Consider the following 56,694-nt stretch of genomic DNA (forward strand, 5'->3'; position numbering starts at 1 on the left):
ATCGGCATCTACCCGGCGGGCCGCAAGCCCGGCGACGGGGCCTCGCTCACCTGGGTCTACGTCCCGAACGCCAGCGGCACCGCGACCCTGGACACGACGACCCCAGCGTGCCGCCCGGCACCGAGGCGTCATCGGTGCCACCCGTCAAGGTGGACGGCAACGACCCCGACCTCAAGATGGCCGAGGGCGCCACGCTCGCCCCCGCCAAAGTCCTCGACATCATCCAGGTCGTCGAGGACGAGGGCGGCGAGGAGCGCCGCGAGGACAGCAACGCCAGCATCAAGTTCGCGCTCCAGGCGGAGGTCCTCTTCGGCAAGGACAGCGCGAAGCTGAGCGCCGCAGCCAAGTCCCGTATCGCAGCCGTCGCAGCCGAGATCAAGAAGCAGAACGCCACGAAGGTGCGCGTCTTCGGCTTCACCGACAATCTCGGGTCGTCCGCGCATGGCGACGTGCTGTCCAAGCAGCGTGCCGGTGCGGTGCACGGCGAGCTGGTCAAGTCGCTCGGATCGACGATCACCTTTGAGATCCGTGGTTACGGCGAGCAGTACCCGATCGCCGACAACAGCACGGAAGAGGGCCGGAAGAAGAACCGGCGCGTGGAGGTCTCCTTCCCGCGCGGCAGCGCTTCCTGACTCAGGGCGTATCGGCAGGGCTGTAGGGTCTCAGATTTCGCTGCACAGTCTCACGGCTGACTGCATATCGCCTGCACTTATGAAGCAGTCGTGAGACGGGCAGGTCGGTGCGTTCATCCTTTCGGGCTACTTGGTGCCGGGCTCAGGCTTCCGTTCGGGAGGGTGGGCAGCCTGGTCGTACAGGCCATCGTCTGGGTGGGGGTACGGCATGGACACTGCTACGGAAGTCGTGGTCATGGTGCGTCGCCGTGGCGTCGGCGAGGTCGTGGAATGTGCCTGGCCCGCGGCGTCCACGGACTTACTGTCCGCCGCGGCGCCATGGCGAACGTTCCGCTGGTTCAAGGGGCAGAAGCACTACTTGGGCATCTACCGGTCGGCGACGACGAATGACCAGGCCCTGGTCCACCGGCGCGGCCGCTACGCCACGGTCTGAATCATCCACTCGCCGGCTCCGGTGCCGATTGACGCCCTTGGCTAATGACGTTAGCCTCTGGGCTATGGTTGTTAAGAGGTCGCTGACGCCGGCCGCCGTGGTCGACGTGGCGCTCGGCATCGTGGACGAGCACGGGCCGGACGGCCTCACGCTCGCCGCCGTGGCGCACGGCTGCGGGGTCGCCACGCCGTCGCTCTACAAGCACGTGGCGAGCCTCGGCGAACTGAAGACGCTTGTCGGAGCGCGGGTGCTGGAGGACATGACCGACCGGATCGCGACGACCGTCCTGGGCACCGGCGGCGACGAGGCGGTCACTGGGTTGATGCGCGCCTACCGTGCGTACGGCGCCGCGCACCCGAAGCGGTACGCCGCGCTGCCGATGGACCCGCTGCACGACCCGATCCAGGAGGCGGCCGCCGCGAAGCTCGTCGGCGTCATGTATGCCACGCTGCGCGGCTACGGGCTCGAGGGCTCGGCGGCCGTGCACGCGACCCGGCGCCTGCGGGTGCTCGTGCACGGCTTCGTGTCCATCGAATCCGAGGGCGGCTTCGGCCTGCCGGAAGACCTCGACGACACCTACGACCAGCTCATCCAGATGTATCTCGCCAGCCTGAGGAGCGAATCATGAGGATCCCGCTGTCCGTCGCAGGCGTACTGTTCCTGCTCTACCCCGCCCTCCGCCCGTGGGAGGACGAGTCCACCACCTCGGGTGCCGCCGCCGCGATGGGCTCCACCGCGTGGATCGTCGCGCACCTGTGCGCGATGATCGGGTTCATCCTGGTTGCGATTGCACTGCTGTCAATCAACCGCGTGGCGGCGATCGTGTTCTGGATCGGCGCCGGCCTGACGCTGCCGTACTACGGCGCCGAGGACTTCGGCCTGCATGCGATGGCCAACCAGTCGAACGTCCTCGACCTGGCCGAGGAGGTGCGCTACAACCCGTTCGCGATGACGATGTTCGGGCTCGGGTTGCTGACCATGGCGGCGAGCGCGATCCTCGTCGCGGCCCGGATGCGCACGGTGCCGGCGATCCTGTTCGCGGTCGGGTTCGGGCTGTTCCTGCCGCAGTTCTTCGGTCCGCCCGCGCTGCGGATCGCGCACGGCGTACTGCTCGCGGCCGCCTGCGTGTGGCTGGCCTGGGACGCGAAGCGGGTCCAGCCCGCGCCGGTGCCGGCCTGACTTGAGGTCGTTGCCTCGTGCGTCTGTGGCTCCGACCTGTGGCGCGCGGTACCGGACAGTCGATGATCACCGCGATCAAGGTGTTGCTCAACCCCTGATTCTGCGCACGGCGAGTGCGCGCGGAGGCCATTCGGGCGTCCGCTCCCGCAGCCCAAGTCGCGCTGAAGAGGGGGGTGTCATCTCAGCTACCCGAGATCTGCCGACGGCGATGAGATCGGCCAATTGACGCACGACCTGGCTGCGAGGATCTGCCAGCACAGTGAGACTGATCTTGCACACACAGCCCTGAGACAGAAGGCATGTCCCCAGGTCAGCACCTCACGCATATGCAACAGAACGCGAGATCCTACAAGGGCTGTAGGGTCTCAAAACTCGCTGCACAATCTCAGCGAGAACTGCACGGCGGCGGCACTTATGCCGCCGCCGTGAGACTCGCAGGACATCCTCCGCTACGAGGAACGCTTCGACGAGGTGCATGGAGCCGTGTACCGATGGGACGTTTGGGCAGCCGCCTACCTCATCGGCGGCGGCTGCTCGGACGACAGCTTCATGGACTTCCGCGCCGGCCTGATCGCGCTGGGCCGCGACTGGTATGAGAGGGCAGCGGCTTGCCCGGACAGTCTTGCTGAGCACCCGGCAGTGATCGCAGCCGCGGAGGCACAGGAGGACGAGGCTGTGTTCTACGAGGACGTCAACTACGCGGCCAGCGGCGCGTTCAAGCGCATCGCCGGCGACGAAGAGGACCTATGAGGCCTGGGACAAGTACAGAGCCTCACGTGACAGTTCCGAACAAGACACTGAAGGTAGGGCAGCACCCCCTATCTTCCAGTACGGGTCGGAGGCGGCCCAACCAGGCAGAACGCCCTTCTGCTCGACGTCCTTCCCGACACCTTCGACAAGATCCCGGAGACCTCGGATGCGGTGTCCAAGAAGGACATCGTCAGCCGCATAGAGCATGCCGTGACCGTGCGCGAGTGGGCGGAGCGGACGGCTCCTGCGTGATGACGCTCTTTGAAAATGGCTCTGGCCGCAGTTCCGTGAAGCCGTGAACTGCGCCGCGGGGCCCGGGAATTCGATCGACATTGCCCGTCGGCCGACCTACGGTCTGGGCGTGACAGTCACGTTGAACGATGCCGTGCGCAAGCTCCTGGATGATGCGATACCCGCCGTCTTGGGGACCGTGAACCCTGATGGAAGTCCGCAGACCTCGGTGGTCTGGGTGGGTAGGGATGGAGACGACCTGCTCGTCTCGACGGCCGCTGGGCGGCGGAAGGAAGGGAACATCCTGCGGGATTCGCGGGTGAGCCTGACCGTGTACGACATCGCCGATCCACTCCGTTACGTCGAGGTGCGTGGCGTAGCCGCGGTGACAGAGGACGTGGGCCGTGAGGTGGCGGTCAGGCTGGCGGAGCAGTACGAGGGTCCTGGTGCAGGCCGGGCCTATCTGGAACTGCCTCCGGAGGTGATACGGGTAGTGATAAGGATTAGCCCTCTGCGGGTCATCGGCACGCTCTCCGGGTGACGCAGGCCGGGACGATCCATCGCCTCCGCTCATGACCTGGGGATTCACGGAACTGCGGGCAGGGCCAATTTCAGGAAATGACCGGCGAGTCCCGCCGCAACACGTCCCACCATGTCTGGGGCTACGCCTCCCCGCCCGTCTCGCTCTCCGCGCGCGGATCATCGGGTGAGCTATCCTCGGCGCATGCGCGGACAGTTCACCGGTTGGCCGGAGCATGCTATGGACGTTTTGTGGCAGCTCCAGGGTGAACCGACTCAAGCGGTCCGCGAGCGCTACCGCGCGGACCGCGAACGGCTGGTCCGGCAGCCGATGATCGCCCTGCTCAACGATGTCGCGGACACAGACCCCCGGTACGAGGACTTCGCCGTCTGGCACTACCGCACAGACTCCTGGTGGTGGCAGCACCAGGGCGCGGTGATCCGGCTCGGCCGCAAGATCGAGATCGGTCTCAGGTTCTCCCTGGCCGGCCTGCGGATCCAGGGCGCCTGGTGGTACCCCGATCCCGGCCAGGTGGACATGTTCCGCAAAGCCGTGGCTTCCGAGGGGAGCGGCCGCGAACTATCCGCCATCGTCGAGGACGTGCGGAAGAAGGGCTACGACATCTCCGGGGACGTGATGAAACGCCCTCCGCGCGGCTATCCGACTGACCACTCCCGTACGAACCTGCTGCGCCACCGTTCACTGGTTGCCGCCCGCCCCCTCGGCTGCGAGGAATGGCTGCACACCCCAGAGGCGGTCGACCGGGTCCTCTCGGCTGCCGCCGACCTGGACACCCTGCTGATGTGGCTGGTCCGCCATGTGAAGAGCGCCGCCTGACATCACGGGGGCGCCGCGCGGCACGGGAGTAACCACACCCGTGCCGTCGGCCCCCGCGCCAGAAGGTGATGCGCAACTTCAACGCCGACCGGTCGCCTATCACCAGATAGCCGTCCGGCACCTCGGCCAGGGGGGCGGCACGGTCGAAGACGGCCCAGGATCGAGGACCCCTCACGAGCGATGGCCAAGCAATGGCATATCTGACACGAATCTGAGACTGGCAGGTCAAGCCGCCCACTCGTATGGGTGATTGGGCTCTGATGCTGGTGCCCTGGTAGAAGCCCGCTGACACCGCGGGCTCACGGGGCATCGCTCGTGGGCTTGGGGGTGTGCGGTGGGGGAGATCGCCGCGACGGTGAGAGGAAACACCCATCCAAGCCGTGAGACAGCGGGAAGCTGCTCAGCGCCTCGTCTCGTACCTGGTCAGGACCACGCCGCCGGGCAACGTCCGCGTCTCCACCAGGTTCAGGTTCACCCAGCTGTCCAGCGCGGTGAAGAACGGCGTGCCGCCGCCCACCAGGACCGGATGGGTGGCGATCACGTACTCGTCGATCAGCCCGGCGCGCATGGCTGCCCCGGCAAGCGTTGCGCCGCCGATGTTCATTGGGCCGCCGTCCTCGGCCTTGAGCCGGGTGATCTCGGCGATCGCGTCGCCGGTGACCAGGCGGGTGTTCCAGTCGACCTTGTCGATCCTCGAGGAGAACACCACCTTCGGCGTGTCCCGCCAGTTCCGCGCGAACTCGATCTCCGCCGGGGTGGCGTTGGGCTGCTGGTCGCCGGTCGGCCAGTAGGAGCTCATCGCCTCCCATAGCTTGCGCCCGTACAGCGACAGGCCACTCGCCTGCTCGTGGTCGAGCCACCACTGGAACAGCTCGTGGCTCGGCGGTCCGCTCCAGCCGATGTCGTCGCCGGCCGCGGCGATGTAGCCGTCCAGAGTCAGGTTCATGCCGTAGATCAGTTTCCGCATGGCCAGCCTTCCGTCCGTGGGTGTCCGGCGTATAGACCAGCGCGGCTCGTGAAACTCATCGGTGCGCGATCTGGGCTCGCCGGTAGACCTCGCGCTCGAGGCTCAGCGTGGTGTACTCGGCCGACACGGGCAAGCCGCCTGATCTCGACCTCGCCCTCGCGAGGAAATGCCACGGATTTGAGACTGATCATGGGTGACAAGGCCGTGAGACAGCCAAGAACGCCCAGGTCACGCAAGATCGACATGTCACGAGCGGCGAGACCCTACCGCTGTAGGGTCTCAGATTTCGTGTCCTCATCTCAGCTCGGATGTCCGAGCGAGGTCCTGTAGGACGCGAAATCTGAGACCCGCAGTTGTCCTGCCGCATTGAAGCTGTCGGATTCTCACTCATTCTCGTTCGTTCTGGCGGATTCTCGTCGGGGTGTGCTCTGAGCGGCGGCTTTTGCTTCGTTCGTGGGGTTTGACCTGCCTCGGGAGGTCAAGGTAGATCGGCGATGCGGTGCGCCAACCAGGCAAGGGCGGGCGGCGTCCGGTACTCGATGGCGTGGTGGCCGCCCTCGAACAGCTCGAAATGCACGATGTCGTCGGCCACTCCGACTTCGGTGAGCGCATCGCGGAAGGCCAGTGCGCCCAGGTCGAGGAACCACTCGTCGCGGGTGCCGGCGTCGATCCAGATGCCGCGCTTGGAGCGGAGGGCGTCGGCGTGTGTAGTGGCCATCCGTACCGGATCCCAGGCCAGCCAGCGCTGCCACTCGTCCTCGCGCAGGGCCCCGGTGCGGGGGTCGAAGGGAAGGGTGGGAGAGCCGTCGGGGCCTGGGGAAAAACAGGCGGACACGCCGAGGATCTCCAGGAGGTTCAGGTCCTCCTCCTTGGTGAAGGCGACCCGCGAGCGGAAATCATCCCACCAGCGGAAGATGTCGCCGCCGTAGGGCCGCAGTTGGCGGGCCGCGGTGAGGAAGTGCGGGGGGCACTGGGCCTCGAACAGCGAGTCGCCGGAGTGGGTGGCGAAGGCGCCGAACAGATCCGGGCGGAGCATCGAGGTGACCGCGGCGCCGAGTCCGCCGCTGGACTTGCCCGCGATGGCTCGGTGGTCGCGTGCGGGGAGCGTGCGGTAGCGGGCGTCGACGTACGGCACGACCTCCTCACATAAGTAGGAGTGGTAGCGGCCGGTGCCGGGTGAGTCGATGAACTGGCTGCCGCCGTAGGAGGTCCAGGCGTCCACGAATACCAGCAGCATCCCGGGCGCCTCCCCGCGGGCGAAGATCTCGTCGGCGAGCTCGGGGACTGGCTTCCGAAAGGCCGTGCGGTTGCGCCAGACCGGGAGCGTTCCCGTGTAGCCGAGCAGCAGATACGTGACGGGGTAGCGGCGTTCGGGCGCATCGTCGTAGCCGGGCGGGGTGTAGACCCACATCGGTCGTTGCGCCGGGTCGTTGAGGGGGTTGCCGCGGAGCAGCGCGCTGTCGATGACGTGTTCGTCGATGCGGCCGGCGAGCGTGAAGGACGACATACCTCGGGACGGTACTACGATTTCAAAATATCTCAATACATAATTTCTGGAAGGTAGGGTGGCGCCGTGACATCACGGCAATTGGCGGCGGAATCAGCGCAGCAACGGGACTCCATCGACCGGCACATCGCCCGCTGGTGGCGTGAAGTGCCCGGCTTGGTACCGGAGTTGGAGGGCACGGTCACCCGCATGCAGATGCTCGTGCGGCACCTGCAGCAAAAGAAGGAGGCCGCCCTGGCGCGGCACGGCCTGAAGCTGTGGGAGTACGAGATCCTGTGGCGCCTGCGCTCGGCGGGAGAGCCCTACTGCATGGCACCTACACGTCTCGCTCAGGGGCTCGGCGTCCATCCCGCGACCCTCACCAACCGCCTCGATCGCCTGCAGTTGGCGGGCCTGATCGCTCGCGAGCACGCACCTGAGGATCGCCGCAGCCTTCTCGTCGGCCTGACTCCACGGGGGGTCGCAACGTGGGCGGCGGTGATCGACGACCAGCGGGAGGCCGAGGCCACACTGCTCGCGCCCCTGGACAAGAAGGAGTTGGGGCAGCTGGCCGCCCTCCTGCGGGTCGTGGCCCTTGCTGCAGAGGAGGACGGCCCGCCCCTCATGCCGCACGTCGACTGAAACCAGGAAAACGTGCGGGATCAGGAGCGCGGCCAACCCATGAAGCCGACCCCTGAGTGCTCGGCAGGCCATCATCCGGAAACCCGATTGACGACAGTCGCAGAATCTATGTCAGGAACTGATATCAGCGGCTATGTCGAACGCCGAGCAGGGCGTCGCAGCGAGTCGGGCGACAGCTCGGCTTGGCATGCCGCCTTCGACCTTTACTCCCTTGGCTTCGACAGGCAATATGACGCGTTCGGCTGTCTCTTCGGAGTCCGCAACTACGCCAACTTCCGACCGCTGGCTCCGAACCGCGGCGTCCCGATCGATGCGTCCGAGACCGTTCGTGCCGAGCTCGACCGGCTTCCGTTGCCGGACCAGGCACACAGCTGCACCTGGATCACCTGGGCCGAACTGAAGGCTGTCGACTGGGACGAGATGGCAGAGAGGCCCGATAGCCGAATCCACGAATACCGCCATACACCGCACGGGCCGAGGCGGGTGGGGAAGGCATCCTGGAGCCCTCGGTTCGCCCGCGCGGTTGGCATCCCTGAGCCAGTAGCGGGCGGCTACGGTCAGGAATGGCCGGAGGGGAGCGAATGGCTCATCGATGACGTGCTTTTCAGATCCGTGAAGCTCTGCCGTCGAGACGCCGTCACGGATACCGGCGAGTGGCAGCCGGTCTGGAGCGCCATGAGGGCGCTCGCAGAGCAGCACGGTGATGAGAACGTCCGACTTGTCGTCTGGTTCGATGACTGATCCTCCGTAGACGTTGAACTTACGGGCTGACCCGCGATTGATCTTGGGGCGTGTTGGCCTGCGGGTTCGGCTGGCTGGTGGTTCGGCAGACCGTGGTGCGGACGTGCACCAGCTCGGTGCTGGGTTTGTGCCGGGTGGGCCGCTTGGCGGCGCGGTCGGAGACCAGGACGGCGACGGCGAGGTGGGTCTCGCCGTAGGTATCGCGGCGGCCGGTGTACCGCTGGAGCGGGCGCCACTGCCGGACTTCGGCGTTGGCGTGCTCGACGCAGATCCGGCACGGTCCGCCAGCTGCGGGCGGACCTTCCTGATCGCCCGGCCGATCGTGGAAGACCCCACCTTGTAGAGCACGCCCAACGCCTCATGGGTGAGCCCAATCCGCAGATGGACCAGTGTCACCAGGAGCCGGTCGGTGAAGACCAGTTCGTACTTCGGCCCGGCCCCTGCCTCCGGCCGACGGTCGCCCTCACGTCGCTCATGGCGCCCGGACTCACAGCGCGCCACCCAGCGCGGGGCGAATTCTGCGACCAACTCGCCCAGATGTTGGCGCGACAGCCCGCAGAACGGAGGATGGGACATGGCCGCGCGGGCCTGTTTGATCTTCACACATCAGACAACTCGCGCGGGTGTCTCCATGCCCCCGCACTCACCGGCCAGGATCAATCGCAGGTAGGCCCATTAGGGTCAGGGGCATGACAGCATCCCTTGCCGGCAGTGCCTTCGACTCGCTCCGCCTCGACGCCGTGCCCGACCAGGAGGCGCTGCGCCGGGTCTACGAACTCCCCAGCGACGCGGCCGTGCGCAAGCAGATGACCGAACTCACCGAGCAGACGCGACGGTTGATCGAATGCTCATCGCTGGTCCTGGTCGCCAGCGCGGACGCCGAGGGCAACTGTGATGTTTCCCCGCGCGGCGGCCCGGCCGGGTTCGTTGCCGTCCTGGACGCACGCACGGTGGCGATACCGGACGCGACCGGCAACAAGCGTCTGGACACCCTGCAGAACGTCGTCGCTACCGGACGGGCCGGGTTGCTGTTCGTCATCCCGGGGCGTACCACGACGCTCAGGGTGAACGGCCGGGCCTGCGTCTCCACGCGACCAGAGCTGCTGTCCCAGCTGACCGCCGTGGGCAAGCCGCCGGCCAGTGCGCTGGTGCTGGGGATCGAGGAGGTCTACCCGCACTGCCCCAAGTCGCTCCTGCGCAGCGCGGCCTGGAAGCCGGAGCAGTGGCTGCCGGCGGACGCCCAGCCGGCCTCGGCCGAGGTGACGCTGGCCCAGCTGCGGATGCCGGAGCTGACGATCGCTGACGTCGAGCAGGCGGAGGCGGATTCGCTGAAGTACCGGTACGAGTAACGGGCGGACCTGCGATTGCTGATCCACCAGCCAGCCGAACCTCCGGGTCGGGACGTCCCAAGATCAATCGTGGGGCAGCCCGTGAGCTTCTGGGAAAACCTCAGTGACACCCACGCTGTACAAGGTGATGCTGGCCGCTGTCCGCGCCTTGAGTTCCGGGCGGGACTCGACTACCAGCGTCGGCGAGATCCGAAAGATACGGTCTAGTCGCGACGTTGCAGGATGTAGAGGTCCCAGCTGTCGGGGTCGCCGATGCAGACGAAGTGCGCGCTCACTGGAAGCGAGAACCTACAGCCCGGCACCGCGACCACCTCGCGGTGCCGGGCCCTGACGCGTTACAGCAGGTGGTCCGCCTTGCCGGCCTTGATGTCGCGGATCATCTGCTGAAGCGCCTCGCGGCTGTCGGTGAGGAAGTGCTCCTCCGCGCCCGCGATGGTGATGTAGCTGTTGCCCTGCTCATCGGTTCCGATCCGGTAGCAGGAGTTTCCCTCGCCGCAGAACGCGTCTTCCCAGCTGACGTCCGGCATCCGTGATCCCTTCAGAGTTGGCGTGCGATGTTGTGGATGAAGTCCCGCGACTCGCTCGGCGGCAGCGCGATTCCCTCCATCCAGTCCAGGTGGGCCCGGTACTTCGCCAACTGCGCTTCCGAGTAGACGAAGACGGGCCCGTGCGAGTTGTCGATCTGTACGGTGTCGAGCTGAGATACCGGTCCCTCCGCGTACAGGACCGTCTGACCCGCTCCGGGGAATGCGCCTGCCTCGAACGGGATGACCAGCAGTGTCACGTTCGGCTGTTCGGACTTCTTCAGCAGATGCTGAAGCTGGGCGCGGGCCACCCGTCGGCCGCCGAACTGCATGCGGAGCGCGGCCTCATGGACGATGCCGGTGTACGGCGGTGGCGGGTCCCCGTCCAGGACCTCCTGGCGCTCCACGCGATGGGCCAGACGCAGTGCGATCTCACGTTCCGGCAACTGGGGGATCACCACGCGGAACACGGCCAGGGCATGGTCCGAGGTCTGGAGCAGGCCCGGAATGTGCATGGAGTACGCAGCCCGCATGCGGAGAGCGTGTGCCTCCAATTCGGCGATATCAAGGAGCCCTTGAGGCAGCGACCCCCGGTATCTCTCCCACCATCCGCGGCTTCGCGGTTGAGCCATTTCGACGAGTGCGTCGACGTACTTGTCGTCCGTGCACTCGCAATTGCAGGCCAACGTGCGCAGGCGGTCCGGGCTGATGGGGCGCGCTCCGGACTCGATGTTCGAGATCTTTCCGCGGTCCACACCGAGCAGACCGGCCGCGAATTCGGCCGACACATCCGCCGACGTGCGCATTCTCCGCACTTCGGCTCCAAGCCGCTTCTGGCGTTCGGTAGGCGACGTCCTTGCTGCCATTCCGTTCCTTTCCGCGTGCGGTCACCGGCAGTCTGCCGCCTGTGCGTGCGACCCGGCCACGAAAGGGTCCAGTTTCCATGTGGGCAGGGTTATTTTGCCCTCCGAGGGCTACATTGGGTTACGCACTGCTCACGCTGCGATGAGTCGGAAGTGCATCGCGCGGCCCTGCCCGCAACCTCCTGCCCTGGGAGGGGCGGCCCGCGCCAGGGAGACAAGCCACTGCTCATTCAGCAGCGCGCGAGCCACCTGTGCGCATCGACGCGATAGAGAGACCGCCAACTCGCCACCCGTACAAGGGGAGTCAGTCATGCCGCAATCTCCGCGCGCCGCGCTCTGCCCGGTAGCGATCGAGGAACCTTCGCCCGCCCCGTACCCGCACTCGCCCCCGTATCCGAAGCGCCGCTCCGAGCGTGGGCTCGCGCTCAGCCTCACTCTTCCCGGTGATCCGCGGAGCGCGGCGATCGGACGCAACGCGGTCACCGCCTCGCTGCGGGCCTACGGGCTCACTGCCTACATCTGGCCGGCCGCGCTCGTGCTGGGCGAGCTGGTCGGTGTCACCTCGGCCATGACCCCGGGCCGGGAGCTCTACGTCTCCGTACGGCACCGGGACAACGCGCTCCGGGTCGTCGTCTGGGACCAGCACCCGCACCACTCCGACCCTGGCGCCTTCATGCTCTGCGAGGCGCAGCGCAGACGGGCGCTGTGGCTGCTGGCGGCGGCCGTGGACGACTGGGGCGGGGAGTGGGACGTCAGCGACGCGCTGTCACCGCACGCAGGCATCAAGTCCTGGGTGGTACTGCCGCGCTGACAGGCCCGTTCTGACAGGCCCGTTCTGACAAGGCCAGTGCCGCCAGGGCCTCCGGGGCGCCGGACTGACCCCGGACTCCGGGGAAGGCGTTGATGTCCACGATCAGCGGGGCGCCGCCGCCCGTGTCGATGATGTCCACGCCGTAGACGTCCAGTGCGAAGACCTCGCCGACCCGGCTCACCAGGGCGGGCCAGCCGGGCGGCAGGTCACCGGGGGCGAGCGGCAGTGTGGGACCCCGCCCCTCGGGCGAGAGTTCGGAACGGCGCAGGGCGGAGAAGAGCTGGTCTCCGATCGCCCACAGTTTGTGGTCCCAGCCGCTGTTCGGTGCGAACTCCTGGACCACGACCGGCTCCTGTGGGCATGTGGCGGTGAGCTCCCGCAGCTGTGTGTCGCTGTCGAGACGGGCCACCAGGTCGTGCCTTCGGCTGTGGCGGCTCTTGACCACCACGGGGCCGGGGAGCGGTGGGCCGGACGCCAGGTGAGCGAGTGTGGTGAAGGTAAGGGTTTCGGCGAACGGGAGGCCGGCCCGCCGGGCATGTTCCGCCATCGCTGTGCGGTCCTGGCACAGCGCGGTCGCCGCGGCCGAGTTCACCACGCGGGCGCCGCGTTGCTCCAGGGCGCGGGCGAGAGCCAGGGCGCGTGGCGTACGCGACTTCAGCAGGTAGACGCCGGCGAGCGGCTCGGGGACTTCTGCCACCGTCCTCGGGTCCAGCGTTTCCACCTGATGCTCGGGGGTGAGCAGGGCGGCGGTGTCGACCAGCAGCGGATGACCGGGATCGGGCGTGATCAGGACGATTCTCATACGGTCTTGCCTGCCGCCACGGGAACCTGCACCGGGTGGGGGCGGAGTGTCAACGGCGTCGCGCCGGCCGCGTCGCGCTGCTCCGTCAGACGGGCGGGGACCGTCTCGGCCGCGCCCGCCGCCGGGCCCGTGCGGGCCAGCTCGAGCACGGCTCGTGCCACCCGCGCCGCCGCGTCAGGGACCTGACGGAAGCTGGGGAAGTCGTTCACATCGACGACCACAGGGCCATCCGGCCCCAGTACGACGTCCACACCATACAGATCGAGGCCGTAGACCACCCCGACCTGGGCGGCTATCGCGGCCACCTCGGCCGACAGCGGCACGCGGCGTTCCCGCACCGAGTGGTCCGGGTTGAGCGGGGAGCGGCGTTCGGTCGCGTACAGTTCGCCGCCGACGCTGTACACCTTGACGTCGATGCCCGAGTTGGTCACATACGGCTGGGCGATGAGCATTCCCTCTCCCGCCAGTTCGGGGATCAACGCGGCGAGCCGGTCCGGCGACGACACCAGGTGCACGGCCCGTCCCGAGCTGCCGTCGGCGGGCTTGACCACCAGTGGGTACTCCGACGCCGGAATCTCGGCCAGCAGCTCAGGCCTCGCCGCCGCGTAGGTCGGCGGCAGAGGAAGCCCACGGCTGCGACCAATGGCTGCTGCCAGCGCCTTGTCCCGTACACCGCGTATCGACCGGGCGTCGTTGACCGTCGTCATCCCGGTCGAGGCCGCGGCTTCGAGCAAGGTGAGCCCCGGGCCGCCGGAGACCGTCTTGAGAACCCACGCGTCATGGGTGCTCGCCCGCACCGCCTCCGTCATGCGCAGCAGGGAACCGCCCGGCCGCAGCACGTCCACCTGGTGCCCCCAGGAGGTCAGCTGACGGATCACCTCAACCGGCATGCCGTCGTGGCGGTATTGCTCCTCCACCAGAAAGCAGAGCTTCATCGATCTTCCCCGCAACGCCCGGACGCCCGTCCTTACCGTTCGGCGTCCTGTGACGTCACAGGATGTCATGAACCGTTCTGCGGCCAGGGGGGCCGGGCCGGGTGGGGCCGGCACCCGTCCGGCCGTACAGGCGGTGCCTGTACGGCCGGATGCGTCTATCGTGACGAGGACTGCACAAGGTTGCCGAAGGTGTCCGGCGTGGAGGAGTGGACGTGAAGCTCGGTCTGCACTACTGGAACTACTCGCAGCCGGCCGACCCCGCGCTCATCGCGCCCACGCTCGCCGAGTCGGCGCGGATCGCCGACCAGGGCGGGGTCGCGTCGTTCACGGTGATGGACCACTACTTCCAGATGGAGACCCCGCAGAGCGCGGCCGACGAGCCGATGCTGGAGGGGTACACGGCCCTCGGGTACGTGGCCGCGCTGACCCAACGGATGACGCTCGGGCTGATGGTCACGGGCGTGATGTACCGCCACCCCGGCCTGCTCGCGAAGATCGTCACCAGTCTCGACGTGCTCTCCGGCGGCCGGGCGGTGCTCGGGCTCGGCGCCTCCTGGTACGAGCGGGAGCAGCGCGGGCTCGGGGTGCCGGTCGTCCCGGTGGCGGAGCGGTTCGAGCGGCTCGAGGAGACACTCCAGATCTGTCTGCAGATGTGGAGCGAGGACGACGGCCCCTACGAGGGGCGGCACTACAAGCTGGCCGAGACGCTCTGCGTGCCGGAGCCGATCGGGGAGCGGCCGCCGATCATGATCGGCGGCGGGGGCGAGAAGAAGACGCTGCGGCTGGTCGCCCGATACGCGGACGCGTGCAACCTGTTCGCCACCGACGTCGACGAGGTGGCCCACAAGCTCGATGTGCTGCGGGAGCACTGCGAGGCGGCGGGACGCGACTACGACGCCATCGAGAAGACCCTGATGTTCAGCAGGCCGGTCCTGGACGAGACCGATGCGTTTCTCGCCGACGTCGAGGCGTACGCGGAGCTCGGCATCAGCGCGGTCCAGGTGCTGCCGGACCGGCATCCGGTCAGCTTCGCCGAGCAGGTGGCCGCGCGCATCGTGCCCAGGCTCGCCACGATCGGCTGACGGCCTCCGGATCCTCGTACCTTCTTTGGGGCCGGTGGTGGGCCCGTGGGCCCAAGCCCCCTTCCGGCGCGCTCATTACGCTCGTGCACGACCAACCGTGAGGCATGTGACGACGCCGCCCTGAAGCGGCAATCCGGCATGCCCGCGCGCACGGAGAACTTCACGCCCCATTCGTACTGGCGAGGTGCCCCCACACCGATGAGGTGAAGCGTCGATGAGTGACGGATTCTTCTACTCGTACCACCTTGGCTGGAGCCGCCCCGATGCCGAGTCGCTGCTCGGTGATCTCGATGCGGCCGGACTGCGGCTCACCCACCCCGCCACCCGACGCATCACCCTCGTCACTCCGGGATCCGAGCCGGTGATGACCCAGTCGTGGGTGACCAGGGAGCAGCTCGCGCTCCTGGCGGGCCTGCAGCGGCTCGACGAGATCGGATTCCTGCTCTGGGTGAAGCGCGGCGCGGAGATCCGTGTGCGCCTTCGCCGCACACGGGACGGCATCGTCTCCCTCGAATTCGGGCTGTACTGGCTGTCCCGGGACGAGCAGGAACTGGCCGTGCGCGCGATCAGGGAGGCGATCGGCAGGGCGTCCCTGCTCTGCCTCGGTTTCGTGGTCGACCGGGAGGGCGCGTCGGCGGCGACCGACTGGCGGGCGGTCATCGTCAACGGCACGACCTTCTTCGACAGTTGGCCCGACACGCTTGCCGTGCGGCATGAGATCGCCGACATGCAGCCGCAGTTGTCACGTGTGACGTCCTTCGAGCAGTCGCCGTGGATGCTGTTCGGGAGCGAGGTCCCCAGCAGGTAGGGCGCGCAGGTCGGGAGCTCGGGTCCGGGTTTGGGCCCTGGGGCCCATGCCCTGGACCAGGCGATGTGGTCGGATAAGTGAAGTGGCCCAAGTCTGGTCACGCGCCGACCAGTTGGGGGACTCGTCGTGTCTGGCACAGGCGGAGTAGCAGTTCCGGGCGGCGCCGGCGGCGGCGTTTTTCCGACCCGTTCCGGCAGGCAGTCGCTGCCGCGCCCGCTGCAGGCGGTACTGATTCTCGTCCGGACGCTGTTCGTCTTCGCGGTCCTGGGCGGCATCGGTGTGCTCACCGTGGCGTCGTCGATCAACGAGGTCGACGGAAAGCTGATCGGACTGCTGCTGTACGCGGCACTGCCGAGCGTCTGCGCCTTCGTCCTCTCGCTGTACCTGCGTACCGGCGGCATCTGGATCTGGCGCGGGCTCCTCGCCGTCCACGTCTGGCTCACCCTCGGCGCGCTGGCGACGCTGGGCGCGGGCGGCGGGCGCGGGGCGACACAGCTGGTGATGCCGCTCGTGATCGTCGTCCTGCTGTTCCGTCCGTCCTCCCGCGACTGGTTCGAACTCTCCCTGGAGCAGCGGCAGCCGCACCGGCCGTTCAGCATCGCCCGGATGATCAAGTGGCGCCGGGACGGCGGCCAGACCGCCATGGAGTACCTGGGGTTGGTCCTGGTGGTCGTGGCCCTCATCGGCGGCCTCGTGGCGACAGGGATCGGCGCCCAGCTGACGGGGGAGATCCGGAGCGCGATCTGCCAGCTGACCGGCAGCGCGTGCCCGGCACCGGGCGGCGGCGACGTGGAGGCCGGGGGCGGTACGACCGGTGGGGGCACGGACTCGGGTGGCGCGGTCGCGGGCGGGGGCACCGGCTCGGGCGGGTCGGCCGCGTCCGGGGGTTCGGACTCCGGCGGGTCGGACTCGGGAGGCTCGGACGCGTCGGGCGGAACCGACGGCTCGGGCGGCTCCACCGAGGGCTCCGGCGCCTCGGGCGGATCCGACAGCACCGGCGGGAACGGCGGGACCACCGGCTCGGGCGGCACCGACACCACCACCCAGGACGGCGACGTCGACCAGGGCGGCGACGACATGGACCCCACCGAGGGCCCGGACGCCGACTACGGCGACTACGACGGCAGCCAGGACAAGAAGGACGACGAAGGCTGCACCTCCGGCGTCGGAGCGTTCTTCTCATGCGCCGCCCACCAGACCGGCGGCTTCTTCAAGGGCCTGGTCGGCGACGGCCTGTGGGGCGATGTCACCGGCACCTTCGACACGATCATTCACCCCATCAAGGCGTGGAACGGCCTGAAGGACTACGGCAAGAGCCTCGGCGACAAGTGGGTCGAGGACTCCAAGGGCGCGGGCGACAAGTGGTCCAAGGGTGACTACCTCGGCGCCGTCTGGGACTGGACCAAGGCGTCCGGCGGCACAGGCGTGAAGGTCCTCGACGACATGTTCATCGGCGACGAAGTCCGTGACATGTGGAAGAACGGCAACGAGGGCCAGGCGATCGGCACCGGTCTCTGGAACATCGGCTCGCTCTTCATCCCCGGCTACGGCGAAGCCAAGCTGATCGGCAAGGCCGGAAAGCTGGGCAAGCTCGGGAAGCTCGGCAAGATCGGTGAGCTGGCCCAGAAGGCGTCGGACGCCGCCTCCAAGGCCAGGAAGCTCGCCAAGGCCGGCGATGTGGGCGGCGCGGAGAAGGCGGCGAAGGAGGCGCGTCAGCACGCCGACGACCTGGAGAAGAAGGTCGAGAGCAAGGGCTGCCCGATCGGCGCGGGCCCCCTCGGCCGTACGGGGATCCGGCCGGGCGCCACCACGGTCACCACGGCCTCCGTACGCACCACGGCAGGCACGACAGCAGCCACGACGACACGGACGACGGCATCCGGCGCCACACGGGCCGCGTACGCCGGATACGTCACGCTCCCCACCGGCTTCCGTGCCGAGGGCTGCGAGGCCTCACCGGAAGAGGTCGAGGCGGCCAAGCAGGCGAAGAAGGACGCGGACGAGGCCGACAAGGCGGCCAAGGCCGCCAAGCGCGAGGCCGAGCGGAAGCGGCTCGCGAAGATGGAGAAGCCGTCCTGGTACGACCAGCTCAAGAACCCTCGGGCGGGCACCAAGGACCTCGGTGACGGCAAGTGGAAGTCGAAGAGCGCCGACACGTACGCCTACCCGCAGGAGATGGGCGCCCGCTACCAGGAGCAGGTCTCCGGCGTGAAACGCGGCAAGGAGTACGAGGTTCCGCTCGACAAGATGGACGGCAAGCCCGTCGAGTTCGACGGCTGGGACTCTGCGAACCAGACGTACATCGAGACGAAGTGGGGCTACCGCGGAACCCGGTTCTACAACGAGGAGTCGGGCCAGCTCACCAGCCTGGCGACCAACCGCTGGGTGCAGCAGGCGACACGGCAGCTCGACGCCGCGCGCGGAAAGCCCGTGGTCTGGCACATGTCGGACCCCGACGTGGCCAGGGCCACGCAGGAGATGTTCGACGACAGGGGCCTCGACATTACTGTGGTGCACACCCCGGTGAAGCCCTGACCGGGCAGCGTGAGAGGAGACCCCGTTGCTGAATGTCACGGTCCACGGGCTGTGGGGCGTCCGGAAGGAGGACCCGCAGGAAGTCGCCGAGCGCTGGGGGCACCTGCTCCGTACCCTCGGCGGCATCGACGCCGATGCCTGCGGGACCTGGCGGGCGGCGGAGGCGGAGGACGATCCGACGGCACCGCCGGTCGAGCCCGGTGTGCCCGCCCTGACGGAGTACCTGCTGCTCACCAACCCGGACCCGGACGCGCCGTACATCGGCTACACCGCGTCCCTGTGGTCGGGACGGCTGGAGACGGTGAAGGTGACCGTCTCCATCACCGCGGGAGGATCGGCGAACCGCGCGCCCGACTCGTGCGTGGTGGGGCTCCTCTCGGCCGCGGACGATGCGCCGGAACTGGTGCGGCGGTCCACGGACGTTCTGGAGGCGCTCGTCTCCTGCTGGGGCCCGGACTGGGGCGAGGCGTACAGCAGGGAGGAGTTCCGCGCGGTGAAGACGGAGTTCGGGCTCCGGGCCGGCGCCCCGCGCGCAGGCCGGTCGGTGTATCTGTCGCCGGGCCGGGCGGACCGCGTACCGGAGGGGCTGCCGGGGACGTACACCCGTACGACAGATGGCGGCCTGGTCGTCGATCTCACGCGCGGTGGCACGGAGCTGCCCGGCATCGAGACGATCACCGAGGTGAACAGGCAGCTGCTGGCGGCCGGGGCACTGGAGCCGCTGACGGTGCCGTTCGACCGGGCCACGCTCCCGTAGTACTTCGGCAGGTGGTGCCGCAGGACTGCCGACCACCACCCCTGAACAGACAGCCGTCACAGCACTAACGGGCCGGTCAGGAGGAAGGCCCCGCCCCCCTGGAACTGCCGTGCCGTGGGGGCGGGGCCTTCGCTGTGAGCGCCCTGGCGTGCGGGTGTGGCTGCCAGGGCCTCTCGTTTACTCCGTCTTACGACGGCGCATCCACCAGGTCAGGCCCGCTCCGCCGACGGCGAGTGCCCCGGCGATGGAGGCGATCAGGCCGACGGGGGTGTCGGAGCCGGTGTGGGCGAGGTTGCCGTCCGGGTCCTCGGGGGTGCCGGTGGGGGCGGGAGTGTGGCTGCCGGACGGGTCCGGTGCCGGGGTGGTGGGCTGGTGGGTCGGATTGCTGGTGGGCTTGCCCGTGCTGGTCGGCTTCGGGGCCGGGGTTTCGGTCCCGCCGCCGTTGTAGACCTTGCCGGAGCTGGAGCCGCCGAACATGACGGTGTTGCTGTTGCGGTAGGTGACCGTGGTGGTCCTGGAGGTCTTGGTGGTGGTGTCCGTCTTGGGGTGCTGGACGTTGAACTCCGTCTTGGAGATGTTGCGCTTCGGGGCCTTGGAGAAGTCGACGCCGCCCATGATGCAGGTCTTGTTCTGGCCGTCGACCTGGCAGGGGTAGCTGTAGTCGCCCTGTGTGTAGGACTTCATGTACTCGTCCCACGTCTGCTTCGGGGTCCAGGTCCTGGCCTCGCCCCGCAGTGGCCACCGAGCCACGTTGTTGCTGTTGATGATGGGCCGGAAGTCGGTGACGTGGTCCTTGTCCTGGGTGCGGATGTACTCGGCCGCGACGCGGGCGTTGTAGACGCGGCGCAGGTCGGCGTACGCGCTCCCGCTGTTGACCTTCTCCTCGACGTCGGGGATGACGTACTGATCGACCAGACGCTGCGAGGTGTTGATCTGGGCCTCGGTCAGGTCGCACTTGCCGTTGGGGCTGGGGAAGTTGACCTTCTGCGGCTCGGCGTTGACCTTCAGCGGCGCATCCAGGATGTACAGGCCGTTGTTGTCGGCACGGACCTTGGCGGTCTTGGGGACGATCCACAGCCGGATCTGGTGCCCGCAGGGGATGTTCGCGGCCGCCATGGCATCCCAGTACTGCTTGCCGATGCCGCTGCGGGGGTCCATGTCGCGCGCGTAGTCGTGCTTCATCTCCAGGTCGGCCTGGAGCAGAACACGTCCGGCGTCGGTCTTCCCGAACGTCTTGTCCATGATCTTGTCGGGCTGGTCCGGGTTGAGGTTGACCCAGAACTTGTCCGGCGTCAGCGCGAGCCAGGCGAACATCGCATCGGAAGAGAGCTGAAGGCGCTGCTCACCGCCCCAGCCGGGGTTCTTGTCCTCGTCCTCGACCATGTCGGCCTTGAAGGAGTAGTCGAGACCCTTGCCCTTGGCCGGGTTGCCGACGTACTGAAGCTCCAGGGTGGAGAAGTCGATGCCTCCGGGCCGCCCGAAGCCGCCACGCGTGTTGACCTGGTTGTACTGGTGCTGGAGCTTGCGTGCCTGCTCAGGGCTCTTCGCCGAGCGCCACACGTCGTCGTGCAGCGGGCCGTAGGAGCCGACGCGGCGCGGATCGGGGTTGAAGACCTTGTCGTAGCGGGTGTACCTGTTCGGCGTCCAGCGGGCGTGGCCGTTGGCGCGCTGCTCGCGGATGGTGGCCTGGGGCAGGCTCGTGCCGCGTTCGCTCTGGAGTTGCCGGTTCAGGGTCGCGTACTGGCGCTTGGTGTTGCCCGTGGTCTCGTCGCCGGTGATCAGACGGAGTTTGTGGTCGGCGTACTCCTTGTTGCGCAGGATGTGCTTGTCCCAGCGGAGCTGTTCGGCGATGTGCTTGCCGTTGGACTTGAACTCGACGAACTCTTTGGTCTTGGCGTTGTAGGCGTCGTACTTGCGGACCGCCTGCTCGCCGGTCTTGGGGTTGATGTCCGCCTTGCCGTCCTTGTCGAAGACCGGCACTTCCTTCTGGCAGATCCAGTCCGGTCCGACGAGCTTGAACTGCTTGACGACACGGGATTCGAAGCCGTCGCCCTTGCGCTGGTTGGCCTCGTTGCCGATGACCCGCTGGTCGAGCCAGAGCGGGAAGTCCTTCATCTTCCGAGGGCCGCTGCCGACGAGCTGCTTGTTGAAGCGGGCGTAGATCTCCAGGGCCCGGTACTGCGGGTCACCGGTCTGGCCGTACTTCTTCTTCCACTTCTGGACGTCGTCTTCGGTCTTGCCGGCAGCGTCCAGCTTCGCCTGGTCCGGCGTGGGCATCCCGTCGAAGGCGTGGGAGGGGTTGTCGAAGAAGTAGTCGCCCCAGGTGTCTTCGGGGTTCTGGCTGTAGGGGGTGTTCTTGCCCTGGATGCCGCGGGCCTCGTCCATGTTGTACTTGCGGCCGAGGAACTTCTCATCGCAGCGGATCTTGCCCGGTGCGGCGTCGGCGGTGCTCTGGAAGGCGGGCAGGCCGGTGACGACGAGTCCGGCTGCGGCAGCGGTGGCGAAGCAGGCGGCCAGCCGGAATCGTATGCGTGATCGTATGGAGGTACTCAAGTGTCTGTCCCTGTGGGGGGGGCTCATGGGACACGGAGTTGGACGGTGCGGGCCCCCGTGCTTGCCACCGTCCAGCCCTACACCCTAGATCCTGATGCGTCGTCTGAGACAACGGTTTGTCGAGGTGTGGCGTGTCAACTGGTATGACACGGCGGACAGTTCGTCCCTGTGGTCCGGGAGTCTGTCTACAGTGGGCGGCATGGCTGATCGCACGGACCACGGCATCGACCCGCAGTCCCACCCCGACCTGTCGGCGTGGCTGGCCGAACGCGCCCGGAGCTTCGCGCACTGGGCCGAGGCCACCGGCACCTCCGGGACATGGGACTTCTCCCCCCGGTCCCTGGACGCGCTGGAGGCCCTCATCCGCAGCCGGTACGACAGCGACGCGGAGACTCGCACAGCGCGACGCGACGCATTCCTTCAAGGGGCGTGCTGGTACATCGGGGAAGTGGTGTGCCGCACCCGCGGGGCGGTGTGGAAGTTCGAGCCGTTCGCCGTGAAGGGCGCCGAACTGCCTTCCCTGTTCGGGGAGGCGGATCCGTCAGGGGTCATCGACGACCCCTGTGTGGGGATGCCGGGCGAGGACACGGAGGAGGCCATCTATCCGATGGGCGCCGTGCACGGACTGTTCTGCACCGAGGACGAGCTGGGCAGCCCCATCGCCCAGCACCTCTCCGACGTGATGGGCGACGTCGACGAGGACGACGACGTGGAGTAGCCGGGGCCGCCGCGATCGTCGCCGGCGGGTTGGATGCGCGCGCCCACATGAGGCCGGACGGCCGGTCCGGACGGCGGCTGTCAGATCCAGCCCCGCATCGCCGCGAACCCGAGCAGCAGCCCCACCGCGAACACCCCCAGCACCACCGCGAACACCGCGGGCATCAGCACCGGACCCCAGGCCCGCGGACCGGCGACCGTGGCGCGCCTGACCGGGTCCGCCGGATCGTACGAGACCCGGACCGGCGCCCCGACCTCGAAGCCGAAGGGGCCCGGCGCATGGTCGACGAACTCGACCTCGCGGCCGTCGAGCGTGCGGAACGCGAACACGTACTCCGTCGCATAGCTCCGCTCCCGGTCCGCCCCCCGGTCCACGACCCGGCGCTCCGCACACCGCCCCTCGGCCCGCTCCCCGTGCCGCACCAAGCTCAGCACGCGGCTCAGCCGCAGCGCCGACCGTACGGCGAACGCACCGAGGAACAGGCCGAAGAGCAGCAGGAACGTGGCGGTCCCGCCGGGCAGTACATCCATGAACGCCAGTCCTCCACCCGCTATTTCACGGTGATCGAGTCCACGAACGCGTCGAGGTCCTGAGCGCTCAGCGAGCCCTTCACCGCATTGATCCGGATGGCGAACGGTACGTGCTTCGAATCGACTCCCGCCACCACGACGCCCGTCATCCGGGTGCCGCTCGCCGGCGTCTGCTCCTTGCCGGACGAGGTGAACTCGTAGTCGATCCGACGCGCCTCGCGGGCGCTCTCCTCGCCCGCGAGCCGCACGTCGGTGGTGCCCTTGCGGGTGGCACCGAGGCCGATGCCCGCGCCCGCCGCGGAAGCGGCCTCGCCCGCGTCGTCGATGCCGGTCGCGAAGTCGAGCTGGACCGAGACCATGCCGGTGCGCAGCCCGCCCTCCTCCTTGAGCGCGACGGCCGCGTTGTTCTTGTTGCGGTCGGCGGCGGACTGCTCCTTGTATCCCTTGTTCTCGGGGTAGCCGACCGACACGCTCTTGGTGTCGAGCGTGCCCCAGCCGTCCGGGACGGCGGCGGCGTCCGAGGAGCCGCAGCCGGTGAGCAGGGTGAGACCGAGGGCGGCGGCAACAACCGCGCCGGACGTCCGGGACTTCCTCACTGCCGTCATCGCCTTTCGTTGTGCGGGGTACTGCGTACGGGGCTCACTTCGCGCAGTAGCTGTACGGGAGGAACGCGCGCTTGTCGCCCTGCGGAGCTCCGAGGAACTGCGCGTCCGTCAGTTTCTCCTTCTTGTGCTCGTCCGAGAGGGAGAATCCGAGGCTCATGCCGAGCGAGACCTCGAAGCCGAACTCCTGGGCGTCCGTCTTCCCGTGGTACTGCATCGTGCTCGACAGACCGTCCTGGAACATCATCTGGTCGAACGGGTCGGTTCCGTCGGGCTTCTGCTGAAGCGACTTGTCGCCGAACATGTACTCGAACGGAGCGGTGTTGTTGCCACTGCCGTCCAGCCACTGCTCGGCGATGGCCCGCTTGTCCTCGGTCGCCTTGTCGGTGTCCTTGCCGAAGACGATCGAGTTCGTCTGGACCTCGATGCCCGTGTCGCCGGACGAGTCGGTGGCGCCCGCCTTGCCGCCGCGCTTGTCGCCGTCCTTCTTGCCGTTGTCGCCCTTGGCCTCGCCCTTGTCGGACGTGGAGCCCGTCTCGACCGTCTTCGTCATGTCGATACGGACGATCTTGCCGGTCTTCTGGTCACGGGTGACGGTGATGGCCCCGGTACGGGTGTCCTTCGCCCCGGCCGTACCGGTGAGCGGGCCGGCCGAACCGCTGACCTTGCCCTCCAGTTCGAGCTTGGCGGTGTACGTGTACGACTCGTTGCCGTTGACGTCGTCCTTCGAGATGGTCACCTCCGGGGAGAACTTGACCTTGCCGCCGAGCTTCGCGCCGAGCTTGGACTCGTCGCCCGCGCTGATGTTGAGACCGCCGTCCGCGTACGCATTGAGGCCGATCGTCGAGTAGGAGATCTTCTTGTTGCCGATCTGCTTCTCGACGTCCTTCTTCTTGTCCGCCCACTTCATCCCCGAGTACCAGTTACCGCCGTAGGCGCCGCTGTACTTCGTGGAGGCCTCCCACATCTTCATTTCCTCGATGTCTTCCCGCATCTTCTTGGCGTCCTCCTCGCTCTTGAAGACCCAGGTGTCACCGTTGGTGATCTTGACGCCGCCGCCGACGTCGATGTCCGCCTTGCCCAGCTTGCCGAGCTTGAAGCCGGGAGTGCTGGCGTTGACGCCGACGGATGCGGCGTCCGTGAACGTCATGTAGACCAGCTTGTCGTTCTCGTCGACCTTGCCGTCCCCGTTCACATCCGTTTTGGCCTGGCTGACCTTCTGCTGGAAGCCGTACTCGTTGCCCCACTCGAACCAGCCGATCTTGACCTTGTCGCCGACCGTTTCGGAGACGCTGGAGATCTGGCAGAGCTTGGGCTCGTAGTCGGCATCCGTCTTCGGCTTCGCGACCGGGTTGTTGCCACCGGTGGTGCACCCCCCGCCGCCACCGAGCGAACTGATCGCACACCGGATCCGCTCGCCGATCTGACCGCCGACACCGGCCATCGCCATCGCGCCGATCATCGTGACGACGAGGATGATCACCCCGAGGTACTCCATGGCGGTGGCGCCGCTGTCCCGCCATGCGTACGAGTTCGGGGTGACGGACTCCGCGGTGTCGTCCTCCTCCAGCAGCCGGTCGACGGCCAGCCCGGCGGCCGAACCGGTGACCAGCACCACGAGCGGCATCAACACGCCCTCGACACCGACGAGATGCCACGAGACGACGAGGCCGTACGTGAGTCCGGCGACCGGCACACCCAGCGCGGCGGCCAGATACGCCGGGCGGGACTCCCGCTGCTCCTCGGGCAGGACGCGGGCGGCGGCCAGGACGGTGAGCAGAGTGGTGATGACGCTGGGCACATGCAGCAGGCCCAGCCGCCAGCTGAACTCCTCGAGCCGCGCACCCGTGGCGAGGGTTTCCACGAGCCCGCGGCTCACCAGGAAGCCGGTGACGATGTAGACGAGGGCGCCGACGGCCCAACTGCGCGTCAGCGGAAAGAACGCACCGCCGCCGTTCCGGGCTGCGCCGTTCCAGCCGGGGCCACCACCACCCGGCCGGCCGGGACCCTGCCCCGGCGGTATATGGCCCGTGCTTCCGTGTCCCCAGCCCCCACCACTGCTCACGGCTCTCCCTCTCCGACACTCACTCGCCCTACTCGTCCCCCGCTGACTGAACCTCGGGTGTGGCGTGAGCGTACGGGCGAACTGGCCGCGTGACCTGGGTCCTTGGCCCCAAAGCCGGACCCAAGTGCGCAGCGGTGGCGGCGAATTCGGCGATCGGGCGGCGCAGCAGATCTCCCACCTCCCATGTGCCGGCCGGTCTCAAGTCCCCGCGTCAGGAGGTCTGGACGACCCGCACCCGGGCTCCCGGCCGAAGCCCCCACTTCTCCATCGTCCCGGCCTCCGACTCGATCACGTGCCGCGACCGCAGCCGCACCATCCCGAGCCGCCCCGGCTTCATCGTGTGGACCGCCACCACGTTGAACTTTCGGTCCAGGTACGCCACATCGATCGCGAACCGCATCCGGAACGTGTGCACACTCCCGCACGGGGTGATCATCAGCGCCCCATCGATCCCGTCCTGACCGAGCAGCCCCTTGGACCGCGCCCGGTACGAGGCGGCGATCCGCAGCGGCACCTCCTGCTCCGGCCCGTCCTCCCGGTCCGTGACCGTCAACGTCCCGTTTCCATTGCGCCATTGACCCATGGCCCCGAAGGTAGCGCCCGGTGACCGCCGTTGGGCCCGGAACCGCACGCAGTGGGCCCCTGGACCCATGACCCGTGCGCGTCCACCGGCCTAGGGTCGGTTCCGTGTTCGCCATGTTGCTGGGGGTCGCCGCGCTCTGGGGCGCCGCGACCGGACTGCTGGTCCCTCGCGCCGCCTACCGGTTCTCGGTCGAACCGGACGACGCATGGCGGGACACCTGCCCCGCCGGCCACCCTTTCAGTGGGGTGGCCCGCGGCTGGCTCGGTTCTCCCCGGTGCGCTGCGTGTGCCGGGGTACGGACGGCTCCGCGGGCGGCGGCGGTTGCCGCTTCCGTGCCGGATGCGGGCAGTGGTGAAGCCGGGAGAACGGCTGAGCGTTACGCCCCCTCCCTCCTCGCCCCGGCCGTGACCGCCCTCGGCTGCACCGCCCTGGCCGCGGCCACCGGACTCCGCCCCGAGCTCGTCGTCTGGCTGCTGCTCGCCCCCGTCGCCGTGCTTCTCGCCACCATCGACCGCCGCGTCCACCGGCTGCCCGACCAGCTGACGCTGCCGCTCGCCGGGGCGGCCGCGCTGCTCCTGGGCGGCGCGGCGCTGCTTCCGGAGCATGCCGGATCGTGGACCTCCGCGCTGCTCGGCGGGCTCGCGCTCGGCGGCTTCTACCTCCTGCTCTTCCTGATCAACCCGAACGGGATGGGCTTCGGCGATGTCAAGCTCGCCCTGTCGCTGGGCGTGGCCCTCGGCTGGTACGGGTGGGCGATCGTCTGCGCGGGAGGCTTCGCCGGGTTCGTGTTCGGTTCGGTGTACGGGTTCGGGCTGATGATCCTGCGACGGGCCGGGCGCAAGACAGGCATCCCGTTCGGGCCGTTCATGATCGGGGGCGCCCTGCTCGGGCTCCTGTTGGGCGGCCTCTAAGACCGACCGGCACATGGGGAGTGGGGGAGGCCGTAACCTGCCGTACCGCTCACGGACCGCCGGCGATTGGATCACGTCGATCCGAAAGGCAGGTCCTACGCGTGCGGCCCCACCGTCACCTTCCCGACCGTCAGCTCCGTCTTCCCTCCCAGCACCGTCCCCACCCGCTCCACCTGTTCCTCCAGCCCCCGCAGCTGTACAGCGGTGAGCGGGGACAGCGGCTCCACGGTCACCGCGATCCGGCGACCCGAGCGGCGCTGGTGCCAGACCCCGGCGACCGTTCCGTCGATCAGCAGCAAGGGGAAGTTCCCCGCCTGACCGCGCGCCAGCGCGCGCTCGTACGCCGCGCCCGGGAAGAGCCGCTCGCGCGGTTGGGACGCGATGGCGAACGCATCGAAATAGGGGAGCAGCCGCACCCCGCGCGCCGGTCCGGCGGGGAATCCGGTGTCGCCCGCCACCAGCCACGCCGTACCGCCGCTCTCGTACGCCACCTCTTCGATCGCCCCGTCCCCGGCCAGCTCCGCGAAGAGGGACACGGCCCACCTCGTCGGCGCTGCGAGCCATCTGGCGAAGTGCGCAGGGGTGGCGGGGCCGTACGCGTGCAGATAGCGCCGCACGAGTCCGGCGAGCGCCGTCGGACCGTCGAGCGCGATGGCGCCCGGGTTGGTGTACGTGACCTTGCGGCCCCGGTCCGGGGCGAAGCACAGCACACCGCGGTGGCCCGCCAGATGCATCACCTGCCGCCAGCGCGGCCACAGCCCCTGGAACGCGGGTATCACCCGGTCCCCGGCCCACGGACCTGTGCGGGCGACCACCGCGTCGGACAGCTCGTCGATCGTCAGCTCGGCGCCCGTCAGCGCGTCGCCGATCGCCGCCAGGACCTCCTCGGTCTGCCCGGGACTCATCCGGACGTCCTCCCGGAGCGGACCGGCCCCGGTGGGAACTTCGGACAACGCGCCGGTCCACATCGGTAATTCGGCCGCAGGCAGCAGATGTACGGTGCCGCGCGGCCCGTACGTCCTGACCAGGGTGCGGTCGGTCCACAGCGCGGTGCGTACGTCGGCACACGTACCGCCCGTCAGCCGCAGCCCGACGGACAGCTCGGCGGCGGACCGCACCTGCGCGTGTGCGGCGAGCATCGCCGCCACGGCGTCCGCGGGGGAGGCGGCCAGGGGGGCGGAGAGGCCCTGGCGCTCGATCCGGCGGGCGTTCGCCCCGGTCCAGGTCATGGTTGCTGCTCGGGTCGTCATGATGTGGAAACTAGCGGCCCATCGGGTCAGAGGCTGTCCCATATTCGCCCCACGACCTCTGTGAGACGCACAGCTGCGGTCCTGATCGGCGCGACGGCGCTGGTCCTGGCTCCGGCTGCGTGAAGCCGGAGGGCGGTCACCGACCCCTGGCGTGGGGGCCGGCGTCAAGCCGACGCCTCCGGCAGCACACCCGCCTCATCCGCCCTTTCCGCCCCCAGGAGCTGTGCTCGGACCGGAGTCCACCGAATTCGGAGAGTAATTGTCGGGTGGCGTGGCACGCAGCATCACTTACGAAGGGTTATGGTGGAAACCCCCCCTCGGGCCGGTCCGTATCCCCCCCCCCACGGACCGGCCCGTTTTTTGTACCCGTCCGGCGAAGACCGGACTCTCAGCCCCGGCCGGCCCAGATGTTGGTGCCGGCGGTGTCCACGGCGAAGGTGTCGATCTCCTTCAGCTCCTCGGCCGACAGTGCCGGCCCGGCGAGCGCCGCGACGTTCTCCTCCAGCTGCTTCACGCTCGAAGCACCGATCAGGGCCGACGTCATCCGGCTGTCCCGCAGCACCCAGGTGAGTGCCAGCTGAGCGAGTGACTGGCCGCGCCGCTGCGCGATGTCGTTCAGCCCGTTCAGCCGGCGGACCACCTCGTCCGAGAGCAGATCCGGGTCGAGGGACTTGCCCTGGGTGGCGCGTGAACCCTCCGGGATGCCCTTCAGGTACTTGTTCGTGAGCAGCCCCTGGGCGAGCGGCACGAAGGAGATGCAGCCCATGCCGGCCTCCTCCAGCGTGTCGAGCAGCCCGTCGTCCTCGATCCAGCGGTTGATCATCGAGTAGGACGGCTGGTGGATCAGGGCCGGCACGCCCATCTCCCTGAGCAGCGCGGCCGCCTCGGCGGTCTGCTCCGAGTTGTACGAGGAGACGCCCACGTACAGCGCCTTGCCCTGCTGCACGGCGGAGGCCAGCGCGCCCATGGTCTCCTCGAGCGGAGTGTCCGGGTCGAAGCGGTGCGAGTAGAAGATGTCGACGTAGTCGAGCTGCATCCGCTTCAGTGAGGCGTCGAGCGACGACAGCAGATACTTGCGGGAGCCCCATTCGCCGTACGGGCCGGGGTGCATCTCGTACCCGGCCTTGGTCGAAATGATCAGTTCGTCGCGGTACGGGGCGAAGTCCTGCTGGAAGAGCTTTCCGAAGTTGAGCTCGGCGGAGCCGGGCGGCGGCCCGTAGTTGTTGGCCAGGTCGAAGTGGGTCACGCCGAGGTCGAAGGCGCGGCGCAGAATCGCCCGCTGGGAGTCCAGGGTGCGATCGTCGCCGAAGTTGTGCCACAGGCCGAGCGAGACGGCGGGGAGCTTGAGGCCGCTGCGGCCGGTGCGGCGGTACTCCATGGAGTCATAGCGCGAACCGGCGGCCCGGTAGGAGAAAGAAGAATCAGTCACGTTTCCCTCCTTATCACGGACTTGTGACAGGCCGGGTTGGGCCGGTGCGGTGCCTGCGCAGTAATGTGGCGGCCTCGGGGACTGCCACGGCACGGCGGAGCTACGGACTCTGCGGACCAGTGTGACGATTCCCACGGGGTCGACCCCGGGCCCCGGGCAATGGGGCGGGAGGGCCCGCACGGAACCGAGAGGTGAACTCAGTGAACTTGCGCGACCTGGTGTACGGGCTCTACGCACGCCGGGTGGAGGCCCGCCTCGACCACGCCCAGGTGCCCAAGCACATCGGTGTCATCCTCGACGGCAACCGGCGCTGGGCGAAGGCGTCCGGCGGCACGGCCGCGCAGGGGCACCAGGCGGGTGCGGACAAGATCCAGGAGCTTCTCGGCTGGTGCAGTGAGACCGATGTCGAGGTCGTCACCCTGTGGCTGCTGTCCACGGACAACTTCGACCGGCCCGAGTCCGAGCTGACGCCGCTCCTCGGCATCATCGAGAACACGGTGCGCGACCTGGCGGCGGACGGCCGGTGGCGCGTCCACCACGTCGGCACCCTCGACCTGCTGCCCGCGCACACGCAGACCGTCCTCAAGGAGGCCGAGCAGGCCACGTCCGGGGTCGACGGAATACTGGTCAATGTCGCCGTCGGCTACGGCGGTCGGCAGGAGATCGCGGACGCGGTCCGGTCGCTGCTGCTCGACCACTCGTCCAAGGGGACGTCCTTCGAGGACCTGGCGGAAATCGTCTCCACCGACCTGATCTCGGAGCACCTCTACACGCGGGGGCAGCCGGATCCGGACCTGGTGATCCGCACGAGCGGCGAACAGCGGCTGTCCGGCTTCATGCTCTGGCAGAGCGCGCACTCCGAGTACTACTTCTGCGAAGTCTTCTGGCCGGCGTTCCGCAAGGTCGACTTCCTCCGCGCGCTGCGCGACTACGCCGCCCGAGGCCGCCGCTTCGGCGGCTGACGCCGCCCGTCTCCTCCACGGACCCCTCGGCCGGGTAGGCCTGGACCCCCGTGCCCGGAGTCGTCACTTGCCGCCCCCGACGCCACCGGTCCCGTCGTCCATCGCCGGACGGGCTCGACAGCCCGGCCGGGGCCCGCGTGCCGGGGCGGGTCCGAAGAACAGCCTGTCCGGCGTTCGAGGACGGAACTCCTGGCCGGTTGGCCCGGACCCGCGTGCCCGGGGCGCTGTCCCCGGGCGGCCCACACCCGAACCCACGCCCCCCTGGGTTATCACTCCCGGCTCACCCGCGCCCCCGGCGCGGCATGGCTTCGCGTGTTCGAGGGAATACCCCTGACAGGTCGACGTCCGGTCAAAACCAGGCGGACGTCGTGTCCAAGTGAGCGGCATGGAGTCCGCTCGCCCGGGAGGCCCTTTGCACACGAAGGACCGTACATACTGTGCGGCTGACGCGGGGGGCCGGCGCTCGGCCCGTGCAAGAGGGTCACAGCCCGGTCCGTCCTCTCCCTTTGGGATGCTCCGCGACGCCGTCGCACCCCAACCTCTTCCGAGGGGGTACGTCCTTCCGTGGTGACCAGCACAAAGCGCCGCATGCCCGACAGGCGCACCTATGTTCTCGACACCAGCGTCCTGCTGGCCGATCCGAACGCCATGGCCCGGTTCGACGAGCACGAAGTTGTGCTTCCGATCGTCGTGGTCACGGAACTGGAGGCCAAACGGCACCATCCAGAGCTCGGTTACTTCGCCCGGCAGGCCCTGCGCCTGCTGGACGACTTCCGGGTCCGGTACGGCCGGCTGGATGCCCCGATTCCGCTCGGGGATCTCGGCGGGACGCTGCGCGTCGAACTCAACCATTCCGACCCCGGCGTACTGCCCGCCGGCTACCGGTTGGGGGACAACGACTCACGGATTCTCGCGGTCGCGCGCAATCTCCAGGCCGAGGGATACGACGTCACGGTCGTCTCCAAGGATCTGCCGCTGCGCATCAAGGCATCCTCGGTCGGCCTCCTCGCGGAGGAGTACCGCGCCGAGCTCGCCGTCACCGACTCCGGCTGGACGGGTATGTCGGAACTGCCCCTCTCCGCCGAACAGGTGGATCTGCTCTTCGGCGAGGAGACGCTCTACGTCCCCGAGGCCGCCGACCTGCCCGTGCACACCGGACTGGTCCTGCAGTCCGAGCGCGGCAAGGCACTCGGCCGGATCACCGCCGAGGGCCATGTGCGCCTCGTCCGCGGCGACCGGGAGGCCTTCGGGATCCATGGCCGCAGCGCCGAGCAGCGCATCGCGCTCGATCTGCTGCTCGACCAGGACGTCGGCATCGTGTCGCTGGGCGGCCGGGCCGGAACAGGCAAGTCGGCGCTGGCGCTCTGCGCCGGCCTGGAGGCCGTCCTGGAGCGGAGGCAGCACCAGAAGGTGATGGTCTTCCGGCCGCTGTACGCGGTCGGCGGCCAGGAGCTCGGCTATCTCCCCGGCACCGAGGCCGAGAAGATGAGCCCGTGGGCGCAGGCCGTCTTCGACACGCTCTCGGCGGTCGCCGGGCGCGAGGTGATCGAGGAGGTGCTGGGGCGCGGGATGCTGGAGGTTCTGCCGCTCACCCACATCCGGGGCCGCTCGCTCCATGACGCGTTCGTGATCGTCGACGAGGCGCAGTCGCTCGAACGGAACGTCCTGCTGACCGTGTTGTCCCGGATTGGGGCAAATTCCCGAGTGGTGCTCACGCATGACGTGGCGCAGCGGGACAACCTCCGGGTCGGCCGGTACGACGGAGTCGTCGCCGTGGTCGAGAAGCTGAAGGGCCATCCGCTCTTCGCGCATGTCACGCTCACCCGTTCCGAGCGCTCGCAGATCGCCGCACTGGTGACCGAAATGCTGGAGGAAGGCCAGATCTGACACGGGATACGACCATTGGTGCCGCCCGGCGAGCCAAGGAGCTTAGCCGGGCGGCATTGTGCTGCGGCACCCTTTTCGTAAAACACGTGGGCCAAACGGGGTGTGAGCTTTCACACGCAACGGAGAATTGCTTCGCGGTGGCCCGTTCCGGCAGAGTCTTGCTTCCGTCAGGCCCCGCATACGGCACACCCGCACCTCCACAGGTGCCACGCACCAGACAACTCAACAATCGCCGTCCGTATGCCGCCCGCGAGCACCACGCGGCACTCCTCCAGGGGAGTCGCCCACCGGGCCCGTGCCTCCCGTGACCCAAGCAGTAGGGAGGCCAGCGCCAGGGGCACGATTGCGTCCGCGAGGTCACCTAAGCGGGCGATGCTGGAAGGACACCGTGTGAGCCGGATCTCGGTCCGGGGGTTCGCCGTGGCATCTGCCACTGCGGTCACCACCGTCGGCGCCGTCGTAGGCGTTGCATCGGGCAGCACTCCTGCTGCCGACGACAACAACTTCGAGGCGACCGCAGCCGACACGACGCTTCTCGCCGACATCCCTGCGGGCCAGCAGGCCCAGGTGCAGACCGCCTCGCTGACGCAGCAGGCGGACGCCCAGGCGTCCGCGGCCGACGCGGCAGCGAAGAAGTCCGCGGAAGAATCGGCCCGCATCCAGGCCGCCAAGGACGCCGAGTCGAAGAAGCAGGCGGCCGAGGACAAGCTGGCGAAGGAGCGGCAGGCCAAGAAGGACGCCGAGCGCGCCAGCCGGTCCGCGGTGCGTTCCGCCTCCGCCTTCGCCACGCAGAGCTCGTACACCGTGGCCGAAGTCCAGGCGATGGCTCGCCAGATGATCCCCGGCGACCAGTACCAGTGCTTCAGCAACATCGTGAACCACGAGTCGACCTGGAACTACCGGGCGACCAACGCGTCCTCCGGTGCGTACGGTCTCGTCCAGGCGCTCCCCGGTTCCAAGATGGCGAGCGCCGGCGCCGACTGGCAGACCAACCCGGCCACCCAGATCAAGTGGGGCCTCAACTACATGGACGGCCGTTACGGCTCCCCGTGCGGTGCCTGGTCCTTCTGGCAGGCCAACCACTGGTACTAGAACCTTCCGAGGTTCCGGTCTCAACCTTACGAAGCCCCTCACCGTCCTACGGTGAGGGGCTTCGCGCGTGTACCGTCGTCCGAACGGCTCCGGGGGGAGTGGTGGGGAGAGAACTCGGGGGTAGAGAAACACTCATGTCGAAACTGCCAGGATGGCTCGGGCGGCTGGGCGCCGAACTGACCGAGCTGGGCGACCGCCTGGAGGAACGCCGCGCCGCGGCGGAGGCCGAGGCCGAGGGGGACGTCGAGGGATACAGGGACGCGCAGGCCGAATTCCCGGTCGCGGTCGTCGCCGCGGTGTCCACCTCCGAAGACCAGTCCACCGCCCCCGGCCGGGTTCCGGCGCCGCCCGCCTACGCACCCGCGGTCGCCGCCCGCCCCGATCCGGTCGCGGCGATCCCCTGGGGGATGCGCGTCGCGGCCGAGGCCGGCTGGCGGCTGCTCGTCCTCGCGGGCACGCTCTGGGTGCTGATGAAGGCCATCAGCGCCATACAGCTGGTGGTGCTGGCGTTCGTCGCCGCGCTGCTCGTCACCGCGATGCTGCAGCCGACCGTCTCCCGGCTGCGGCGGTACGGGCTGCCGCGGGGTCTCGCCACCGCCGTCACCGCGATACTGGGCTTCGTCATCATGGGCCTGGTCGGCTGGTTCGTGGTCTGGCAGGTCATGGACAACCTCGACACTCTCTCCGACAAGGTGCGGGACGGTATCGAGGAGCTGAAGCGATGGCTGCTCGACAGCCCGTTCCATGTCACCGAGCAGCAGATCAACGACGTCGCGAAGAATCTCAGCGACACCATCGGCACCAACACCGAGGAGATAACCTCCGCCGGACTCCAGGGCGTCACCGTGATGGTGGAGCTCCTCACCGGGATGCTGCTGGCGATGTTCTCGACGCTCTTCCTGCTGTACGACGGGAAGCGCATCTGGCACTGGGTGCTGAAGCTGGTGCCCGCGCAGGCGCGGCCGGGTGTCGCAGGCGCCGGGCCACGTGCCTGGCGGACGCTGACCGCCTATGTGCGGGGCACGGTGCTGGTCGCCCTGATCGACGCGATCTTCATCGGGCTCGGCATCTGGTTCCTCGATGTGCCGATGGCGGTGCCGCTCGCCGTCTTCATCTTCCTCTTCGCCTTCATCCCGCTCGTCGGCGCGGTGATCTCCGGAGCGCTCGCGGTGGTCGTCGCGCTGGTCACCGAGGGCGTGTTCACCGCGCTGATGGTGCTGGTCGTGGTGCTGGCCGTGCAGCAGATCGAGGGCCATGTGCTGCAGCCGTTCATCCTCGGCCGCGCGGTACGCGTCCACCCGCTCGCCGTCGTCCTCTCGGTCGCCGCCGGCGGCATGATCGCGGGCATCGGCGGTGCGGTCGTCGCGGTGCCGCTGGTCGCCGTCACCAACACGGTGGTCGGCTATCTGCGGGCGTACGGGCAGGAGCAGGTGCTGCGGTACGCACCGCAGCCGCGCGGCACCTCGGCCGACGGCGTCGCCCCCACCCGGGCGCCGGGACCGCCGCCCAAGGACCACGGCGACGGCGACGCCGAAATGGAAGCGGCACAGCCGGCGACGGAGTAGGGGAAAAGAAGGGCCCCGAGGACGGTCGGTCGTCCTCGGGGCCCTTCTCGTATCAGGGGTGCTGCTGTTACTGCTCGGCGAGCACGGCCTCGGCGTCGAGAGTGACGCCGACCGCCTGGATCACCGAGGCGATCTTGACGGCTTCCTGAATGGTCTCACGGTCCACGCCGGCCTTGCGCAGCACCTGCTCGTGGGAGTCCAGGCACTGGCCGCAGCCGTTGATCGCGGAGACGGCGAGCGACCACAGTTCGAAGTCGACCTTCTCCACGCCCGGCTTGCCGATGACGTTCATCCGCAGACCCGCACGGAGCGTCCCGTACTCGGGGTCCGACAGCAGGTGCCGGGTCCGGTAGAAGACGTTGTTCATCGCCATGATGGCCGCCGCCGACTTCGCCGCGGTGTACGCCTCGGCGGAGAGGTTGGCCTTGGCCTCCGGCTCCAGTTCGCGCAGCACCTTCGGCGAGCGCGAGGCGATCGCGCAGGCGAGGACGGTGCCCCACAGCTGCTGCTGCGGGAGCTCGCTGTTCCCGATGACCGAACCGAGGTTCAGCTTCAGGTCCTTGGCGAAGTCCGGAACAGCGGCCTTCAGTTCGTCGAGTGCCATGTCGGTGTCAGCTCACTCGCCGGCGAGGAGCGCGACCGGGTCCAGGGTGTTCTCGCCCTTGGTCCAGTTGCACGGGCACAGCTCGTCGGTCTGCAGGGCGTCGAGGACCCGGAGGACCTCCTTGGGGTTACGGCCCACGGAACCGGCGGTCACCATCGTGAACTGGATCTCGTTGTTCTGGTCGACGATGAAGACGGCGCGCTGAGCGAAGCCGTCCTCGCCCTCGATGCCGAGGTCACGCATGAGCTCGTGCTTCGAGTCGGCCATCATCGGGAAGGGCAGGTCGGTCAGGTCCGGGTGGTCCTTGCGCCAGGCGTGGTGCACGAACTCGGAGTCACCGGAGAAGCCGAGGATCTGGGCGTCACGGTCGGCGAACTCGTCGTTCAGCTTGCCGAAGGCGGCGATCTCGGTGGGACACACGAAGGTGAAGTCCTTCGGCCACGCGAAGACGATCTTCCACTTGCCCTCGTAGGTCTTGTGGTTGATCTGCTCGAACTCCTTGCCGCTCTCCAGCGAAACACAAGCAGTCAGGTCGAACTCGGGGAACTTGTCACCGACAGTGAGCACGCGCTCTCCTTGCAGCGTAGGAATTCCCAGGTGCGGGAGTTCCTGAGGGTTGGACGGTGTCCACCATGACACAGAGGGCATTGATCGCGGAAATAGCTACAATTGGTTGTGATGATCGGAGGTGCCTATCAGTGGCGCAGAGTAACCAGGGCAATCGCCCCAAACAGCCCAGCCTCTCGCAGCTGCGCGCCTTCGCGGCCGTGGCCGAACATCTGCACTTCAGGGATGCGGCGGCAGCGATCGGGATGAGTCAGCCCGCGCTCTCCGGATCCGTGTCCGCGCTGGAGGAGACGCTCGGTGTCCAGCTCATCGAGCGTACGACGCGCAAGGTGCTGCTCTCGCCCGCCGGGGAACGGCTCGCGGTGCGGGCCCGGGTGGTGCTGGAGGCCGTGGGCGAGCTGATGGAGGAGGCCGAGGCGGTCCGGGCGCCGTTCACCGGAGTGCTCAGACTCGGTGTGATCCCGACCGTCGCCCCGTATCTGCTGCCGGCCGTGCTGCGACTGGTCCACGACCGCTACCCGGAGCTCGACCTCCAGGTGCACGAGGAACAGACCTCGTCGCTGCTGGAGGGGCTGGCGGCCGGACGGCTTGACCTGCTGCTGCTCGCCGTACCTCTCGGGGTGCCGCAGGTGACCGAACTCCCGCTTTTCGACGAGGACTTCGTGCTGGTCATGGAGCGCACCCACTGGCTGGGCGGGCGCATCGACATTCCGCGCGAGGCGCTGCGCGAACTGCCGTTGCTGCTGCTCGACGAGGGGCACTGCCTGCGCGACCAGGCCCTCGACATCTGCCGGGAGGCGGGCCGTACGGAGGGGGCGCCGGTCACCACGACCGCCGCCGGGCTCTCCACGCTGGTGCAGCTGGTCGCGGGCGGACTCGGGGTGACACTGCTGCCGCGTACCGCCGTGACCGTCGAGACCGCCCGCAACGACGCGCTGACCACTGGGTACTTCGCGGAGCCCGCGCCGTCGCGGCGGGTGGCGCTGGGCATGCGGACAGGGGCGGCCCGACAGGGCGAGTTCGAGGAGTTCGCCGCCGCGTTGCGTGAGGCGATGCGGGTGCTGCCCGTACGGGTGACGGCCTAGGAAGGGGTGCGATCCCCGGGGGCCGCACCCCTTGCGGCTACCGCGCCATCACTCCGTGCGCAGGCCGTCCGGCCGCATCAGGCGCCACAGCGATGGCAGTGAGACCAGAGTCACCAGCAGGATCAGTGCCGCTCCCGCGCCGGTCATCGGGAGGAACAACCACCAGTCGGTCACCTTCTTGGCGACCATCCAGATCATCACCGCACCCAGGCCGAGACCGCCCGCGACGGCCACCACCAGACCGATGACCACGGGCACGGCGGTCTGCCAGAGCACCGACCAGCCGAGCGTGCTCCGCTGGGTACCGAAGGCGACGAGGACCGAGAGCAGCCGCTTGCGCTCGCGCAGCTGCTCCAGCTGCGAGACCAGCATCGCGGCGGCGATCAGCAGCAGGGTCGCGGTCGCGCCGGCCTGGAGACCGGTCTGCACGCTGGCGTACCGCTGGTCGCGGGACTGTAAAACGTTCGTTGACAGACCCGAACGGAGTTGAGAGCTTGGGGAAGGACGGCACCGCCCCCGCACGACCGGAGTGATCGTGCGGGGCATCGGACCGTCCAGGCCGAACCAGGTGACCGGGGACGTGAGGGAACCCGCCCACCCGCAACGGACCGGCCCCCTGGACGGCCGTCGCCGAGCGGGACGCGAAAGCGGGAACCCAGCGCATCCAACACCGTTCGGGATGCGCCCAGTACGCAGCAGTGGGTCCAGGACTCACTTATGCACACTGGTTAGGAACGGTCACGGGTTCACTGCCTTCGCGAGCTGGCCGAGTCGCGCGGCGGTCAGTTCCAGCCAGCGGAGGTCGGCTTCGAGGTGGAACAGCGCGTGGTCGCAGATCAGCTGGTCGGCCAGGTCGCCCTTGCGCTTGCGGTCGGTGAGGATACGCATCAGGCGCAGATGCTCGGAGCGCTGGGCGTCCAGCAGATCGGCGGCGCTGCGGCCGGTGAGCAGGGCCAGGACGACCTTGGTGTAGAGCGTCGACTGGAGATACGGCTCCGGCTTCTCGGGCTGGGCGAGCCAGGCCGAGACATCGCTGATCCCGGCCTCGGTGATGGCGTACCGCTTGCGCTCGGGGCCGCCGCCGCTCTCGATGCCGTCGACCTCGACGAGACCGTTCTTGAGGAGCCGGGACATGGTCGAGTAGACCTGCCCGTAGTGCAGGGGGCGGTCGTGGCCGAACTTCTCGTCGAACGTGCGCTTGAGGTCGTAGCCGTGGCGGGGGCCGGACTCCAGGAGTCCCAGCAGGGTGTGGCCGATAGACATGTTCACCACTCTACGCGCTGTGTATACATAGGGTGTATACCCGAAGCGGGTCGCGTGCGAAACGGTGTGGTTGGTCATGGAATCCCCCCGTTTATTCCTTCGGGGAGTGCTAGCAAACTGCTATCGGATCAGCTGTTCTCGCAACCATGCGCACCTCTCGTGAGTCGGTTCCCTAAGGAGCGGGTGCTGATTGTCACGTCCGCAAAGGGCCGGATCTCTTGCTTTTTGTCCCCATCGACAGTGTTAGCTGGCTGGGCCGAGGGGGATCCGGGCGAGCAGAGAAACAGGGAGCAAGACAGCGATGGGTCGAGCGGATGCGCGACGAGCCCAGCAGCGCGGTGCGCGAGGGGCTACGAAGAGCGGCGGCATACGCAGACTCTTCACGTGGAAGAAACTGCTGGGCGCTTTCTTCGGGTTCTGCCTGCTCGGCATGGGCGCGTTTCTCGTGCTCTACATGATCGTGGACATACCCGAGGGCAACGCCCAGGCCAAGCTCCAGAGCAACGTCTACAAGTACTCCGACGGCTCCGTGCTGGCCCGCACCGGCAAGGTCAACCGGGAGATCGTGGGGCTGTCCGAGGTCCCCAAGGACGTGCAGCGGACCTTCGTCGCCGCCGAGAACAAGTCCTTCTACACGGACCAGGGCGTCGACTTCAAGGGCACCGCGCGCGGTCTGATCAACACGCTGTCCGGCAAGGGCAAGCAGGGTGGTTCGACCATCACCCAGCAGTACGTCAAGAACTACTACCTGGACCAGGACCAGACGATCACCCGCAAGCTCAAGGAGCTGGTGATCTCCCTCAAGGTCGACCAGAAGAAGAGCAAGAACGACATCCTCGCCGGGTACATCAACACCAGCTACTACGGCCGCGGCGCCTACGGCATCCAGGCTGCCGCGCAGGCCTACTACGGCAAGGACGCCCGGGACCTGGACGTCGCGGAGGGCGCGTACCTGGCTGCTCTGCTGCAGGCGCCGAGCCAGTACGACTGGGCCGTCGCCACGCCCACCGGCAAGCGACTGGTCAAGGAACGCTGGAACTACGTACTGAACAACATGGTCGGGGAGCACTGGCTGGACGCCGGTAAGCGCCAGGGGCTGGAATTCCCGGTGCCGCAGGACCCCAAGCCCGCGGACGGTCTCACCGGCCAGAAGGGCTACATCGTCAACGCGGCGCGGGCCGTGGTGCAGAAGCAGGAGCACCTCACCGACGAGCAGTTCGACGCGGGCGGCTGGACCATCACGGTCAACATCGACAAGAAGAAGCAGAAGCAGCTGGAGCAGTCGGTCAAGGACGGGCTGACCAGCAAGCTCGACACGAAGGGCCGCAGCGTCGACAAGGACGTGCAGGCCGGCGCGGTCTCGGTGGATCCGAAGACCGGCGCGGTCGTCGCCCTGTACGGCGGCACCGGGCTGACCGAGCACTGGACGTCGAACGCCACCCGGCGCGACTACCAGCCCGCCTCCACCTTCAAGCCGATCATCCTCGCCGCGGCGCTCGACCAGGAGGCCAAGACGCAGGACGGGCAGCCGATCACCGCCAACACCCGGTACGACGGCAACAGCCGGCGCCCGGTCCAGGGCAGTGACATCGCCTTCGCGCCGCCCAACGAGGACAACCAGAACTACGGCCCGGTCACCGTCCAGACGGCGATGAACAAGTCCATCAACTCCGTCTTCGCGCAGATGGGCGTCGACGTCCACATGGACAAGGTGATGGAGACCGCGGGCAAGCTCGGCATGAACGTCGAGGGCCTGCCGGTCGTGCCGGCTCAGACCCTCGGCTCGATGGGCGCGAGCCCCATGGAGATGGCCGGGATCTACGCGACGCTCGACAACCACGGCAAGAAGGTCACCCCGTCGATCGTGAAGTCCGCCTCCCGGCAGGGCGGCGCCCCGATCGCGCTGCCCGACCCGATCGGCGAGCAGGTGATCAGCCGCCAGGCCGCGGACTCGGTGACCTCGGTGCTGACCGGCGTGGTCGACGACGGCACGGCCCGGGCCTCGGTGCGCGACGCCCCCGGCCGCGGCGGCCAGCAGGTGGCCGGCAAGACGGGTACCTCGGACGACAACAAGTCGGCCTGGTTCACCGGCTACACCCCGGAGCTCGTCACATCGGTCGGTCTCTTCGGTGAGGCCGCCGAGTCCCACAAGGGGGCCGACGGCAAGCAGGTCCAGAAGGGTTCGCAGGTCACCCTGAAGGGCGCCGCAGGCGGCGGCCGCGTCAACGGCGGTGGTTTCCCGGCCGCGATCTGGGCGGACTACACGTTCCAGGTGATGGGCGGGACCAGCACCTTCGATCTCGACACGAACATGGGTGCGGCCGTGGCACCGCCGCCGTCCTCGACCTCGCCGAGCCCGAGCGAGAAGCCGTCGGAGTCGGCCAGCCCGTCGGCCGACCCGTCCAGCCAGGCACCGTCCTCCGAGCCGACGACGGACAGCCCGCCCCCGTCGCCGCCGACCGACCCGACGACGCCCTCGGGCGACACGTCGAGCGGGCCGCCGACCGTCCCGGACCCGACGGACAGCGCCCAAGTCCCGCTGAAACCGGCGGACGGCAGGCAGAACAATCGCTCGCAGGGCTGACGCGGCTCACGCACAGCTCACGCGGCCGATACGGCGAAGGGTGCCACGGATACGCTCCGTGGCACCCTTCGCCGTGTGACCGGCGTGCGCGGTCAGTCGCCGTTGACCTCCTTGGCGACCCGGTCGCCGAGGTCCTTGTCCACGTTGCGCCAGTACTGTAGCGACCGTTCCAGGACCGGGCGGCTCACACCGTCCAGGAGATGGCCGGAAATGTTCGACACGAGCCGCTCGCGCGCCGCGTCGTCGAGCACCTTGCGGACCATGGTGCCCGCCTGGCCCCAGTCGTCGTCCTCGCGGTGCAGCTTGTACGCCTCGTGGACCATCTCGCCCGCCGTGGCCCAGCCCGCCGGGTCGCCGAAGCGTTCGGTGTCCGCGGCCGGTCCGCCGTACGAGTTCGGTGCGTAGACCGCTCCCGTGCGCGTCGGCTCGTACCGCATCGGGCCGTCCTTCGCGTACGAGTTCCGGCCGAAGCGCGGCCGGTTCGGAGGCAGCTGCGCGTAGTTCGGGCCGATCCGGTACCGGTGGGTGTCGGGGTACGAGAAGAGCCGGCCGAGCAGCATCTTGTCGGGCGACGGGCCGATGCCGGGCACCAGGTTCGACGGCTCGAAGGACGCCTGCTCGATGTGGACGAAGAAGTCCTCGGGGTTCTCGTTCAGCGTCATCCGGCCGACCTCGATCAGCGGGTAGTCGCCGTGCGGCCACACCTTGGTCAGGTCGAACGGGTTGAACCGGTAGTCCGGTGCGTCGTCGAACGGCATCACCTGGACGTACAGCGTCCAGCTCGGGTGATCGCCGCGCTTGATCGACTCGAACAGGTCGCGGCGGTGGACGTCGCCGTCGATACCGGCGATCTCGTCGGCATCGGCCTGGGTGTAGAAGTCGATGCCCTGGTCGGTCTTGAAGTGGTACTTGATCCAGAATCGCTCTCCACCCGCGTTCACCCACATGTAGGCGTGCGAGCTGTAACCGTTCATGTTGCGGTACGTCTTCGGGATGCCCCGGTCGCCCATCAGCCACGTCACCATGTGCGCGGACTCCGGGGAGAGGGTCCAGAAGTCCCACTGCATGTCGTGGTCGCGCATCCCGCTCTCCGGGCGGCGCTTCTGCGAGCGGATGAAGTCCTGGAACTTCATCGGGTCCCGGACGAAGAAGATCGGCGTGTTGTTGCCGACCATGTCGTAGTTGCCCTGCTCGGTGTAGAACTTCAGCGCGAAGCCCCGGGGGTCGCGCCAGGTGTCGGGGGAGCCCTGTTCGCCGGCGACCGTGGAGAACCGGGCGAGCATGGCGGTCTGCTTGCCAGGTTGGAAGAGGTCCGCCTTGGTGAACTGACTGACGTCGTTGGTCACGACGAAGGTGCCGTAGGCCCCGGAGCCCTTGGCGTGTACCACCCGTTCGGGGACCCGTTCGCGGTTGAACTGGGCCATCTTCTCAATGAGGTAGTGGTCCTGGAGCAGGATCGGCCCGTCGGATCCGACAGTGAGCGAATGTTCGTCGCTCTCCACCGGGATACCGGCGTTGTTCGTGGTGTAAGGAGTGTTCTTGGTTTCCTCGGACACGAGCGTCCTCCCGTCGGTGCGGGGTGTCGGTCAATTCGTCCAGGCGGCGCCCGGTCACGACTGAAGTCAACTCCGACGACGGGAGGATGGCAACATGTGGAGATTGCCCCAACTTGTCCAAATGTGACGGGGCGCTGTTACTGGCTCCGGGTCGGCATCTCGAACCAGACGACCTTGCCGGTCGACAGCCGGGTCGCCCCCCACCGCCTGGCCAGCCGGTTCACCAGGAACAGTCCGCGGCCGCCTTCGTCCATGTCGCGTGCCCGGCGCTGCCGGGGCAGCTGCGGGGCGTCGTCACCGACCTCGCAGCGCAGGATGTCGGTCCGCAGCAGCCGCAGCGTGACCGGCCGCTCCGCGTACCGCACGGCATTGGTGACCACCTCGCTGACCAGCAGCTCCACCGAGTCCGAGAGGTCGTCCAGCCCCCACCGGCTGAGCGCCCTGCGGGCCAGCCGGCGGGCCCGTCCGGGGGCGGAGTCCTCCGGTTCCAGGAACCAGTACGCGACATCGCTCGGCGCGATCCCGTCGAAGCGGGCGGCGAGCAGCGCGATGTCGTCGTCCCGGTCGCCGGGGCCGAGCATGTCGAGCACGTCGTCGCAGAGCGCCTCCAGCGGTGGCGAATGGTCCGGTCCGGTGAGCCGGGCGGTGGCGGCGAGCCGCTCGCGCAGCTGCTCGATCCCGGTCCAGACGTCCCGCAGCCGGGACTCCACCAGACCGTCGGTGTACAGCAGCAGCGTGGCGCCCGAGGGGGCGTCCAGCTCGACCGCCTCGAAGTCGACCCCGCCGACGCCGATCGGGGCACCGGGCGGCACCCGAAGCACCTCGGCGCGGCCGCCCAGGTGAAGCAGGACGGGCGGCGGGTGCCCGGCGTTGGCGATGGTGATCCGGTGCGCGACCGGGTCGTAGACCGCGTACAGGCAGGTCGCCATGCGGTCGCTGCCGAGCCGCTGCGCCTGCTCGTCGAGGTGGTGCAGGACCTCCTGCGGCGGCAGGTCGAGCCCGGCGAGGGTCTGCGCGGTGGTTCGCAGCTGCCCCATGATCGCCGCGGAGGTCATGGAGTGGCCCATGACGTCGCCGACGACCAGGGCGACCCGGCTGCCGGGCAGCGGGATCGCGTCGTACCAGTCGCCGCCGACCCGGGCGGTCTCGGCGGCCGGGAGGTAGCGGGAGGCGAGCCGGACACCGGTGGGCTGCGGAAGCGAGTCGGGCAGCATGGTGCGCTGCAGCTCGTCGGCGATGTACGCCTCGCGCCCGTACAGCACGGCCTTGTCGATGCCGAGCGCGGTGTGCGTCGCCAGCTGTGCGGCGACCAGCAGATCGTTGGCCTCGAAGGGGGGCCGCTCGGTCCCGCGCAGAAAGACGGCAGCACCGATCACCCTCCGGCGGCCGCGCAGCGGGGCGAGGATCGCCCGGTGGCCGGAGGGTACGGTGCGCCCGGCGCCGAGCAGCTCGGGCAGGGCGACGCGGGCCGTCGCGGAGTCACCGAAGACAGGCCGTACGCCGCGCAGCACCTCGGCGAGCGCGCCGCCCGCCCGGACCTCGCAGAGCTCGGCCGCGGGCATCAGATCGGCGTGCGGGTCGAGGGCGGGCAGGCGCAGCCGCTCACTCTCCGCGGAGGGAGAGACATCGGAGTCGTCGTCGCTTAAACGCAGCCGGTCGGAGCGGCGCAGCCGCAGCACGAACGGGGTGACGGGGCGCTCGTCGCCGACCGGGAGCGGGTCGCGGAGGTAGACGAGTATGGCGTCGGAGAACGTCGGCACGCTGGCCCGGCACAGCCCCAGGACGATCTCGTCCAGGTCTATGCCGCGGGCGATCCGGCGGGTCGCGGCGCCCACGAAGCGCAGCCGGTCGCCCTCGCGGCGGGACACCGCCTGCGGGTCCGGTCCGGCCGCGGCGGCGCTCGGCGCGGTCGCCGGGTTCGGTGCGCCGGCGGGGCCGGGAATCGCCGGGGGATTCGAGCCGGAGCCGGGCTCCGGGGCCGGCACCGGGATCGCTGCAGTGGCAGCCGCGGCATCCTGCTGCCGCGGCCGGGCGCGTTCCTGCGACCGGGCGGCGAGAGGCTGCCGGCCTTCGTGGGAGGTGGGGTGCTCCGTCACGCGTGGGGTTCCGTCCGTCCGGGCCGGTTGTATGAGGCAATCACCTTGTGGGGCGCCACTGTGCCCCGGCAGGAGCGGCGATGACAACGGCTGTCACCGCGTGCCCCGCTCGGCGGGGCCGAAACCGTATGCCTGCGAGGTGTACAGGTGACAACGTTTCCGGCGTGTGGGCGGCAGACAGCGTGCACGTCTCCACCCCCTCGTCGTGGTCCATGCGGTTCTTGCGGCTCATGCAACTGATGCGGCTCATGAAGATCGTGCAACTCGTGCGATGACTTGCGGTCAGGGCCTGCGCCGCGCCGACCGGTTGATGCGGAGCAGCCCTCCGGAGGACGATCCTACGTTTGCCCCCCTGGGGTGCATCAAGGGTCTCACGACGGCATATGCGAGGGCGTACGGTCCCAGTCATCCGGCAGCACGGGTACCCGCCACCGCGGATCGGGCCGCCAGTTCTCCCAGCCGTCCCGGAACGGCGCCCCCCACGCGTCGATCACGCGGACGGCCGCTCGGCCCGCCTCCCGTACCCGCCGCGCGGTGTCCCGGTCCATCAGCCCGACCCGCTGCGCCTGCGCGAACTCGTCCTCGTCCAGCCAGCGCCAGCTGCGGTCGGGGTTGACGGCGATGTCCAGGAAGTGATCCTCGGAGTCGATGCCGCCCGCCCAGCGGGTGCGCGGTTCCTCCAGGTTCACGTACCAGTTGCGAAAGCTCCAGCCGCGGTCCCAGAACAGCCAGACCGACCACGGCTCGCCGGGCCGGGCGAGCTTGAGCACGCCCGTGCCGGACCAGGCCGAACGGGCGGTGGTACGGGGCGCGGTGTACCGGGTGACGAGCGGCTCGGCGTGCACACTGGCGCCGTTGGCGAGGACCGGCTTCACGCATTCGGTGCCGGGCGCCATCCACACGGCGAGCAGCTCGGCGTTGTCCTGGACCACGGTGACGGGTCGGCAGATGTGGACCGGGCTGTGGGCGCGGCCGGGCGACCGCGGACCGTTGCCGCGGTAGCGCCACAGAATCTGATCACCCGGTGCCCAGTACGTGGTCTCTCCGGGCTCGGCCTCTCCGGTACCTGTCATGGAGGGATCTTAGGGATGCGCGCGCCCGGCCGCTGCGATCCATGTCACGGGCGGGTCATACGCAACACGTCGAGTGCCTCGTCGAGCTGTTCCACCGTGAGATCGCCGCGCTCCACATACCCCGAGTCCAGCACCACTTCGCGGATCGTCCGCCGCTCGGCGAGCGCCTTCTTGGCGACCTTCGCCGCCTCTTCGTAACCGATGTACTTGTTCAGCGGTGTGACGACGGACGGCGAGGACTCCGCGTACTCCCTGGCCCGCTCCACGTTCGCGGTGATGCCGTCGACGGTGCGGTCCGCCAGCAGCCGGGAGACGTTGGACAGCAGCCGGACGGACTCCAGCAGATTCTTCGCGATGACCGGAAGCATGACATTGAGTTCGAAATTGCCCGCAGCGCCCGCGACGGCGACCGTCGCGTCGTTCCCCATCACCTGGGCCGCCACCATCAGCACGGCCTCAGGAATGACCGGATTCACCTTCCCCGGCATGATCGACGAGCCCGGCTGGAGGTCGGGAAGGCTGATCTCGGCCAATCCGGTGCGCGGCCCGGAGGCCATCCAGCGCAGATCGTTGGAGATCTTGGTGAGCGAGACGGCGATCGTACGGAGCTGGCCGGACGTCTCGACGAGCCCGTCCCTTGCGCCCTGCGCCTCGAAGTGGTCGCGGGCCTCGGTGAACGGCAGTCCGGTGACACGGGCGACCTCGGCGATGACGGCGGCGGAGAAGCCGGGCGGGGTGTTGATGCCGGTACCGACGGCCGTGCCGCCCAGCGGCAGCTCGGCGAGGCGCGGCAGTGATGCGTACAGCCGCTCGATGCCGTACCGGATCTGCGCCGCGTAGCCGCCGAACTCCTGGCCCAGCGTCACCGGCGTGGCGTCCATCAGATGGGTACGTCCCGACTTCACGACCGCCGCGAACTCGACGGACTTGCGCTCCAGGGCGGCCGCCAGATGATCCAGCGCCGGGATCAGCTCGCCGGTGACGGCCGCGGTCGCGGCGATGTGGATGGAGGACGGGAAGACGTCGTTGGACGACTGCGAGGCGTTGACGTGGTCGTTGGGGTGGACGTCACGGCCGAGGCGTTCGGTGGCGAGGGTGGCCACGACCTCATTGGTGTTCATGTTGGAGGACGTGCCGGACCCGGTCTGGAAGACATCGATGGGGAAGTGCGCGTCCCAGCGGCCCTCGGCGACCTCGGCGGCCGCGTCCTGGATCGCGGCGGCGATGTCCGGGGCGAGCACCTTCAGCTCGGCGTTGACCTTCGCCGCGGCCGCCTTGATCCGGGCCAGGGCCTCGATATGGGCCCGCTCCAGGCGCTGGCCGGAGATCGGGAAGTTCTGCACGGCGCGCTGCGTCTGAGCCCGCCACCGGGCATCCGCGGGCACCTTCACCTCGCCCATCGAGTCGTGCTCGATGCGGTAGTTCTCGCCGGCTGTGCCGCTGTTCGCCGGGACCTGTACGTCGTCCATGGGGTTCAACCTCCTGAAAAAGTTGAGCACTTGTCTTGTTCTGTGTATTCCCAAGTCGCCTACCGACCAGTAAATACCGGGGGTAACCACAACCAGGGGAGGCGCAATGAGGCGCACCAGGCACAGACTTCGCTGTACGGTCGCGGCTGCCGCGGCCATGGCGGCGGCGTTCGGCGGCATGGCCGCTGCCGCCGGACCGGCAGGCGCGGCAGACCGGTCCGGTACCACCAGTACCGCATCGACCCCCCTCTCACCCGAGCTGGAGGCCATCCGCGCCGCCGAAGCCACCCAGCTGTACGGGAGCCCGGCCGAGCGCCCGCTCGCCGACCGCAAGACCGGGCTGATCTCGCTCGGCGACAGCGAGATCTCGGGCGAGGGCGTCGGGACGTACGAGGCGGGGACGAACGGTCCCGACAACTGGTGCCACCGCTCACCCGACTCCGCGATCCACCGGACCGGGATCCCGGCCGACGTCACGTACAACGTCTCCTGCTCCGGCGCGTACACCGGCAACATCGTCATCGGCGGCTCGAAGCAGTACGCCGACGAGCTCGTGCAGAGCGACAACCTCGCCATCAAGGCGCGCAACACCCGCATCAAGATGATCGTGCTCGTGGCCGGCGCCAACGACGACCTCCAGTTCGGCCCGGTCATGACGGACTGCGTCGAGCGCTGGGTCCTCCTCCAGGGCACCTGCCAGCCGAAGTACGAGGGCGGCTGGCAGGCCCGTGTCGACGGACTCGTCCCCAAGGTCGAGAAGACCGTCCGTGACCTGAAGACCGTCATGTCCGACGCCGGCTACACGAGCAGCGACTACAAGCTCGTGGTCATGGGCTATCCGAGCCCGATCGGCCCGGACTTCTACGACAACCCGAACTTCCCCGGCAAGCTTCCCGGCGGCTGCGCCGGATACGACTCCGACGCCGCCTGGGGCCGGAACGCCGCCGTCCCCGCCTTCGAGCGCGGGATGCGGCAGGCCGCCGCCGACACCGGCGCCGTCTACCTCGACAACTCCCGTCTCTTCCACGGCCACGAGGTCTGCAGCGAGTCCACCTGGGCCCGCGGTCTCTACATCGACCTCGCGCACTTCCCGCCGGACTCCAACTCCGTCCGGCAGTCCTTCCACCCCAACGCGCGCGGGCACGCGGCCTTCGCATCGTGCCTGACCCAGATCTACAACTCCGGTCTGCGCGAGGCGAGCTGCGCCGACCCGGCCGGCACCGGAAAGCCGGTCCTGGAGCCGGCCGCCTGGGACTCGCTCTTCAAGCCCCTCAAGAACGAGGCCACCGGCACCTGTGTGGACGTCCCCGCCTCGGTGACCCGTAACAACACCCCGATCGGCGGCTGGGACTGCCACGGCGGCCGCAACCAGGGCTGGTGGTACGACACCGCCGACCAGAGCATCCACACGGAGCTGAGCCACGACCGGTGCCTCGATGTGCCGGGCGCCGACTACAGGGCGGGCGCCACGGTCATCGTGTGGAACTGCTCGGGCGCGGCCAACCAGAAGTTCGTCAGGCAGTCGGGCACCGTGCGCCCGGCGGCGTCGACCGGCCTGTGTCTGACGCTGGCGGCGGCCAAGGACCCGCTGAAGCTGCAGGCGTGCGACGGGACGGCGAAGCAGCGCTTCGCGTAACGGCCGACGGGGCAGGGCGACCGCCTGCTTCGGCCGCCCTGCCCCGTTCCGCTCACCGGCTCGCGGTCTCGCTCACGAACGCTCCCAGTGCGGCGGTCAGATACGCCGGATCGTCCGCCCCGCACAGCTCGCGCGCCGAATGCATGGAGAGTCCCGGCACCCCCACGTCGACCGTCGGAACACCCAGCCGGGCCGCGGTGAGCGGGCCGATCGACGTGCCGCACGGCATCGTGTTGTGCGAGACGAAATGCTGCCACGGTGCGCCGGCCCGTTCGCACGCCGACGCGAACACCGCCATGCCGGTGCTGTCGGTGGCGTACCGCTGATTGACGTTGACCTTGATCACCGGCCCGCCGTTGGGCAGCGGGTGGTGGTCCGGGTCGTGCCGTTCCGCGTAGTTGGGGTGGACCGCGTGCGACATGTCGGCGGAGACGCAGAAGGTACCCGACAGGGCGCGCGACCAGTCCTCGGAGCTGCCGCCGCGCGCGGTGACCGAGCGGCTGAGGAGCCGCTCCAGCAGCGGGCTCTGCGCGCCCGTCTCGGAGCCGCTGCCGACCTCCTCGTGGTCGAAGGCCGCCAGGACGGGGATGTACGCGGGTGGCTCGGCGCCCGTCGCCGCGTCGGCCAGGGCGGTGACGCCCGCGTGCACCGACACCAGGTTGTCCAGCCGCGACGAGACCACGAACTCCTGGTCCACGCCCAGGTATCCGGGCGGCTGGACGTCGTGCAGCATCAAGTCCCAGCCCAGCACCTCGGCCGGGTCCGCCTCGGCCGCCGCCGCCACCCGGCGCACCAGCGCGCCCTCCTCGGGTGCGCCGAGCGACCACAGCGGGGCGACATGACGCTGCGGGTCGAGCGCCAGACCGTCATTGACCGTCCGGTCCAGATGGATCGCCAGCTGAGGGACGCGCAGAATCGGTTCGTCGATCCGGACGAGCCGCGACGTGGTCGTGCCACCGGGGGCGCGCAGCGCGAGCCGCCCGGATATCCCCAGGTCCCGGTCGAGCCAGGTGTTGAGCGGGACTCCGCCGTAGATCTCCACGGCGATCTGGCGCCAGCCCGCCGAGCCGGTGTCGGGGGTGGGCTTGACCCGCAGATTCGGTGAGTCGGTGTGCGAACCGATGATCCGGAACGGCGTGTGGGCGGGGACGCCCTCGGGGACGTACCAGGCGATCAGCGCGCCGCCGCTGATGACGAAGCTGCCGCCGGTCGTGCCCGTCCAGTCGGCCGTGCCGTGCAGCTCACGGAAGCCCGCCTTCTCCAGGCGCTGGGCGGCCTCGGCCACCGCGTGGTACGGGGACGGAGCGGCGCCGATGAAGGCGAGCAGGTCGTCGGAGTGGCTGCGGCGGCTGGCGTGGCTGAGATGGGGGGCCGGCGTCATACGGCTTCCACCTTTCCGGTGTTCGGTATCGGGAGTGAGGGCGGTGGAGCGGGTGGAGGCGCGGCCGGCGGCGTGGACGATCGGCGGAGTGCTCCGGGAACGTCCGCCACCCTTCGCACCGTCCCGGCACGGCGCAAGCCGGATCCGCTGCTCCCTGCGTGAAAGCGGCGGTGCGGGATCGTCGCGATCGAGGTCCCGTCGCAGTGGTCGCTGGGAGGAGGGCACAGCGGCACCGGGTCCAGGGCGCAGTCCTCGCCCGCTCCGGTACGGTCCGCAGCTCCCGCAGGTGGTCTCAAGATTGGCTGAATCCCGTCCCTCTGCGCAGCGCCGCCACCCGGAGCACGAACACCAGCGCGACGAGGATCGCTGCCCCGTGGGCGAGGCACTGCCGCGCGACCTGGCGATGCTCCGGCGAGGCGTGCGACAGCGGACGATCTATCAGCACACCGTCCGCACGCACCGTGCGACGCTCTCGTACATCGAGCAGGTCACGTCGGCCGGCGCCGAGGTACGGACGCTCGCCGAGGTCGTCGACCGGGTCATCGTCTGCGACCGCGACGTCGCATTCGTCCCGGTCCGCGAGGAGCCGCACACAGCCCTGCGGGTCCAGCACCCCGCCCTGATCGCCTTGCTGGTGCGGCAATTCGACCACGCCTGGTCCCGCTCCGTCCCGATCAGCCCGGAGGGCGCACCACAGCGCTCCCCGGCCATCACGTCCGACCCCCAGCGCACCGTTCTGCTGGCGGTGGTCGGAGGCGAGACGGACGCGTCGATCGCCCGCAGACTCGGCATGAGCCGCCGCAGCGTCGCCGAGCACATGCGGAAGGTCTCGGAACAACTGGGCAGCAACAGCCGCGCCCAGCTGGGCTATCTGCTCGCCACGTCAGGACTGCTCGACACCTGAGAGGCTGTCCGAAGGGGTGCGGACGCACGGCTGCCGGGCGCCGAATCCGTCACGGACGGACCGCGAGGGCGCCCCGGCCGAAACCGTGACGCCCCCGAAGCGGGCCGAGTCCTTCCGGTCAGGCGAGACCGGGACCGCGCACCGGAATGCTGGTGAACGTCGGCGCCGGAGCGGGCTCGGTGAAGAAGTCGTTGCCCTTGTCGTCGACGACGACGAACGCCGGGAAGTCCTCGACCTCGATCCTCCAGACCGCCTCCATGCCGAGCTCCTCGTACTCGACGACCTCGACCTTCTTGATGCAGTCCTGGGCGAGGCGCGCCGCCGGGCCGCCGATCGAGCCGAGGTAGAAACCGCCGTGTGCCTCACACGCGTCGGTGACCTGCTTGGACCGGTTGCCCTTGGCGAGCATCACCTTGGAGCCACCCGCCGCCTGGAACTGCGCGACATAGCTGTCCATGCGCCCGGCCGTCGTCGGGCCGAAGGAACCCGAGGCGTACCCCTCGGGCGTCTTCGCCGGACCTGCGTAGTACACCGGATGGTCCCGCAGGTACTGCGGCATCTCCTCGCCCGCGTCCAGCCGCTCCTTGATCTTGGCGTGCGCGATGTCGCGCGCCACGACCAGCGGGCCGGTCAGCGAAAGGCGGGTCTTGACCGGGTACTTGGTCAGCTCGGCGAGGATGTCGTCCATCGGCCGGTTCAGGTCGATCCTGACGACGTCACCCGCCTCGTCCAGGTGCTCGTCCGTGGTGTCCGGCAGGAAGCGTGCCGGGTCCTTCTCCAGCTGCTCCAGGAACACACCCTCGGCGGTGATCTTCGCGGTGGCCTGACGGTCCGCGGAGCAGGACACGGCGATCGCCACGGGCAGCGAGGCACCGTGCCGGGGCAGCCGCACCACGCGCACGTCGTGGCAGAAGTACTTGCCGCCGAACTGCGCGCCGATCCCGATCTTCTGCGTCAGCTCGAAGACCTTCTCCTCCAGCTCCTTGTCCCGGAAGCCGTGACCCGTGGGGGAGCCCTCTGCGGGCAGCTCGTCCAGGTAGTGAGCGGAGGCGTACTTCGCGGTCTTCAGCGCGAACTCGGCCGACGTGCCGCCGACGACGATCGCCAGGTGGTACGGCGGGCAGGCCGCGGTTCCCAGCGAACGGATCTTCTCCTCCAGGAACTTCATCATGGAGGCCTCGTTCAGGACGGCCTTCGTCTCCTGGAAGAGGAACGACTTGTTGGCCGAGCCGCCGCCCTTCGCCATGAAGAGGAACTTGTAGGCGCCGCCGTCGGTGGCGTACAGCTCGATCTGGGCCGGGAGGTTCGAGCCGGTGTTCTTCTCCTCCCACATGGTGAGCGGAGCCATCTGCGAGTAGCGCAGATTGAGCTTGGTGTACGCGTCGAAGATGCCGCGCGAGAGCGCCTCTTCGTCACCACCCGAAGTCAGCACGTTCTGCCCGCGCTTGCCCATGACGATCGCGGTGCCGGTGTCCTGGCACATGGGGAGAACACCCGCGGCGGCGATGTTGGCGTTCTTCAGCAGGTCGAGCGCCACGAACTTGTCGTTGGACGACGCCTCGGGGTCGTCGACGATCCGTCGCAGCTGTGCCAGGTGAGCGGGGCGCAGGTAGTGCGAGATGTCGTGCATCGCCTCGGCGGCCAGGGTGCGCAGTGCCTCCGGCTCGACCTTGAGGAACGTACGGCCGTCGGCCTCGAAGGTCGAGACGCCCTCGGCGGTCACCAGCCGGTACGGCGTGGTGTCCTCTCCCAGAGGGAGCAGATCGGAGTACGCAAACTCTGGCATTACGGCCATTCCTCACTCGGCGACAGCGGCTGGCCTCCCTTGGACAGCGCATCCACCAGGGTAGAACGCCGCAAGGGTGCCGAAGCTGTGAGGTAAGGCTCAGTCGAACGCGCGCGGCCGCCCGCAGTGCGGCGGTCGCGACTCCCTGATCGGCCCGCCGCGTATCCCGGGGCCGCCCTTTCGGATCCTGTCGGGCCCACGGGGTCCGGCGCGTACATCTGCGGCGTCACCCGGCGGCGGGCCGTTCCCTGATCCGGCCTGATCGGACGGAGAGACTCCAGGGCGTGTTTCGAAAGTCCCGCCTGCCGAGCGACGCCTGACACGCACGCAGACGCTGCTTTCGAAACACGCCCTGGTCGCGATCTATCGCGTTTGGGTACGCTTGGCCGGTGGACCTCGAAAAGCACCCCCAGCAGCCCGCCGCCCCGGCGGAAACCGCGCCCGCGGGCATCCGTGCCTCCGACGCGGACCGCGACCGGATCGCGGACATCCTGCGCGATGCCATGGCCGAGGGGCGGCTGACCGCCGAGGAGCATGCCGAGCGGGTTGACGCCGTCTACCGGGCCAAGACCGTCGGTGAACTCGAACCGCTGGTACGGGATCTGCCGTCCCCCGGCGGGAGCGCCCTGCCTTCGTCCGCCGCTCCGTACACGTACGGCCCCGAGGCCCCCACCGGCCCGGCCGACAACATGGTGGCGATCTTCAGCAGTTCCACCCGCAAGGGCCGTTGGCGCGTCGGCGGCCGTACGAACGCGTTCTCGCTCTTCGGCAGCGTGGAGATCGATCTGACCGAGGCGCTTTTCGGCCAGAGACTCACCGTCATCAACGCGACATCCATCTTCGGAAGTGTCGAGATCAAGGTCCCGGAGAACATCTCGCTGCGCGGCAGCGGGACGGGCGTCTTCGGTAATTTCGAAGTGGTCACACTGGAATCCGCGGACCCTGAAGCACCAGTGGTCGTCGTCAACGGCTATTCGGTCTTCGGTAACGTCGAGGCGAAGCCGAAGCGCGGGAAACTGATTGCGGATCTCCACAGCAAGCTGCGCAAACACCTCGGCCACTGAACCACGGCAAGCCGCGCCGGTCCGCACCGTGTCCAATCAGGCCAATTTTCCGATCGACCACAATTTCGCTGCCCGGAACTCGGTGCCACTCAGTGCATAGGCGCACGCACAGCGGGTAGGGACTGCTGCATCGTCTCTCGCTCGCGAAGCCGTCGTCAGGAGTAGACCGTGCTGCAACTGCCGCATCAGCCCCTGCAGGTCGCCGCCGTCCCCACCCAGCGCACCCCTGCTCGGGAGGGCGAGGCCGGCCCCTGGCACTCGGAGGCGGTGTGCCGCCGGGACGAAGCCGGGCTGTTCTTCGCCCCGTCGAAGGAGCCGACTGCTGCCCGACTGTCACGAGAGGAGTCCGCGAAGCGGGTCTGTGCGCGCTGTCCGGTGATGATCGAGTGCCGGGAACACGCCTTGGTGCAGCCCGAACCGTACGGAGTGTGGGGCGGCCTCACCGCCGCCGAACGCCGTGTGGTGCTCGCCCGCCGCAGGCGGCGCGAGATGGAGCTCAAGGCCGCTGCCTCGGCCGGCCACATCGCCGCAGCCGGCTGACCGGAGCGGACCTGACCGGAGCGAAGGGGATCTCGCGGGACGCGACGAGCGGCTCGACGGGACGGGGTGCATCGGCTCCCCGGACGCGACGAGCCACCCCCGCTCGCCGTCGACGCGGAGAGGCGCCCCCACCGCACATGGGGGCGCCTCCTCACGTTCTCTCGGCCGGTCGGTCTTACTTCGCGCGGTCGAAGTCGATCGCGCTGTAGGCGCGCAGCTTCGACAGCCGGTGGGTCGAGTCGATCTTCCGGATCGTGCCGGACTTGGACCGCATCACGATCGACTCGGTGGTCGCCGTCTCGCTGCGGTACCGCACGCCGCGCATCAGCTCACCGTCCGTGATGCCGGTCGCGACGAAGAATACGTTGTCGCCGCTGACCAGGTCGTCCGTGGACAGCACCCGGTCCAGGTCGTGCCCGGCGTCCAGCGCGCGCTGCCGCTCGGCCTCGTCCTTCGGCCAGAGCTTGCCCTGGATGACACCGCCGAGGCACTTTATGGCGCACGCCGAGATGATGCCCTCGGGGGTGCCGCCGATGCCCATCAGCAGATCGACGCCGGTGCCCTCGCGGGCGGCCATGATCGAGCCGGCGACATCGCCGTCGGTGATGAACTTGATGCGGGCGCCGGTCTCCCGGATCTCCTTGACGATGCCCTCGTGGCGAGGGCGGTCCAGGACGACGACGGTGACGTCCTCGGGGGCGGAGTTCTTCGCCTTCGCGACCCGGCGGATGTTCACCGAGACGGGCGCATTGATGTCGACGAAGTCGGCGGCCTCGGGGCCGGTGACCAGCTTGTCCATGTAGAAGACCGCGGACGGGTCGAACATGGCGCCGCGGTCGGCGGCGGCCAGCACGGCGATCGCGTTCGGCATGCCCTTGGCATTCAGGGTCGTACCGTCGATCGGGTCCACGGCGATGTCGACCTCGGGGCCGGTGCCGTCACCGACCCGCTCGCCGTTGAACAGCATGGGGGCTTCGTCCTTCTCGCCCTCACCGATGACGACGACGCCGTTCATCGAGACGGTCGAGACGAGGGTGCGCATGGCCTTCACGGCGGCGCCGTCGGCGCCGATCTTGTCGCCGCGGCCGACCCAGCGCCCGGCGGCCATGGCAGCGGCCTCGGTGACCCGGACCAACTCCAGGGCCAGGTTGCGGTCGGGGGCCTCCGGGGAGACCTCTAGCTGGGACGGCAGATGATGCTCGGACATCGGAGCGCACCTTTCTGTACGACGACGACCGGAAGAGAGTGCTCTGAACTCTATCGCCAGGTCGATAAAATGAGCAGACCGGGTCACTTATGAGCGGCAGGACGGGGTGGGTGCGGCGTCGTCCTGCCCCTCGGCCGGCACCGCCGGGTGTGATGCGACCATGGACCCGTGGCAAGCAAGCGAGGCAAGCAGACGGCGCGGGACATGATCCTGTCGATGGCGGTGATCTCCGCCGTCGCGGGGGTCGTTTACATTTTCGTCCCGCACGACGACAAGGCCAACCCGATCAAGGCGGTCGACTACCGCGTGGAGCTGGTGACGGCCAGGCGCGCGGCCCCGTACCCGGTGGCTGCTCCGGCCGGTCTGTCCAAGGACTGGAAGCCGACCTCGGTCAGCTACGACCGCGAGGCGGGCAACGGCTGGCACCTGGGCTTCCTCGACCCGGACGGCAAGTACGTCGCGGTGGAGCAGTCGACGTCCCCGGCGAAGAAGTACGTGTCCGAGGTCAGTCAGGACGCACGGAACACCGGGCGCACGCAGCAGGTCGCCGGTGAGACGTGGCAGCACTGGGAGGGCCCGAAGTACGACGCCTTGGTGCGCCACGACAAGGGTGCGACCACGGTCGTCACCGGCTCGGCGTCGACGGAGCGGCTGGCGGAGATGGCCGCCGCGCTCAGGACGTCCTGAGCCGCAAGCCGGTCGGTCTTACGGAGAGGGGCCCCGGAGCGTGCGCTCCGGGGCCCCTCTCCGTACGGCTGGAATGGCTCAGACGGTCGTGATGACCTCGTCGTAGGCGAGACGCGGCAGACGCGGGAACCAGGCGTCCTCGCCCGGCTTGCCGATGTTGA

General features: G+C 68.8%; 53 protein-coding genes and 2 pseudogenes (1 of these 55 only partly in view). 29 read left to right on the forward strand and 26 right to left on the reverse strand.

Going from position 1 to position 56,694, the window contains the following annotated elements:
- The first annotated feature begins 50 nt into the window (after positions 1–50).
- From AB0N06_RS07800 to AB0N06_RS07830, 7 genes are all read left to right on the forward strand, one after another.
- Positions 51–632, forward strand: a complete 582-nt coding sequence (locus AB0N06_RS07800) for an OmpA family protein (RefSeq protein WP_366133920.1) — start codon at positions 51–53, stop codon at positions 630–632.
- 208 nt (positions 633–840) lie between these two features.
- On the forward strand, positions 841–1,065 hold the full coding sequence (locus tag AB0N06_RS07805) for a hypothetical protein (protein WP_366133808.1): 225 nt from the start codon (positions 841–843) through the stop codon (positions 1,063–1,065).
- 64 nt (positions 1,066–1,129) lie between these two features.
- On the forward strand, positions 1,130–1,693 hold the full coding sequence (locus tag AB0N06_RS07810; RefSeq protein ID WP_366133809.1) for a WHG domain-containing protein: 564 nt from the start codon (positions 1,130–1,132) through the stop codon (positions 1,691–1,693).
- Positions 1,690–2,244: a hypothetical protein gene (locus AB0N06_RS07815; RefSeq protein ID WP_366133810.1), complete on the forward strand. Its 555-nt coding sequence runs from the start codon at positions 1,690–1,692 to the stop codon at positions 2,242–2,244. Before AB0N06_RS07810 ends, AB0N06_RS07815 begins: the two co-directional genes overlap by 4 nt.
- Positions 2,245–2,727: 483 nt before the next feature.
- Positions 2,728–2,994, forward strand: a complete 267-nt coding sequence (locus tag AB0N06_RS07820) for a DUF4240 domain-containing protein (RefSeq protein WP_366133811.1) — start codon at positions 2,728–2,730, stop codon at positions 2,992–2,994.
- A gap of 361 nt (positions 2,995–3,355) precedes the next feature.
- On the forward strand, positions 3,356–3,766 hold the full coding sequence (locus AB0N06_RS07825; protein ID WP_366133812.1) for a PPOX class F420-dependent oxidoreductase: 411 nt from the start codon (positions 3,356–3,358) through the stop codon (positions 3,764–3,766).
- 219 nt (positions 3,767–3,985) lie between these two features.
- Positions 3,986–4,582 (forward strand): DUF2461 family protein, encoded by a 597-nt coding sequence (locus tag AB0N06_RS07830; protein WP_366133813.1) that lies wholly within the window; start codon positions 3,986–3,988, stop codon positions 4,580–4,582.
- 400 nt (positions 4,583–4,982) lie between these two features.
- Here AB0N06_RS07830 and AB0N06_RS07835 read toward each other — a convergent pair whose 3' ends face one another.
- Both AB0N06_RS07835 and AB0N06_RS07840 read right to left on the reverse strand, forming a co-directional pair.
- Positions 4,983–5,549 carry a dihydrofolate reductase family protein gene (locus AB0N06_RS07835; RefSeq protein WP_366133814.1) on the reverse strand — a complete coding sequence of 189 codons (567 nt, stop codon included), beginning with the start codon at positions 5,547–5,549 and terminating at the stop codon, positions 4,983–4,985.
- A 478-nt stretch (positions 5,550–6,027) separates the two neighbouring features.
- Complete coding sequence (locus AB0N06_RS07840; protein ID WP_366133815.1) at positions 6,028–7,056, reverse strand: alpha/beta hydrolase-fold protein; 1,029 nt, start codon at positions 7,054–7,056, stop codon at positions 6,028–6,030.
- A gap of 66 nt (positions 7,057–7,122) precedes the next feature.
- On the opposite strand from AB0N06_RS07840, the gene AB0N06_RS07845 reads away from it, so the two are divergent.
- From AB0N06_RS07845 to AB0N06_RS07855, 3 genes are all read left to right on the forward strand, one after another.
- Positions 7,123–7,677 (forward strand): MarR family transcriptional regulator, encoded by a 555-nt coding sequence (locus tag AB0N06_RS07845; RefSeq protein ID WP_366133816.1) that lies wholly within the window; start codon positions 7,123–7,125, stop codon positions 7,675–7,677.
- A gap of 39 nt (positions 7,678–7,716) precedes the next feature.
- On the forward strand, positions 7,717–8,418 hold the full coding sequence (locus AB0N06_RS07850) for a hypothetical protein (protein ID WP_366133817.1): 702 nt from the start codon (positions 7,717–7,719) through the stop codon (positions 8,416–8,418).
- A gap of 127 nt (positions 8,419–8,545) precedes the next feature.
- Positions 8,546–8,761: a hypothetical protein gene (locus tag AB0N06_RS07855; protein ID WP_366133818.1), complete on the forward strand. Its 216-nt coding sequence runs from the start codon at positions 8,546–8,548 to the stop codon at positions 8,759–8,761.
- On the opposite strand, the pseudogene AB0N06_RS07860 reads toward AB0N06_RS07855, so the two are convergent.
- A pseudogene (locus AB0N06_RS07860) lies at positions 8,752–8,994 on the reverse strand (IS5/IS1182 family transposase); the annotation flags it as partial. The gene AB0N06_RS07855 and the pseudogene AB0N06_RS07860 overlap by 10 nt on opposite strands.
- A gap of 113 nt (positions 8,995–9,107) precedes the next feature.
- On the opposite strand from AB0N06_RS07860, the gene AB0N06_RS07865 reads away from it, so the two are divergent.
- Positions 9,108–9,767, forward strand: a complete 660-nt coding sequence (locus AB0N06_RS07865; RefSeq protein WP_366133819.1) for an MSMEG_1061 family FMN-dependent PPOX-type flavoprotein — start codon at positions 9,108–9,110, stop codon at positions 9,765–9,767.
- Positions 9,768–10,102: 335 nt separating this feature from the next.
- Here AB0N06_RS07865 and AB0N06_RS07870 read toward each other — a convergent pair whose 3' ends face one another.
- The gene (locus tag AB0N06_RS07870; protein ID WP_358857902.1) at positions 10,103–10,294 is read right to left on the reverse strand and encodes a hypothetical protein; all 192 of its coding nucleotides are present in this window, start codon (positions 10,292–10,294) and stop codon (positions 10,103–10,105) included.
- 11 nt (positions 10,295–10,305) lie between these two features.
- Positions 10,306–11,157 carry a helix-turn-helix transcriptional regulator gene (locus tag AB0N06_RS07875; RefSeq protein WP_366133820.1) on the reverse strand — a complete coding sequence of 284 codons (852 nt, stop codon included), beginning with the start codon at positions 11,155–11,157 and terminating at the stop codon, positions 10,306–10,308.
- Positions 11,158–11,464: 307 nt separating this feature from the next.
- Here AB0N06_RS07875 and AB0N06_RS07880 point away from each other — a divergent pair, with 307 nt between their 5' ends.
- Complete coding sequence (locus AB0N06_RS07880; protein ID WP_366133821.1) at positions 11,465–11,965, forward strand: ATP-binding protein; 501 nt, start codon at positions 11,465–11,467, stop codon at positions 11,963–11,965.
- On the opposite strand, the gene AB0N06_RS07885 is transcribed toward AB0N06_RS07880, so the two are convergent.
- Both AB0N06_RS07885 and AB0N06_RS07890 read right to left on the reverse strand, forming a co-directional pair.
- Complete coding sequence (locus tag AB0N06_RS07885) at positions 11,937–12,767, reverse strand: alpha-L-glutamate ligase (protein WP_366133822.1); 831 nt, start codon at positions 12,765–12,767, stop codon at positions 11,937–11,939. The genes AB0N06_RS07880 and AB0N06_RS07885 overlap by 29 nt on opposite strands.
- On the reverse strand, positions 12,764–13,702 hold the full coding sequence (locus AB0N06_RS07890; RefSeq protein ID WP_366133823.1) for a hypothetical protein: 939 nt from the start codon (positions 13,700–13,702) through the stop codon (positions 12,764–12,766). Before AB0N06_RS07890 ends, AB0N06_RS07885 begins: the two co-directional genes overlap by 4 nt.
- A gap of 212 nt (positions 13,703–13,914) precedes the next feature.
- Here AB0N06_RS07890 and AB0N06_RS07895 point away from each other — a divergent pair, with 212 nt between their 5' ends.
- The 4 genes from AB0N06_RS07895 to AB0N06_RS07910 all read left to right on the forward strand — a co-directional run bounded on the left by AB0N06_RS07895 (position 13,915) and on the right by AB0N06_RS07910 (position 18,884).
- Complete coding sequence (locus tag AB0N06_RS07895) at positions 13,915–14,784, forward strand: LLM class F420-dependent oxidoreductase (RefSeq protein WP_366133824.1); 870 nt, start codon at positions 13,915–13,917, stop codon at positions 14,782–14,784.
- A gap of 214 nt (positions 14,785–14,998) precedes the next feature.
- Positions 14,999–15,592: a hypothetical protein gene (locus tag AB0N06_RS07900; protein WP_366133825.1), complete on the forward strand. Its 594-nt coding sequence runs from the start codon at positions 14,999–15,001 to the stop codon at positions 15,590–15,592.
- A 126-nt stretch (positions 15,593–15,718) separates the two neighbouring features.
- On the forward strand, positions 15,719–18,127 hold the full coding sequence (locus AB0N06_RS07905) for a Tox-REase-5 domain-containing protein (protein WP_366133826.1): 2,409 nt from the start codon (positions 15,719–15,721) through the stop codon (positions 18,125–18,127).
- Between the two features lie 25 nt (positions 18,128–18,152).
- Positions 18,153–18,884 (forward strand): Imm52 family immunity protein, encoded by a 732-nt coding sequence (locus tag AB0N06_RS07910; RefSeq protein ID WP_366133827.1) that lies wholly within the window; start codon positions 18,153–18,155, stop codon positions 18,882–18,884.
- Positions 18,885–19,061: 177 nt separating this feature from the next.
- Here AB0N06_RS07910 and AB0N06_RS07915 read toward each other — a convergent pair whose 3' ends face one another.
- Complete coding sequence (locus AB0N06_RS07915; protein ID WP_366133828.1) at positions 19,062–21,437, reverse strand: hypothetical protein; 2,376 nt, start codon at positions 21,435–21,437, stop codon at positions 19,062–19,064.
- 199 nt (positions 21,438–21,636) lie between these two features.
- On the opposite strand from AB0N06_RS07915, the gene AB0N06_RS07920 reads away from it, so the two are divergent.
- Positions 21,637–22,155 carry a hypothetical protein gene (locus AB0N06_RS07920; RefSeq protein WP_366133829.1) on the forward strand — a complete coding sequence of 173 codons (519 nt, stop codon included), beginning with the start codon at positions 21,637–21,639 and terminating at the stop codon, positions 22,153–22,155.
- A gap of 80 nt (positions 22,156–22,235) precedes the next feature.
- On the opposite strand, the gene AB0N06_RS07925 is transcribed toward AB0N06_RS07920, so the two are convergent.
- From AB0N06_RS07925 to AB0N06_RS07940, 4 genes are all read right to left on the reverse strand, one after another.
- The gene (locus AB0N06_RS07925; RefSeq protein ID WP_366133830.1) at positions 22,236–22,685 is read right to left on the reverse strand and encodes a DUF3592 domain-containing protein; all 450 of its coding nucleotides are present in this window, start codon (positions 22,683–22,685) and stop codon (positions 22,236–22,238) included.
- A gap of 20 nt (positions 22,686–22,705) precedes the next feature.
- Complete coding sequence (locus AB0N06_RS07930; protein ID WP_358857915.1) at positions 22,706–23,290, reverse strand: hypothetical protein; 585 nt, start codon at positions 23,288–23,290, stop codon at positions 22,706–22,708.
- A 34-nt stretch (positions 23,291–23,324) separates the two neighbouring features.
- Positions 23,325–25,352 (reverse strand): hypothetical protein, encoded by a 2,028-nt coding sequence (locus tag AB0N06_RS07935; RefSeq protein WP_366133831.1) that lies wholly within the window; start codon positions 25,350–25,352, stop codon positions 23,325–23,327.
- Between the two features lie 211 nt (positions 25,353–25,563).
- Positions 25,564–25,935: a DUF192 domain-containing protein gene (locus tag AB0N06_RS07940; RefSeq protein ID WP_366133832.1), complete on the reverse strand. Its 372-nt coding sequence runs from the start codon at positions 25,933–25,935 to the stop codon at positions 25,564–25,566.
- Between the two features lie 104 nt (positions 25,936–26,039).
- On the opposite strand from AB0N06_RS07940, the gene AB0N06_RS07945 reads away from it, so the two are divergent.
- Entirely contained in the window at positions 26,040–26,846 is an 807-nt protein-coding gene (locus AB0N06_RS07945) for a prepilin peptidase (RefSeq protein ID WP_366133833.1), read from the forward strand.
- A 95-nt stretch (positions 26,847–26,941) separates the two neighbouring features.
- Here the strand turns inward: AB0N06_RS07945 and AB0N06_RS07950 are convergent, their stop codons facing one another.
- Together AB0N06_RS07950 and mgrA are read right to left on the reverse strand one after the other, a co-directional pair.
- Positions 26,942–28,096 (reverse strand): winged helix DNA-binding domain-containing protein, encoded by a 1,155-nt coding sequence (locus AB0N06_RS07950; protein ID WP_366133834.1) that lies wholly within the window; start codon positions 28,094–28,096, stop codon positions 26,942–26,944.
- Between the two features lie 388 nt (positions 28,097–28,484).
- Positions 28,485–29,525, reverse strand: coding sequence for an L-glyceraldehyde 3-phosphate reductase (gene mgrA / locus AB0N06_RS07955; protein WP_366133835.1), 1,041 nt, complete (start codon positions 29,523–29,525; stop codon positions 28,485–28,487).
- Positions 29,526–29,725: 200 nt separating this feature from the next.
- On the opposite strand from mgrA, the gene AB0N06_RS07960 reads away from it, so the two are divergent.
- The 4 genes from AB0N06_RS07960 (at position 29,726) to AB0N06_RS07975 (ending at position 35,031) form a co-directional block, all read left to right on the forward strand.
- The gene (locus AB0N06_RS07960; RefSeq protein ID WP_358857923.1) at positions 29,726–30,487 is read left to right on the forward strand and encodes an isoprenyl transferase; all 762 of its coding nucleotides are present in this window, start codon (positions 29,726–29,728) and stop codon (positions 30,485–30,487) included.
- Between the two features lie 564 nt (positions 30,488–31,051).
- A complete protein-coding gene (locus AB0N06_RS07965) occupies positions 31,052–32,374 on the forward strand; it encodes a PhoH family protein (RefSeq protein WP_366133836.1) in 1,323 nt (440 codons plus the stop codon).
- A gap of 390 nt (positions 32,375–32,764) precedes the next feature.
- A complete protein-coding gene (locus tag AB0N06_RS07970) occupies positions 32,765–33,466 on the forward strand; it encodes a lytic transglycosylase domain-containing protein (protein WP_366133837.1) in 702 nt (233 codons plus the stop codon).
- A gap of 134 nt (positions 33,467–33,600) precedes the next feature.
- Positions 33,601–35,031, forward strand: coding sequence for an AI-2E family transporter (locus tag AB0N06_RS07975; RefSeq protein ID WP_366133838.1), 1,431 nt, complete (start codon positions 33,601–33,603; stop codon positions 35,029–35,031).
- 67 nt (positions 35,032–35,098) lie between these two features.
- Here the strand turns inward: AB0N06_RS07975 and AB0N06_RS07980 are convergent, their stop codons facing one another.
- Both AB0N06_RS07980 and AB0N06_RS07985 read right to left on the reverse strand, forming a co-directional pair.
- The gene (locus tag AB0N06_RS07980) at positions 35,099–35,635 is read right to left on the reverse strand and encodes an alkyl hydroperoxide reductase (protein ID WP_355777806.1); all 537 of its coding nucleotides are present in this window, start codon (positions 35,633–35,635) and stop codon (positions 35,099–35,101) included.
- Positions 35,636–35,647: 12 nt separating this feature from the next.
- Positions 35,648–36,202, reverse strand: a complete 555-nt coding sequence (locus tag AB0N06_RS07985; RefSeq protein ID WP_189542777.1) for a peroxiredoxin — start codon at positions 36,200–36,202, stop codon at positions 35,648–35,650.
- 131 nt (positions 36,203–36,333) lie between these two features.
- Here AB0N06_RS07985 and AB0N06_RS07990 point away from each other — a divergent pair, with 131 nt between their 5' ends.
- Positions 36,334–37,287, forward strand: a complete 954-nt coding sequence (locus AB0N06_RS07990; RefSeq protein ID WP_366133839.1) for a hydrogen peroxide-inducible genes activator — start codon at positions 36,334–36,336, stop codon at positions 37,285–37,287.
- A 48-nt stretch (positions 37,288–37,335) separates the two neighbouring features.
- Here the strand turns inward: AB0N06_RS07990 and AB0N06_RS07995 are convergent.
- Together AB0N06_RS07995 and AB0N06_RS08000 are read right to left on the reverse strand one after the other, a co-directional pair.
- A pseudogene (locus AB0N06_RS07995) lies at positions 37,336–37,737 on the reverse strand (FtsX-like permease family protein); the annotation flags it as partial.
- A gap of 288 nt (positions 37,738–38,025) precedes the next feature.
- A complete protein-coding gene (locus AB0N06_RS08000) occupies positions 38,026–38,550 on the reverse strand; it encodes a PadR family transcriptional regulator (RefSeq protein WP_366133840.1) in 525 nt (174 codons plus the stop codon).
- A 301-nt stretch (positions 38,551–38,851) separates the two neighbouring features.
- Here AB0N06_RS08000 and AB0N06_RS08005 point away from each other — a divergent pair, with 301 nt between their 5' ends.
- Positions 38,852–41,134 (forward strand): transglycosylase domain-containing protein, encoded by a 2,283-nt coding sequence (locus AB0N06_RS08005; RefSeq protein WP_366133841.1) that lies wholly within the window; start codon positions 38,852–38,854, stop codon positions 41,132–41,134.
- 92 nt (positions 41,135–41,226) lie between these two features.
- Here the strand turns inward: AB0N06_RS08005 and AB0N06_RS08010 are convergent, their stop codons facing one another.
- From AB0N06_RS08010 to AB0N06_RS08025, 4 genes are all read right to left on the reverse strand, one after another.
- Positions 41,227–42,690, reverse strand: a complete 1,464-nt coding sequence (locus AB0N06_RS08010; protein ID WP_366133842.1) for a catalase — start codon at positions 42,688–42,690, stop codon at positions 41,227–41,229.
- Between the two features lie 137 nt (positions 42,691–42,827).
- Positions 42,828–44,786, reverse strand: a complete 1,959-nt coding sequence (locus AB0N06_RS08015) for a SpoIIE family protein phosphatase (protein ID WP_366133843.1) — start codon at positions 44,784–44,786, stop codon at positions 42,828–42,830.
- 371 nt (positions 44,787–45,157) lie between these two features.
- A complete protein-coding gene (locus AB0N06_RS08020; protein WP_366133844.1) occupies positions 45,158–45,859 on the reverse strand; it encodes a DUF402 domain-containing protein in 702 nt (233 codons plus the stop codon).
- Positions 45,860–45,903: 44 nt separating this feature from the next.
- Positions 45,904–47,328: a class II fumarate hydratase gene (locus AB0N06_RS08025; protein ID WP_366133845.1), complete on the reverse strand. Its 1,425-nt coding sequence runs from the start codon at positions 47,326–47,328 to the stop codon at positions 45,904–45,906.
- Between the two features lie 106 nt (positions 47,329–47,434).
- On the opposite strand from AB0N06_RS08025, the gene AB0N06_RS08030 reads away from it, so the two are divergent.
- A complete protein-coding gene (locus AB0N06_RS08030; RefSeq protein ID WP_366133846.1) occupies positions 47,435–48,964 on the forward strand; it encodes a ricin-type beta-trefoil lectin domain protein in 1,530 nt (509 codons plus the stop codon).
- A 52-nt stretch (positions 48,965–49,016) separates the two neighbouring features.
- Here AB0N06_RS08030 and AB0N06_RS08035 read toward each other — a convergent pair whose 3' ends face one another.
- On the reverse strand, positions 49,017–50,345 hold the full coding sequence (locus tag AB0N06_RS08035) for a M18 family aminopeptidase (RefSeq protein WP_366133847.1): 1,329 nt from the start codon (positions 50,343–50,345) through the stop codon (positions 49,017–49,019).
- A 298-nt stretch (positions 50,346–50,643) separates the two neighbouring features.
- Between AB0N06_RS08035 and AB0N06_RS08040 the strand changes: the two genes are divergently transcribed.
- Positions 50,644–51,249, forward strand: coding sequence for a LuxR C-terminal-related transcriptional regulator (locus tag AB0N06_RS08040; protein ID WP_366133848.1), 606 nt, complete (start codon positions 50,644–50,646; stop codon positions 51,247–51,249).
- Between the two features lie 118 nt (positions 51,250–51,367).
- On the opposite strand, the gene AB0N06_RS08045 is transcribed toward AB0N06_RS08040, so the two are convergent.
- A complete protein-coding gene (locus AB0N06_RS08045) occupies positions 51,368–53,035 on the reverse strand; it encodes a fumarate hydratase (protein ID WP_358857941.1) in 1,668 nt (555 codons plus the stop codon).
- Positions 53,036–53,424: 389 nt separating this feature from the next.
- On the opposite strand from AB0N06_RS08045, the gene AB0N06_RS08050 reads away from it, so the two are divergent.
- Together AB0N06_RS08050 and AB0N06_RS08055 are read left to right on the forward strand one after the other, a co-directional pair.
- Positions 53,425–54,099 carry a DUF1707 domain-containing protein gene (locus AB0N06_RS08050; RefSeq protein ID WP_366133849.1) on the forward strand — a complete coding sequence of 225 codons (675 nt, stop codon included), beginning with the start codon at positions 53,425–53,427 and terminating at the stop codon, positions 54,097–54,099.
- Between the two features lie 168 nt (positions 54,100–54,267).
- On the forward strand, positions 54,268–54,639 hold the full coding sequence (locus AB0N06_RS08055) for a WhiB family transcriptional regulator (RefSeq protein ID WP_358857943.1): 372 nt from the start codon (positions 54,268–54,270) through the stop codon (positions 54,637–54,639).
- 175 nt (positions 54,640–54,814) lie between these two features.
- On the opposite strand, the gene glpX is transcribed toward AB0N06_RS08055, so the two are convergent.
- Positions 54,815–55,846 carry a class II fructose-bisphosphatase gene (glpX, locus tag AB0N06_RS08060; RefSeq protein ID WP_358857944.1) on the reverse strand — a complete coding sequence of 344 codons (1,032 nt, stop codon included), beginning with the start codon at positions 55,844–55,846 and terminating at the stop codon, positions 54,815–54,817.
- A gap of 168 nt (positions 55,847–56,014) precedes the next feature.
- On the opposite strand from glpX, the gene AB0N06_RS08065 reads away from it, so the two are divergent.
- The gene (locus tag AB0N06_RS08065) at positions 56,015–56,533 is read left to right on the forward strand and encodes a DUF4245 domain-containing protein (RefSeq protein WP_366133850.1); all 519 of its coding nucleotides are present in this window, start codon (positions 56,015–56,017) and stop codon (positions 56,531–56,533) included.
- Positions 56,534–56,611: 78 nt separating this feature from the next.
- On the opposite strand, the gene AB0N06_RS08070 is transcribed toward AB0N06_RS08065, so the two are convergent.
- A protein-coding gene (locus AB0N06_RS08070) for a malonic semialdehyde reductase (protein ID WP_366133851.1) crosses the window boundary here: on the reverse strand, positions 56,612–56,694 show its final stretch. Its footprint extends 508 nt past the window's final position; the window shows 83 of its 591 coding nt (coding positions 509–591); the start codon falls outside the window, past its right edge; the stop codon is at positions 56,612–56,614.

This window comes from Streptomyces sp. NPDC051020 (assembly GCF_040683105.1).
Classification (GTDB): Bacteria; Actinomycetota; Actinomycetes; order Streptomycetales; family Streptomycetaceae; genus Streptomyces.

Bases quoted from the DNA above. Each gene is read 5' to 3' on its own strand.
- AB0N06_RS07930 (WP_358857915.1), bottom strand. From the start codon at position 23,290: ATGACGGCAGTGAGGAAGTCCCGGACGTCCGGCGCGGTTGTTGCCGCC.
- AB0N06_RS08005 (WP_366133841.1), top strand. From the start codon at position 38,852: ATGGGTCGAGCGGATGCGCGACGAGCCCAGCAGCGCGGTGCGCGAGGG.
- AB0N06_RS07875 (WP_366133820.1), bottom strand. From the start codon at position 11,157: ATGGCAGCAAGGACGTCGCCTACCGAACGCCAGAAGCGGCTTGGAGCC.
- AB0N06_RS08030 (WP_366133846.1), top strand. From the start codon at position 47,435: ATGAGGCGCACCAGGCACAGACTTCGCTGTACGGTCGCGGCTGCCGCG.
- AB0N06_RS07840 (WP_366133815.1), bottom strand. From the start codon at position 7,056: ATGTCGTCCTTCACGCTCGCCGGCCGCATCGACGAACACGTCATCGAC.
- AB0N06_RS07900 (WP_366133825.1), top strand. From the start codon at position 14,999: ATGAGTGACGGATTCTTCTACTCGTACCACCTTGGCTGGAGCCGCCCC.
- AB0N06_RS08045 (WP_358857941.1), bottom strand. From the start codon at position 53,035: ATGCCAGAGTTTGCGTACTCCGATCTGCTCCCTCTGGGAGAGGACACC.
- AB0N06_RS07850 (WP_366133817.1), top strand. From the start codon at position 7,717: ATGAAGCCGACCCCTGAGTGCTCGGCAGGCCATCATCCGGAAACCCGA.
- AB0N06_RS08020 (WP_366133844.1), bottom strand. From the start codon at position 45,859: ATGACAGGTACCGGAGAGGCCGAGCCCGGAGAGACCACGTACTGGGCA.
- AB0N06_RS07885 (WP_366133822.1), bottom strand. From the start codon at position 12,767: ATGAGAATCGTCCTGATCACGCCCGATCCCGGTCATCCGCTGCTGGTC.
- AB0N06_RS07810 (WP_366133809.1), top strand. From the start codon at position 1,130: ATGGTTGTTAAGAGGTCGCTGACGCCGGCCGCCGTGGTCGACGTGGCG.
- AB0N06_RS07805 (WP_366133808.1), top strand. From the start codon at position 841: ATGGACACTGCTACGGAAGTCGTGGTCATGGTGCGTCGCCGTGGCGTC.
- AB0N06_RS08035 (WP_366133847.1), bottom strand. From the start codon at position 50,345: ATGACGCCGGCCCCCCATCTCAGCCACGCCAGCCGCCGCAGCCACTCC.
- AB0N06_RS07975 (WP_366133838.1), top strand. From the start codon at position 33,601: ATGTCGAAACTGCCAGGATGGCTCGGGCGGCTGGGCGCCGAACTGACC.
- AB0N06_RS07950 (WP_366133834.1), bottom strand. From the start codon at position 28,096: ATGACGACCCGAGCAGCAACCATGACCTGGACCGGGGCGAACGCCCGC.
- AB0N06_RS07940 (WP_366133832.1), bottom strand. From the start codon at position 25,935: ATGGGTCAATGGCGCAATGGAAACGGGACGTTGACGGTCACGGACCGG.
- AB0N06_RS07830 (WP_366133813.1), top strand. From the start codon at position 3,986: ATGGACGTTTTGTGGCAGCTCCAGGGTGAACCGACTCAAGCGGTCCGC.
- AB0N06_RS07880 (WP_366133821.1), top strand. From the start codon at position 11,465: ATGCCGCAATCTCCGCGCGCCGCGCTCTGCCCGGTAGCGATCGAGGAA.
- AB0N06_RS07815 (WP_366133810.1), top strand. From the start codon at position 1,690: ATGAGGATCCCGCTGTCCGTCGCAGGCGTACTGTTCCTGCTCTACCCC.
- AB0N06_RS07835 (WP_366133814.1), bottom strand. From the start codon at position 5,549: ATGCGGAAACTGATCTACGGCATGAACCTGACTCTGGACGGCTACATC.
- AB0N06_RS08025 (WP_366133845.1), bottom strand. From the start codon at position 47,328: ATGGACGACGTACAGGTCCCGGCGAACAGCGGCACAGCCGGCGAGAAC.
- glpX (WP_358857944.1), bottom strand. From the start codon at position 55,846: ATGTCCGAGCATCATCTGCCGTCCCAGCTAGAGGTCTCCCCGGAGGCC.
- AB0N06_RS07925 (WP_366133830.1), bottom strand. From the start codon at position 22,685: ATGGATGTACTGCCCGGCGGGACCGCCACGTTCCTGCTGCTCTTCGGC.
- AB0N06_RS07870 (WP_358857902.1), bottom strand. From the start codon at position 10,294: ATGCCGGACGTCAGCTGGGAAGACGCGTTCTGCGGCGAGGGAAACTCC.
- AB0N06_RS08000 (WP_366133840.1), bottom strand. From the start codon at position 38,550: ATGTCTATCGGCCACACCCTGCTGGGACTCCTGGAGTCCGGCCCCCGC.
- AB0N06_RS07890 (WP_366133823.1), bottom strand. From the start codon at position 13,702: ATGAAGCTCTGCTTTCTGGTGGAGGAGCAATACCGCCACGACGGCATG.
- AB0N06_RS07865 (WP_366133819.1), top strand. From the start codon at position 9,108: ATGACAGCATCCCTTGCCGGCAGTGCCTTCGACTCGCTCCGCCTCGAC.
- AB0N06_RS07980 (WP_355777806.1), bottom strand. From the start codon at position 35,635: ATGGCACTCGACGAACTGAAGGCCGCTGTTCCGGACTTCGCCAAGGAC.
- AB0N06_RS07920 (WP_366133829.1), top strand. From the start codon at position 21,637: ATGGCTGATCGCACGGACCACGGCATCGACCCGCAGTCCCACCCCGAC.